This window comes from Methanolobus bombayensis, from assembly GCF_017873415.1.
In the GTDB taxonomy this organism is placed as follows: domain Archaea; phylum Halobacteriota; class Methanosarcinia; order Methanosarcinales; family Methanosarcinaceae; genus Methanolobus; species Methanolobus bombayensis.
Genome location: NZ_JAGGKD010000018.1, coordinates 1 through 41,117 on the forward strand (window position 1 = coordinate 1; position 41,117 = coordinate 41,117).

37 protein-coding genes, 1 tRNA gene, 2 rRNA genes and 1 pseudogene are annotated in these 41,117 nt (G+C 40.2%); 14 read left to right on the plus strand and 27 right to left on the minus strand.

The genetic code is table 11. The features are described 5' to 3' along the window. The 3 genes from J2746_RS13035 to rrf all read left to right on the plus strand — a co-directional run. Positions 1 to 199 (plus strand): 23S ribosomal RNA (locus J2746_RS13035); the annotation flags it as partial. Positions 200 to 296: 97 nt separating this feature from the next. Next, positions 297 to 368: transfer RNA gene (locus tag J2746_RS13040), tRNA-Cys, on the plus strand. 28 nt (positions 369 to 396) lie between these two features. After that, a 5S ribosomal RNA gene (gene rrf / locus J2746_RS13045) occupies positions 397 to 518 on the plus strand. A gap of 431 nt (positions 519 to 949) precedes the next feature. On the opposite strand, the gene J2746_RS13050 is transcribed toward rrf, so the two are convergent. Beyond that, positions 950 to 2,227, minus strand: a complete 1,278-nt coding sequence (locus J2746_RS13050) for a sodium-dependent transporter (protein WP_245250171.1) — start codon at positions 2,225 to 2,227, stop codon at positions 950 to 952. Positions 2,228 to 2,365: 138 nt separating this feature from the next. On the opposite strand from J2746_RS13050, the gene J2746_RS13055 reads away from it, so the two are divergent. Further along, on the plus strand, positions 2,366 to 3,796 hold the full coding sequence (locus tag J2746_RS13055) for a dihydrolipoyl dehydrogenase (RefSeq protein ID WP_209621894.1): 1,431 nt from the start codon (positions 2,366 to 2,368) through the stop codon (positions 3,794 to 3,796). A gap of 58 nt (positions 3,797 to 3,854) precedes the next feature. Here J2746_RS13055 and J2746_RS13060 read toward each other — a convergent pair whose 3' ends face one another. The 14 genes from J2746_RS13060 to J2746_RS13125 form a co-directional block, all read right to left on the minus strand. Beyond that, positions 3,855 to 4,760 (minus strand): glycine betaine ABC transporter substrate-binding protein, encoded by a 906-nt coding sequence (locus J2746_RS13060; RefSeq protein ID WP_209621896.1) that lies wholly within the window; start codon positions 4,758 to 4,760, stop codon positions 3,855 to 3,857. Positions 4,761 to 4,823: 63 nt separating this feature from the next. Next, entirely contained in the window at positions 4,824 to 5,714 is an 891-nt protein-coding gene (locus tag J2746_RS13065) for a glycine betaine ABC transporter substrate-binding protein (RefSeq protein ID WP_209621899.1), read from the minus strand. 55 nt (positions 5,715 to 5,769) lie between these two features. Further along, positions 5,770 to 6,603, minus strand: a complete 834-nt coding sequence (locus tag J2746_RS13070; protein ID WP_209621902.1) for an ABC transporter permease — start codon at positions 6,601 to 6,603, stop codon at positions 5,770 to 5,772. Between the two features lies 1 nt (position 6,604). Beyond that, entirely contained in the window at positions 6,605 to 7,801 is a 1,197-nt protein-coding gene (locus J2746_RS13075; RefSeq protein WP_342451848.1) for a quaternary amine ABC transporter ATP-binding protein, read from the minus strand. A 294-nt stretch (positions 7,802 to 8,095) separates the two neighbouring features. After that, positions 8,096 to 9,673 (minus strand): alkaline phosphatase, encoded by a 1,578-nt coding sequence (locus J2746_RS14925; RefSeq protein ID WP_209621905.1) that lies wholly within the window; start codon positions 9,671 to 9,673, stop codon positions 8,096 to 8,098. 225 nt (positions 9,674 to 9,898) lie between these two features. Continuing rightward, positions 9,899 to 10,681, minus strand: coding sequence for a coenzyme F420-0:L-glutamate ligase (cofE, locus tag J2746_RS13085; protein ID WP_209621908.1), 783 nt, complete (start codon positions 10,679 to 10,681; stop codon positions 9,899 to 9,901). Further along, on the minus strand, positions 10,681 to 11,928 hold the full coding sequence (gene thiC / locus J2746_RS13090; protein WP_209621910.1) for a phosphomethylpyrimidine synthase ThiC: 1,248 nt from the start codon (positions 11,926 to 11,928) through the stop codon (positions 10,681 to 10,683). Before thiC ends, cofE begins: the two co-directional genes overlap by 1 nt. After that, positions 11,928 to 12,809 carry a methylenetetrahydrofolate reductase gene (locus tag J2746_RS13095; protein WP_209621912.1) on the minus strand — a complete coding sequence of 294 codons (882 nt, stop codon included), beginning with the start codon at positions 12,807 to 12,809 and terminating at the stop codon, positions 11,928 to 11,930. The genes thiC and J2746_RS13095 overlap by 1 nt, the downstream gene beginning before the upstream one ends. 72 nt (positions 12,810 to 12,881) lie before the next feature. Beyond that, the gene (locus J2746_RS13100; RefSeq protein WP_209621914.1) at positions 12,882 to 13,493 is read right to left on the minus strand and encodes a methylenetetrahydrofolate reductase C-terminal domain-containing protein; all 612 of its coding nucleotides are present in this window, start codon (positions 13,491 to 13,493) and stop codon (positions 12,882 to 12,884) included. Next, positions 13,490 to 14,725 (minus strand): dihydropteroate synthase, encoded by a 1,236-nt coding sequence (folP, locus tag J2746_RS13105; protein ID WP_209621916.1) that lies wholly within the window; start codon positions 14,723 to 14,725, stop codon positions 13,490 to 13,492. The genes J2746_RS13100 and folP overlap by 4 nt, the downstream gene beginning before the upstream one ends. 89 nt (positions 14,726 to 14,814) lie before the next feature. Continuing rightward, positions 14,815 to 15,675 (minus strand): bifunctional methylenetetrahydrofolate dehydrogenase/methenyltetrahydrofolate cyclohydrolase, encoded by an 861-nt coding sequence (locus J2746_RS13110; protein ID WP_209621918.1) that lies wholly within the window; start codon positions 15,673 to 15,675, stop codon positions 14,815 to 14,817. A gap of 46 nt (positions 15,676 to 15,721) precedes the next feature. Beyond that, complete coding sequence (gene glyA / locus J2746_RS13115) at positions 15,722 to 16,957, minus strand: serine hydroxymethyltransferase (protein WP_209621920.1); 1,236 nt, start codon at positions 16,955 to 16,957, stop codon at positions 15,722 to 15,724. An 80-nt stretch (positions 16,958 to 17,037) separates the two neighbouring features. Beyond that, entirely contained in the window at positions 17,038 to 17,646 is a 609-nt protein-coding gene (purN, locus tag J2746_RS13120; RefSeq protein ID WP_209621922.1) for a phosphoribosylglycinamide formyltransferase, read from the minus strand. A gap of 91 nt (positions 17,647 to 17,737) precedes the next feature. Beyond that, positions 17,738 to 18,706, minus strand: coding sequence for a transcriptional regulator (locus J2746_RS13125; protein WP_209621925.1), 969 nt, complete (start codon positions 18,704 to 18,706; stop codon positions 17,738 to 17,740). A gap of 249 nt (positions 18,707 to 18,955) precedes the next feature. Here J2746_RS13125 and J2746_RS13130 point away from each other — a divergent pair, with 249 nt between their 5' ends. Together J2746_RS13130 and J2746_RS13135 are read left to right on the plus strand one after the other, a co-directional pair. Continuing rightward, positions 18,956 to 20,851, plus strand: coding sequence for a sensor histidine kinase (locus J2746_RS13130; RefSeq protein WP_209621928.1), 1,896 nt, complete (start codon positions 18,956 to 18,958; stop codon positions 20,849 to 20,851). A 66-nt stretch (positions 20,852 to 20,917) separates the two neighbouring features. Beyond that, positions 20,918 to 22,222 carry a tRNA(Ile)(2)-agmatinylcytidine synthase gene (locus J2746_RS13135; protein WP_209621931.1) on the plus strand — a complete coding sequence of 435 codons (1,305 nt, stop codon included), beginning with the start codon at positions 20,918 to 20,920 and terminating at the stop codon, positions 22,220 to 22,222. Positions 22,223 to 22,234: 12 nt separating this feature from the next. Here the strand turns inward: J2746_RS13135 and J2746_RS13140 are convergent, their stop codons facing one another. The 3 genes from J2746_RS13140 to J2746_RS13150 form a co-directional block, all read right to left on the minus strand. Beyond that, a complete protein-coding gene (locus J2746_RS13140) occupies positions 22,235 to 23,014 on the minus strand; it encodes an NAD+ synthase (RefSeq protein ID WP_209621935.1) in 780 nt (259 codons plus the stop codon). A gap of 47 nt (positions 23,015 to 23,061) precedes the next feature. Further along, positions 23,062 to 23,712, minus strand: coding sequence for an ATPase domain-containing protein (locus J2746_RS13145; RefSeq protein WP_209621939.1), 651 nt, complete (start codon positions 23,710 to 23,712; stop codon positions 23,062 to 23,064). Between the two features lie 149 nt (positions 23,713 to 23,861). Further along, the gene (locus J2746_RS13150; RefSeq protein ID WP_209621942.1) at positions 23,862 to 24,572 is read right to left on the minus strand and encodes an RAD55 family ATPase; all 711 of its coding nucleotides are present in this window, start codon (positions 24,570 to 24,572) and stop codon (positions 23,862 to 23,864) included. Positions 24,573 to 24,683: 111 nt separating this feature from the next. Here J2746_RS13150 and J2746_RS13155 point away from each other — a divergent pair, with 111 nt between their 5' ends. Further along, positions 24,684 to 25,163 (plus strand): NOB1 family endonuclease, encoded by a 480-nt coding sequence (locus tag J2746_RS13155; protein WP_209621944.1) that lies wholly within the window; start codon positions 24,684 to 24,686, stop codon positions 25,161 to 25,163. 54 nt (positions 25,164 to 25,217) lie between these two features. Beyond that, a complete protein-coding gene (locus J2746_RS13160; protein ID WP_209621947.1) occupies positions 25,218 to 25,829 on the plus strand; it encodes an orotate phosphoribosyltransferase-like protein in 612 nt (203 codons plus the stop codon). Between the two features lie 32 nt (positions 25,830 to 25,861). On the opposite strand, the gene J2746_RS13165 is transcribed toward J2746_RS13160, so the two are convergent. Then, the gene (locus J2746_RS13165) at positions 25,862 to 27,985 is read right to left on the minus strand and encodes a DHH family phosphoesterase (RefSeq protein ID WP_209621949.1); all 2,124 of its coding nucleotides are present in this window, start codon (positions 27,983 to 27,985) and stop codon (positions 25,862 to 25,864) included. Between the two features lie 399 nt (positions 27,986 to 28,384). Between J2746_RS13165 and J2746_RS13170 the strand changes: the two genes are divergently transcribed. Then, positions 28,385 to 29,149 (plus strand): slipin family protein, encoded by a 765-nt coding sequence (locus J2746_RS13170; RefSeq protein WP_209621952.1) that lies wholly within the window; start codon positions 28,385 to 28,387, stop codon positions 29,147 to 29,149. Positions 29,150 to 29,160: 11 nt separating this feature from the next. Continuing rightward, positions 29,161 to 30,516 (plus strand): NfeD family protein, encoded by a 1,356-nt coding sequence (locus J2746_RS13175; RefSeq protein WP_209621956.1) that lies wholly within the window; start codon positions 29,161 to 29,163, stop codon positions 30,514 to 30,516. 47 nt (positions 30,517 to 30,563) lie between these two features. On the opposite strand, the gene J2746_RS13180 is transcribed toward J2746_RS13175, so the two are convergent. The 5 genes from J2746_RS13180 to J2746_RS13200 all read right to left on the minus strand — a co-directional run bounded on the left by J2746_RS13180 (position 30,564) and on the right by J2746_RS13200 (position 33,765). Further along, a complete protein-coding gene (locus J2746_RS13180) occupies positions 30,564 to 31,883 on the minus strand; it encodes an AIR synthase-related protein (protein ID WP_209621959.1) in 1,320 nt (439 codons plus the stop codon). Between the two features lie 12 nt (positions 31,884 to 31,895). Next, positions 31,896 to 32,504 carry an imidazole glycerol phosphate synthase subunit HisH gene (gene hisH, locus J2746_RS13185; protein ID WP_209621962.1) on the minus strand — a complete coding sequence of 203 codons (609 nt, stop codon included), beginning with the start codon at positions 32,502 to 32,504 and terminating at the stop codon, positions 31,896 to 31,898. Positions 32,505 to 32,555: 51 nt separating this feature from the next. After that, positions 32,556 to 32,840, minus strand: coding sequence for a hypothetical protein (locus tag J2746_RS13190; RefSeq protein WP_209621965.1), 285 nt, complete (start codon positions 32,838 to 32,840; stop codon positions 32,556 to 32,558). 454 nt (positions 32,841 to 33,294) lie between these two features. Continuing rightward, entirely contained in the window at positions 33,295 to 33,561 is a 267-nt protein-coding gene (locus tag J2746_RS13195; RefSeq protein WP_209621969.1) for a type II toxin-antitoxin system RelE family toxin, read from the minus strand. A 12-nt stretch (positions 33,562 to 33,573) separates the two neighbouring features. Beyond that, on the minus strand, positions 33,574 to 33,765 hold the full coding sequence (locus tag J2746_RS13200) for a hypothetical protein (protein ID WP_209621972.1): 192 nt from the start codon (positions 33,763 to 33,765) through the stop codon (positions 33,574 to 33,576). A gap of 200 nt (positions 33,766 to 33,965) precedes the next feature. On the opposite strand from J2746_RS13200, the gene J2746_RS13205 reads away from it, so the two are divergent. Next, the gene (locus J2746_RS13205; RefSeq protein WP_245250172.1) at positions 33,966 to 34,457 is read left to right on the plus strand and encodes a carboxypeptidase regulatory-like domain-containing protein; all 492 of its coding nucleotides are present in this window, start codon (positions 33,966 to 33,968) and stop codon (positions 34,455 to 34,457) included. 30 nt (positions 34,458 to 34,487) lie between these two features. After that, positions 34,488 to 34,919: a carboxypeptidase-like regulatory domain-containing protein gene (locus J2746_RS13210; RefSeq protein WP_209621975.1), complete on the plus strand. Its 432-nt coding sequence runs from the start codon at positions 34,488 to 34,490 to the stop codon at positions 34,917 to 34,919. A 70-nt stretch (positions 34,920 to 34,989) separates the two neighbouring features. Here the strand turns inward: J2746_RS13210 and J2746_RS13215 are convergent, their stop codons facing one another. Both J2746_RS13215 and J2746_RS13220 read right to left on the minus strand, forming a co-directional pair. Further along, positions 34,990 to 35,646: a hypothetical protein gene (locus J2746_RS13215; protein WP_209621978.1), complete on the minus strand. Its 657-nt coding sequence runs from the start codon at positions 35,644 to 35,646 to the stop codon at positions 34,990 to 34,992. A 205-nt stretch (positions 35,647 to 35,851) separates the two neighbouring features. Next, entirely contained in the window at positions 35,852 to 37,147 is a 1,296-nt protein-coding gene (locus J2746_RS13220) for a UDP-glucose dehydrogenase family protein (protein ID WP_209621981.1), read from the minus strand. A 134-nt stretch (positions 37,148 to 37,281) separates the two neighbouring features. On the opposite strand from J2746_RS13220, the gene J2746_RS13225 reads away from it, so the two are divergent. Both J2746_RS13225 and J2746_RS13230 read left to right on the plus strand, forming a co-directional pair. After that, positions 37,282 to 39,399: a DEAD/DEAH box helicase family protein gene (locus J2746_RS13225; protein ID WP_209621984.1), complete on the plus strand. Its 2,118-nt coding sequence runs from the start codon at positions 37,282 to 37,284 to the stop codon at positions 39,397 to 39,399. Further along, a complete protein-coding gene (locus tag J2746_RS13230; RefSeq protein ID WP_209621987.1) occupies positions 39,386 to 39,550 on the plus strand; it encodes a hypothetical protein in 165 nt (54 codons plus the stop codon). The genes J2746_RS13225 and J2746_RS13230 overlap by 14 nt, the downstream gene beginning before the upstream one ends. Before the next feature lie 1,460 nt (positions 39,551 to 41,010). Here the strand turns inward: J2746_RS13230 and J2746_RS13235 are convergent. Then, a pseudogene (locus J2746_RS13235) lies at positions 41,011 to 41,117 on the minus strand (IS5 family transposase); the annotation flags it as partial.

The window sequence follows — 41,117 nt, forward strand, 5'->3', positions numbered from 1 at the left end:
ATCAGTTGTCCGACAGGGCATCGCTGAGCAGCTACGCGCTAAGGAATAAGAGCTGAATGCATCTAAGCTCGAAATCTGACTTGAAAAGAGACCACGTTAAGGATTCCGGTACAAGACCGGTTTGATAGGGTCGGGATGTAAGCACCAAGGCAACGAGGTGTTAAGTCTGCGGCTACTAACTATCCGTGCCTGTCTGTCTTGCTTTGTCCAGGCGAAATCTGATATGTGTATGTTGAATATACCCGATAACAAAGGTAAGCTATAAATATAATGGATTCATCCATAAATCGCTCACTGCCAAGGTGGCGGAGCGGCTACGCAATCGCCTGCAGAGCGATTCCATTCCGGTTCGAATCCGGACCTTGGCTTTACCTTTACCAATTCATCGTGAGTGAGTTTGGCGGCCACAGCGGCAGGGTCATTCCTGTACCCTTCCCGAACACAGAAGATAAGCCTGCCAGCGTTCCATACTGTACTTAAGTACGAGAGTCTTTGGGAAATATGGATCGCTGCCAGCTCACTCACACATGATCTAACAACTTCTTTTTCTAATTTGTTTCATGATAATTAGTTTTGGCTTTAGTTAACTTTTGTTTTTCCAAATAAAATTTTCATGTAAAAGTGACAGTGAAATAATTATTCATGATATTGAAAACATTTACCAAAAAAGTTTTGAAAAATATCTCATTAAAGCTTTGTATAATTACTTTTATTTTGATATTTTTTATTCCATGACTAATATACTCAAAAGCACCTTTATACAATAAGTAACTTAGAAAACATGTTTCTCTCTTGTTCAAAATAGGGCTCAAATGCCCTTATTTCTTTTTTGTTTTTCCTAATTATGGAATCATAATAAATTAATCCAACCCTGTACAAGAATCATCAGGACTATGAAGGGCAGTAAATATCTTGCATAAGGGCTTACCCACTCTGGTAATTTTCTTCCCTATTCGATATTTGCTTCTTTAATGAACCTATCCCAACCCCATCCGGTTTTTAATGTACAAAACATCACAATTGCAAGAGCACCAACTGGAAGAATATTGTTACTGAATATGAAATCTTCAAGATCAAGTATTCCGGTACCTGGTCCAAAAGGTTGTATCCAGCTTAAAGGGCCAAAACTCAGAGCACAAGGAAGTGAAAGCGCAAGTATCCCAATAGTATTGACAAATGCAGCCTTTTTTCGCTTCCATCCCCATTCATCCATGGTAAAAGCCATTATATTTTCAAATATTGCAATAACAGTTGACATGGCTGCAAATGCAAGGAATGTAAAGAAAAGAATACCCCATAATCTTCCTCCTGTCATCTGGTTTAATATATTGGGAAGTGTTACAAAGATAAGTTCTGGTCCAGCACCTGCATCAATGCCAAAAGCAAATGCAGCAGGGAATATAACAAGTCCTGCAAGTAGGGCAATTGAAGTATCCAGCACAACCACGTTGATAGTTTCTCCCGGTAAGGAGCGTTCTTTACCTATGTAGCTTCCAAAAATGGCCATTCCGCCCGCACCAGCACTAAGCGTGAAAAAAGCTTGTCCCATTGCAGCATAAATAGCTTCACTGTCTATAAGACTCATATCAGGTTTCAGATAGAAAATAATTCCTGCATTTGCTCCCGGCAGAGTGACAGATTTGATGACAAGTATCAATAAAATAAGCACCATTCCGGACATCAGTGTTTTGCTTACTTTTTCAGCTCCTTTTTGTAATCCTTTTGAACATACCCAGAATCCGGTTAGCACAACAAGTCCCATCCAGAATACTATCTCCTGTGTATGGCTAAGAAAAGCTTCGAAAAAGCTGCCAACTTCCTGAGGCTCAAGTCCGGAGAAACTTCCGTCAATAGAATAGTAAACGTAGGCAAGTCCCCAGCCTGCAACTGTCGTATAGAACATTACGAGCAGTACATTTCTTATAATTCCCATGTATCCAAAAACATGCCATTTACTTCCTTCAGGTTCCAGTTTTCTCATGGCTCCGGCAATGTTCAGTTTTCCGGCTCTTCCAATAGAATATTCCATTAAAAGAATAGGGAAACCAAGTAGAATCAAGAATGCAAGATAAATAAGAACAAAAGCAGCTCCTCCATATTTTCCCGTGATGTATGGGAAGCGCCATATATTGCCAAGTCCGATGGCACATCCAGCAGATATAAGTAAAAACCCAAGTCTGCTGGAAAGTTCTTCTCTCTCTGTGTTGTCCTTTGTTTTTCCGCTCATTGTAAGTTCGTATTCATATTTGCATGCATGTATTATAATATTAATACTGAGTACTATAGTTTTACTTTTTTTACATCGAAAGTAATTATACCTAATAGAAACCAATGTTCAAAGGAACATGATAAAGTGGGGAATCAAATGAAAGAATATGATCTTATTGTAATTGGCTCAGGCTCCGGAACAAATTATATAAGTGGAATACTCGATGCGGATTCTGAAATGAAAATAGCATTGATTGATAAGGATGAACCAGGAGGAATTTGTCTAACCCGTGGTTGCATTCCTTCAAAAATGCTTCTATATCCTGCAGAACTTGTCAGGGAAATAGGAATTGTAGATAACTTTGGTATCAAGGCTTCAATTGAAAACATAGATTTCAAGGCAGTAATGGAAAGGATGCAAAGTTCAATATCTCAGGATATTGAAGGCATCAGAAATAGTTATACTCATCTTCACAGGCTGGATTTTTACAATGAGCCTGCTGAGTTTGTATCTCCCTATACAATGAAGGTTGGTGCTGAGACAATTACTGCAAAAATGATATTCCTGTGTACAGGTTCAAAGCCGGCTATTCCTACTATAAAAGGAATTGAAGATATAGATTACCTTACAAGTGATGATGTCCTGAAACTTACAGAGCTTCCAGAGAGCCTTGCAATAATCGGTGGAGGCTACATAGCAGCTGAATACGGACATTTCTTCTCTGCCATGGGCTCGAAGGTTACTATCATAGGTAGAAACCCAAGGCTTATCCCTGAAGAAGAACCAGAAATCTCCACTCTTGCAAAGAAAATGATGTCAAAGCACATGGATATCCTTACCAACTGTGAAGTAATTGAAGTGAAATCCTCTGCAGAAGGCAAAGTCGTCATTGCAAAAGACCGTGAAACAGATGAGGAAAAAGAAATCACTGCATCTGCAATACTTGTGGCAACAGGCAGGAGCCCTAATACGGATATCCTCAAACCAGATCTTGGAGAGATTGATACTGATAAGCGTGGCTGGATCAAAGTGAATGAACACCTTGAAACAAGTTCAAAAAATGTCTGGGCTTTTGGAGATGCCAATGGTAAATACCTTTTCAAACATGTTGCAAACCATGAGTCTACTGTAGTGTACTATAATGCTATACTTAAAAAGAATATGAAAGCCGATTATCATGCTGTTCCTTATGCCGTGTTCTCATACCCCGAAATTGCCGGTGTCGGAATGACGGAAAGACAGGCTGTTGTGGAATATGGAGAGGACAAAATTACTATTGGTTTCTATCGGTTCCAGGATACTGCAAAGGGAGTTGCAATGTCCCTTGGTGATGAGTTCGTGAAAATTATCCTTGAAAGTGAAACACAGAAGATTCTTGGTGCTCATATTATAGGACCTGAAGCTTCAGTCCTAATACATCAGATAATTCCTCTAATGTACACTCAAAATCAGGATGCAAGCCCTATAATGTATGCAATGGATATTCATCCGTCACTAAGCGAGGTCATAAAAAGAGCATTCTACTCAAGGATGCCTCCTATTGAATATCACATGATTATGCAGGCTTATGAGCTGGAAGAAGCCTGAATCTAAGTAAAAAAGAGTTAAAGAGAGAACTTAGTTCTCTCAAATTCACTTATTTAGTTTATTCCTGGGTTCCAATAACTTCATTTATCTTTTCAGGATTTTCTGCAAGCCAAGCAGCTGCAGCTTCATCCGGGGTCTGACCTTCATCAATTGCAATCATAATTGATTCTATGTCAGAAAGGTCCATCTCAAAGTTCTGGATTATCTGATAGAATTCAGGGTTATCCTCTTCAAAACCAGTCCTGGTAAGTATAATAAGGTCATCACTTCCTCCATATTCTCCCTTTGAGTCTTCGAGGAATTTAAGGCCATCAATGCGAGCAAAACTCCAGTGTGGTCTCCAAAGGGTTACAACTACCCATTCTTCGTTGTTGATCTTGTCCTGAAGTTCAGTGACCATTCCTACAGTACTGCTTGAGTAAAGTTCGTATTCTTCGAGTTCGTAATCTACAATGCAGCTTTCTGTGTTCTGCATGATACCTGCTCCAGGTTCAATACCACTTATCTGTCCATCAAATTTGCTGGCATTGCCTTTGAGCTCTTCAATAGTGTTGATTGGTACGTATTCAGGAACAACCAGTCCGCACTTTGCACCTGATGCAATTACCTGTGCTTGAACAAGGCTATCATTGTATTTATCCCAGTAAGGTGCCTGGGTTGCAGGTAACCATGCTTGAATCAGAACATCTATGTCACCCTGTGCTGTTGCCTGGTAAAGAGCACCAAGGTCTGCACCTTCTACAGTTTCGTATTCATATTCACTTTCATCAAGAATCTGTGTGAATACACTTCCAGTAGCACGTGAGTCATCCCACTGTACTATCCCAATTTTTACTGCTTCCTGTGTTGTATCTTCTGCCGTGGATTCAGTATCACTTGCGTTATCTTCAGAAGTACAACCTGAACTAATAAGAGCGCATGCAATTATTAAACATGCAAGTATTTTTAAAAAATTATTTTTCATAAAATCACCTCTATGATTTATTATATCATGTAAAATAAAATTAAAAAATAAAGGTTAATACCTTTATTCTTCAGTTCCGAGCCATTCGTTTACTTTCTCAGGGTTTGCATCCACCCACTCCTGAGCAGCTTCTTCTTCTGACATGCCCGCTTCAAGATTTGACATGACGGACTGGATGTCATCATGTGTCCACTGGAATCTGCTGATTATTCCATAGAGTTCCGGATCATCTTCTTCAAGGCCTACCCTTGCAAGTGTTTCAACATGATCTGCTTCGCCGTAGACTCCGTTTGGATCTTCAAGGTATTTCAAGTCAAAGCTGTTAAATGCCCAGTGAGGTGACCAGAGCGTTACAACAACCCAGTCATCATCTTCGATGGAACTTTTAAGTTCAGCTGTCATTCCGGCACTGCTACTTGAAACAAGTTCATAATCAAGACTGTAATTCTCGATTGCAGTTTCTGTAGTAGACATGATACCTGCTCCCGGGTCAATACCAATGATCTCACCGTTGAACTGTTCCTTGTTGTCATTGAGTTCTTCTATGGAATCAATTGTTACATATGTTGGTACAACAAGGCCAATGCGGCAGTCTTCAAGGTTAACTGCAACACTGTCAATATCATCTCCGTACTGTTCCCAGTAATTCCTCTGTGTCTGTGGGAGCCATGCGGAAGTTGTAAAATCGAACTGACTGTCTGCAAGTCCCTGGTAGAGTGCTCCTGCATCAACAGCAATTATCTCAACATCATAACCTGCCTGTTCAAGGACAAGTTTCATGACATTTGTGCTGGCAATCTCTCCATCCCAGAGCACATAGCCAATAGTTGCTTCTTTTGTAACTGTATCTTCTTCATTTCCTGTATCTGTAGTGCCTTGGTCAGCACATCCACTTACCATAACAAGCATGGCAAGAACTAAAATTACTGAAAGGACTTTTATTTGACTTTTCATTTTATCACAACTTTGTATAAAGTAAAAGACCGGATGGTCTTTAATTTAATATGAATTATTTTTTTGGTGTAAGGTTTTGGGTCAGTCTGTCAAGTATGATCGCAATAATTACGATTCCTATACCCGCTTCAAATCCCTGACCTATGTCTACTCGCTGTATTCCTACAAGTACCTGGTAACCAAGCCCACGTGCACCGATCATGGCAGCGATTACAACCATGGATAGTGAGAGCATGATACATTGGTTTACGCCTGCCATTATTGTAGGAAGAGCAACTGGAAGTTCAACTTTGAATAGTTTTTGCATTGGTGTTGTGCCAAAAGCAGATGCAACTTCATCCAGCTCTACCGGAACCTGGCGAATACCCAGATTTGTCAAACGGATAGCAGGTGGCATTGCAAAAACGATTGTTGCCACAAGACCCGGGACATTTCCAAGTCCGAAGAATATGACTGCAGGTATCAGATAAACAAAAGAGGGCATGGTTTGCATGAAGTCCAGTACTGGTTTCACAATATGGAAAATCGTTTCATTCTTTGCAGCCAGAATCCCTGTAGGAATTCCTATCAATAAAGCTACAAGGGCTGATGATAATACTAGAGCGATAGTTTCCATGGAAAGAGTCCACAGTCCCATACTATCTATCAGTAAAAATCCGACTACGCTTCCAATTGCAAGTTTTAGATTTTTCCTGGAACCCAGATATATAAGGATAGCAGCCACAATAATGAATGCAAAAGGTGGTAAAAATAACAATACATCCTTGAATCCGGAGATTAGCATATCTATTAGGTCACTGAAGATATCCATTAAAAAACCAAAATTATCATTCAGCCAGTAAACTCCTGTTTCCACTGCTTCTCCTATGGGAAGTTCAGGCAAGACCATTCTAATCCTCCTCCTTCATTGCCAGAGCACCAAGTATGCTACCTCTGACTATTACTCCTAATATCTTTTCATTTTCGTTAATAACTGCAATAGGTAAGGCATTCTCTGCCATCATTGGTATTATTTCCTTTATGGGCATATCAGGAGTTATTATGTTGATATCGGTTCTCATGACATCCCTTATGCCTTTATGTTCCTTGGCTGCAGGAGCTGCAGCATCAACACATAATATTCCCTTTATCTTCTTATCTGCATCAACTACGAATATTGATGACATACCATGTTTCTTCATGAGCTGAAGTGCAACAGGAAGTCCTGAATTGACTGACACTACAGGATCTGGTCTTTTCATGATATTTTCAGCTGTAAGTATCTTTGTCCTGTCAACACCGGCAACAAATTCTGATACGTAATCATCAGCAGGATTTGTAAGGATCTCTTCTGCAGTACCTATCTGTGCGACCATTCCGTCTTTCATGATAGCTATTCGATCACCAAGCTTCAGAGCCTCATCAAGGTCATGGGACACAAACACAATGGTTTTCTTCAATTTGTCCTGAAGTGCGATCAATTCATCCTGCATCTCCGATCTAATAAGCGGATCCAGTGCGCTGAATGCTTCGTCCATTAGAAGAACATCAGGGTCAGTGGCAAGGGCTCTTGCAAGACCCACTCTTTGCTGCATACCTCCACTTAGCTGAGATGTCTTGCTTGATCCGTAGCCTTTCAGACCAACCTTGGAAATAGCTTCTTCAGCTTTTGCATATCTTTCTTCCTTTGATATGCCTTGTATCTCAAGACCAAAAGCCACATTGTCTATTACAGTTCTATGAGGTAGAAGTGCAAAGCTCTGGAAGACCATACTCATTTTCTTTCTTCTGGCCTCTCTCAAATCCTTATCATCCATTGTGGCAATATCATCACCGTCAATAAGGATATGACCTTCACTTGGATTTATCAGACGGTTCAGGCAGCGCAAAAGAGTTGATTTTCCTGAACCAGAGAGTCCCATGAGTACAAAAGTCTCTCCTTCGTAAACATCAAAGTTTACTTCATAAAGGCCAACGGTCTGTTTTGTTCTTTCAAAAATTTCCTGTTTGGAAACGCCTTCCTCTATGAGCGATATTGCTTTTTGAGGATTCTTGCCGAATATCTTGACAAGATTACGAACTTCTATTTTCTTTTTTCTAATTGGAATACCTCAATTTGAAATAAGGTTGATAGAATTATTAGTCTATATTTTTGATTGGGCAACCCTATATTAATCTATCGTTTCATATCGCTAAAATAAGCCTTATTTTGTTTTATTTTTTTAAAATAAGCTTAAATATGTCTTTTCTGATTATTAATATAAAATAGGTGGGCAACACATATCTTAATTATCTTTAATCTATGATTATTTTTGCCGGAAGAAAAAAGGTTCCAATCCGGTTCAAGTTTAAACTGAAATGAAAAAAGAAAGAGGAATAAAACCCTCTTTTCATATTAAAATTTACATCTCGTTGATAATTTCTACTGCTTCCTGTGGTATGAAGAATTCATCATCTTCGCTGAGTGTGGAATCTCCATCTGCCATTGGTACAGCAACGACAATACCTTCAAGATCGTATTCTGTGCCGTCAATTCTGAGAATATCCTTGCTTACAGGAAGTTCAGCTTCTCCGTTGATTATGATGACAGGGTTTGCTGCGTCAGTTGTATCAAGTTCCCAGTCTTCTGCGAATGCATCGCTTACTTCTACAAAGAGTTCTTCAGAGACTTCATCAAGGTTAAAGCCGAATGCATCAGCAACACATGTTGCGAGTTCGGTGTTATCGAGGAGTCCGGTTGGCTTCTCAGGACCGTATGCATAGAGTGGTACATCTCCGCCTGTGTGACCACCTGTTGTCCATCCAATTACAGACTCGCCTGCTCCGCCATTAATAGGATCAATGATCTCGTCTACTGAGACGTCAGTGTAAGTAAGTTCTGGATAAGCACCATTGGTGTTCTCGTTTCCTATTGTCATACCACCAGTGTTGTGGTCAGGGAACACGATTACAAGTGTGTGTCCATCTTCTTCAGCGAAGTCAACAGCTATCTTTACAGCGTCATCAAATGCAATGAAGTCGGTTACCATGTACAGTTCGTCATTAGCATGTCCTGCCCAGTCGATCTGGCTACCTTCTACCATAAGGAAGAACCCGTCTTTGTCCTGTGAAAGAAGCTCAATTGCCTTGTCTGTCATTTCTGCGATTGAAGGCTGCTCAGTTCCCTCGCGGTTCATTTCAGCTTCCATGTGGCTGCTTGCGAACATTCCCCAGGTCTTACCGGTTATGATCGCTTCCATCTCGGTCTTTGTTGTAACGTAGTTGTAACCTTCGTCGATAAGAACTTCTGTGAGGTTTTCGCCATCTTCACGCTCGCCGCCGTCTGCTTCTGTAATTAAGTGGCGTTCTGCTCCGCCGAATACTACATCAATGTCCTGGTAGACCATGTGCTCCATAATCTCGTTGTCCATGCCTCTGTCGTGAATGTGTACTGCGTAAGCTGCAGGTGTTGCATGGGTTATGCGGGATGTTGCTACAAGACCGGTTGCCTTTCCTTCGAGCTTTGCACCTTCAAGGACTGATGCTATTGGAGCGTATGGCTCAGCCATATCTTCTGCATCATAGATAGAAAGGAGATCTTCTGTCCTTGGTCCGACACCAAGGAATCTGGCGGTTGTCTTTTCACCTGTTGCAAATGCTGTTGCTGCTGCTGCAGAGCCGGTGATGACTGAGTTTGCCATGTTTGTGGAAACCATCCCGGTATACATGCTGTCAAGCTGTAGTTCTTCTCCACCCTCTTCTGCAAGGTACCAGCGTGCAAGGGTCTGTATGTTCTGGTCACATCCGTCAGGAACCATCACAATAACATTTTTAATTTTTTGGTTAGAGTTTTTGTCTGAAATATATTGACCTTTGTTTTTGTAATCATCATCATCCCATTTGTTGTTATTGTTCTTGCCAGCCATAGCAGCAGCTGCACTTCCAAGAACAAGCATGCATACAACAAATAATGCAAATATTAATGTGTGTCTTTTATCCATCAAATCACCAACCTTTTTCAAGGTTTCTGGCAGGATTTTGGATTTGAGGCACTAGTAGTTTCCACAAATGAATTATGTAGTTAAATTGTGTTTTTCATTTATCCGTAGCGCTATATACAAAATTTCATCTACAATAGGCATATGTGATTATATGTTTCTATATATTTCTTTGAAGGCGCAGCATGTGTATTTATAAAGAAAAGTAATAATTATAAACTGAAAAAACTATGCTTTTCTGATATTGCTATAATACATGCACTCTTCCCTGCTGAAAAGGGGCATATCGATATCATCATCAACTACCTGGACAGGTGCACCTCTTACAATTACAGCAGGCACACTTTCACCGGCTTCACCCATAAGTATCTGTGCTGCAGAAACAAGATTATCAGCAACTGCTTTACGGGTTATTGTCATTTCTTTCCCAAAAAGATCACAGCTTCCCCTTGCATCCTCTACAGGAATTATCCCGGAAGTCCCAAGGGCAATTCCAACACAACCAAGTCTCAGGGGCTGTGTCCGGCTGTCACCCACAATTACTCCAATATTGCATTTACAAAGTTCCTTGATTTTCTGTCTAATACTTCCTGCACTTTTCTGTGCGTTTTCCGGAAGGAGGACCACATAACCTTCAGGTGCATTGGAATCGTCTATGCCGGCATTTGGTGCCAGCGTACCTCTGGTAATTGTTAATGCTGCTCCCGGAACTCCTCCAAATATTTCATCACATTCCTGAACTATGAGCTCCATTTCCCTTTCATCCAGCTGGTATTTTTCAGCAAGCTTTTTGGCTTTCTCCCCTGGAGTGATGTCATCAAGGCGTACAAGGCGTCCCTCTGCTGTTGCAAGTGGAGATTCGGCAATGATGAGAATGTCATTATCCTGCAACTCCAATCCCTGTTTTTCAAGTGAATCAATGATTACCTCTGCAATGTTGTCGCCGGGTTTAATAATTGGAGTTTTGACACCAAACATTTGCAGGAATGGCAAAGATGGCTCTTGCGGCATTAGTTATCTCCTGTAAGATAATTTTTCATTATTTTTATGGCGCAATAATCCCCGCACATTGAGCAGGGTCCTTCATCAGGACACATTTGTGAAGGCTTTGCAGGATCAATGGCAAGTTCTGCCTGTCCTCTCCAGTCAAAGTTTGCTCTTTTTTCAGCAAGCATCATGTCAGCATCATTTAATCCATATTTCATAGAATCTCCAATGTGAGCTGCAATCCTGAATGCAATAAGTCCTTCTTTAACCTGTTGTGGATCTGGAAGTGAAAGATGTTCTGCCGGTGTTATGTAACAGAGATAATCTGCACCTGCACCACTTGCCATGCTTGCACCAACTGCTCCTGCAATATGGTCGTAACCAACTGCAATGTCAGTAGGCAGAGGTCCGGCAACAAAGAGTGGAAAATCAGCTTTGTCCTTGTATAATTTCACAGAATCCGGAATATCAGCTGCCTGTATATGACCACCCATGCCATTGATTATTACCTGCACACCCATTTCATTTGCTCTTTTTGCAAGTGTTGCATTCGTCTCAATTTCCATTAACTGGGCGCTATCTTTCAGGTCATGGATGCATCCGCTTCTCATGGTGTTCCCAAGGGATAGTACAACATCATTTTTTCTGAGTATTTCCATTATCTCATCAAAATGCTCGATAAAAGGATTCTCACATTCATTAAGAAGCATGAAACTGCTGGTAAAGGAACCACCTTTTGAGACCATTCCCATAACTCTGCCTGTGCCTTTGAGTTGTTCAAGCATCTCCTTTTCCACGCAATGAAGCAGTACTGAACTTACTCCCTCATCAACATGTTTTTTCAGGTAGGAAAGTATATCATTAATAGTTAAGTTCTCCATTCCACATTCAACGATTGTCTGGTAGATCGGAACTGTTGTAACAGGGAGTTCTGTATTCTCAAAAACCATTTTCCTTATGGCAGATATATCGCCCCCCATTGAAAGATCGGTAATTGTAGCTGCACCATATTGCTGTGCGACCTTAACCTTTTCGACCTCTGCTTCCGGGTCAATCGCAGCGGATGAGGTTCCAAGGTTAACATTGATCTTGGTCCTTGCACCTTTGCCAATCGCAACAGGCGGGCACCCTTTACGTGTCATTATTACAAGGCTGCCATTTGCAACCCTTTCCAGAACAAGTTCTTTATCAATATTCTCTGCTTTTGCAACTTCCAGCATCTCAGGTGTGAGGATGCCCTCTTTTGCATGGTCGATTTGCGTTTTTGTCATTATTGTTTCTTCCTGATATCGGCCATTTCAAGTATGGTTGGTGTATTGTTATGTTTCCCAATTGGCATGAGATGAATTCCACGGCAAAGTTTTTGCAGTTCTTTTATTGCCTCTGCACAAATAGCCATTCCTTCTTCTTTTGGTTTTTCAGCAGCTTCCATTCTCTCAATAATCTCATCAGGCACATTTATTCCCGGAATGTTCCCATTCATGAATCTAGCCATGTTTGCAGATCTGAGTGGAATTACTCCTGCAATGATCGGAACTTCAATGTCTCCAATAGATTCCATGAATGATTCGAACATGGAAATATCGTAAACAGCCTGAGTCTGCATGAACTCAATGCCTGTTTTGACCTTTTTTCGTAGTTTCATCATCTGTGCTTTTTTGGAAGGATCAGTATTTGTTACAGCACCTAAAACAAACTGTGGCGGATTCTCTATTGGATTTCCTGCAATATCGTATCCATTATGCATATTTTTTATAATGCTCAGAAGCTGCACTGAGTCCAGATCATAAACCGGCCTTGCTTTCGGGTGATCTCCTTTTGTTGTGTGGTCACCTGTCATAATACAGAGGTTCCTGATGCCCATAGAGTATGCTCCAAGCAGGTCGGATTGTAGTGCAAGTCTGTTCCTGTCCCTGCATGTGAGCTGCATGATAACTTCGTGACCGCCGTCAAGGAGAGCTTTACTCACTGCCAGCGGGCTCATACGCATGATGGCTTTCTGGTTGTCAGTTACATTGAGAGCGTCAACCCATCCTCTTGTGAGTTCCGCATCAGAAAGCATGTCTGCAAGGTCTGTTCCCTTGGGAGGGCTAACCTCTGCTGTTATCAGAAAATCGTTTGATGTGAGTTTGTCTTTGAAGGTCCGGGACATCGGGAAAGTATATGTTTGTCAGGGTTTTAAAATCATCGCAGAGGCTACAAAGTATTTATCGTTTGCAAATAATCACTCAGTAATTTCATCCACTGTCCATATCTTATCCAGCAGGTCGAGTCTTCCAATTTTCTCAAGCCTGTTGCAGATAAGCTCCCATGCACAATCCTTTTCAGAATCGATTTCACATTTTCCGTTTACAGAACCTCCACAGGGTCCGTTTAGCAAATGCTTGGGACATAAACTCTTCGGACACACACTGCCAAAATAATATATCTTGCATTCACCACACATGGCACAGAGTTCGGGAACAACTTCTCCCTGGGTTCTTCCTCCAAGGGATACAGTGTCATTTGATGGATAAACCGGCACATCCACAACACCGGCTACAATAGAAACTCCGCTTCCGCAGGCCATTACAAGAATAGTCTTAGCATCCTTTATTGCAGGATTCTTTTCAACGAGTGAATCATATGAAGCTACACTACAGGCTGCACTTGGGATTACCCAGCCGACAACATGTTTTCCTGCATCTTCAAGACGCTGGCACATCTCCAGAACTTCAGGCTCTCCACCAACGTGTATCTTTGCTGCACATGCGTTGCAGCCGACAACGAAGATATCATCCTCGTCTTTCAGTATTTCAAGTATCTCTTCAAAGGGTTTCGCAGATGAGATTATCATAATTCCCTCAGGTAACCATGCTCCACATCCATGTCATTTTCAAGCACTTCCGCAATCATCTCCGCGATCAAAGGAAGGTTGCGTGCCTGGAATGAGAGCTTATGGACCAGTTTCTCAAATTGTAATATGGTTCCTATTATGAGTACATTGGTTTTGTCGGTTTCGTGTGATACTGCATCACGTTCAAGGGCAGCATCTCCGCCTCTTGCAAGGATCTCCTGCTTGATTATCAATGCCTCGGTGGTGGTGATGTTGTTCACACGGATTACCTTGCTAACGGTTTTGTTCTTCATGACCTTTGCACCGGTGCCGGTAACACGCATGCTCTTCATTAGGTATTCAGCATCATCCGGGTGTGTTATATCTGAAATGCTAACTTCAAAATCGCCTTCCTTCACAAAAGGCTGTCTTTTTCTCATTGCAGCCGCCACCTCTACAACATCCTTTGTTTCAGGGATATCATGCGTCCTTACAATATGAGCTCCCTTGTGAACTACTATAGCAGTCGCAGCAAGGCTTCCGTATAGTCTTTCGTTTGCAGGCTTGTGCAGCACAGCATCAATACATGATTTCCGTGAAACTGCTGCAAGCAGCGGCCTGTCAAATATCCTTAGACTCTCGAACTGGTCTATGGTCTCAAAATCAAATATCGGGTCTTTTTCTGCTATCCATTTACCAACTGCAGGGTCAAGAATAAGTTTGGTGGTTTCTATGCCTTTAGCATCTGCTCTGCTTATAATATCAGCTAGTGATTGCATGATCGCATCCATGCCAATTGGATCACCGGGAAGTTCTTCTGATGCCATTACAACAGCAGGGCAATCGTATTCAGCAACAACATCCATCATCTCAGGATTTGTGGTAAATCCCGAAACATCATTGATAATGTCCGCACCATGTTTCAGTGATTCCTTTGCAACGCTTGCATAAACAGTGTCTACAGAAATAATTGCATCCACGTTATCATTCAGTATTTCCAGTGCAGGTATCATGCGATTGAGTTCTTCTTCCTCGCTTATCACCGGACTTGCAAGAGGCCATGTTGAACGTGCACCAATATCAATTATGGTCGCACCGTCATCGATCATCTTTTGTGCAACCTCAAGAAGAGAATCGTTACTAACAACAGATCCCTTGTAAAAGGATTCCTTGCTGAGGTTGATGATACCCATAAGTCTTACAGGATGTTCGTCACCAACTTTCAAGCCGCATATGTCTACATCAACAACCATTATTCAACCTGGTAGTTTTGATCAAAGGATAAACAACTAAAATAGCTTAATCAAAATAGTATTCAATTAATAAAATATAAGTGTGCTTATCAGCTGTTTGAAGCTGCCATAAGCACATGTTCCATGAGAATTGCAATGGTCATCGGACCAACGCCTCCTGGAACGGGGGTTATAAGTGAAGCTTTCTTCACTACATTATCGAAATCAACATCACCGTAAACCTTGCCTTCTTTCTCGGTGATTCCCACGTCAAAGATCACTGCACCTTCTTTTACCATATCTGCTTTAATAAGGTGCATCACACCGGTCCCAACTACAAGGATGTCTGCATCAAGTGTAAACTTTGTCAGGTCATCAGTAAAGACGTGGCAAACAGAAACAGTTGCATTCCTGTTGATAAGCATTGCAGCCATGGGTTTTCCAACAACATTGCTATGTCCTACAATAACTGCATGTTTTCCCTGGATTTCCACATCATACTCTTCCAGTGCCCTGATAACTCCTTTTGGAGTACATGGCACAAGTCCTTCATCGCCGATGAGGAGTTTACCCATGTTGTATGGGTGGAACCCATCTGCATCCTTTGCAGGGTCGATTGCAATCATTGCTGATTTATCATCAAGGTGTTCTGGAAGAGGCAACTGGAGGAGAATTCCGTGTATGTCCTGCCTATTGTTCAATTCCTGAATACGCAGCATGAGTTCTTCCTGTGTGGTGGACTCAGGCATATTGTGGTCCTCTGCGTGTATTCCAACCCTGTCACATGCTTTGTGTTTAAGGCGGACATACATCTTTGAAGCAGGGTCCTCACCGACAAGTATGGTTGCAAGTCCGGGTGTGATTCCCTTCTCTGCTTTGAGCTTGTCAATTCCCTGCTTAACCTGTTCTTCCACTTTCCTTGAAAGGCTTCTGCCATCAATCTTTCTGGAATCGTAGTTCTCTTCTGCCATTATGCAAACACCTGTTGATTTTCTATACAGGACCTGCGTTTTTGATTTACTTGTAAACCGGGAATCCGCTGCACAGCTGCTCAACATCGGAGTTAACACCATTAAGGACCGAATCATTGTCAAGGTTGTTGATGACCTCTGCAATGTATCCTGCTATTTCCTTCATCTGGTCTTCCTTCATTCCTCTTGTTGCTGCTGCAGGTGTGCCAATTCTGATTCCGCTTGTAATGAATGGGCTTCTGGTCTCGAATGGAATGGTGTTCTTGTTAAGGACAATTCCTGCCTTGCTCATTCCTGCTTCGGCATCCTTTCCTGTGATGTCGAACTTGTTGAGGTTAAGAAGCATTACGTGGTTGTCAGTTCCGCCGGAAACAATATCAAAGTCCCTTGCCTGAAGTTCCTTTGCAAGGACATCTGCGTTCTTAACAGTCTGGATCTGGTCTGCCTTGAACTGCTCTCCCATTGCTTCCTTGAATGCAACAGCCTTTGCTGCGATGACGTGCATGAGTGGACCACCCTGGATTCCAGGGAACACTGACCTGTTAAGGTCCTTTGCGTACTCTTCCTTGCACATTACCATTCCACCCCTTGGACCTCTTAGGGTCTTGTGGGTTGTGGTTGTTACAAAATCAGCATAAGGCACAGGACTTGGATGTGCGCCTCCAGCTACAAGACCTGCAATGTGTGCAATATCTGCAAGCAGGTATGCTCCTACTTCATCAGCAATATCCCTGAATGCCTTGAAATCAAGGGTTCTTGAGTACGCTGAAGCACCGCAGACTATCATTTGTGGCTTGTTTTCCTTTGCCATTGTCATGAGTGCATCATAGTCAAGGGCTTCAGTTTCCTTGTCAACACCGTATGGTACTATATTATAGAGCTGTCCAGCAAAGTTCACAGGACTTCCGTGTGACAGGTGACCTCCGTGTGTGAGGTCCATTGACATGATGGTGTCTCCAGGTTTGATAACTGAGAAATAACATGCCATGTTAGCACCGGAACCTGAATGCGGCTGGACGTTTACGTGTTCAGCACCAAAGATTGCTTTTGCCCTTTCAATGGCAAGGTCTTCTGCAATATCTACAAATTCGCAGCCACCGTAGTAGCGTTTTCCTGAGTATCCTTCTGCGTATTTGTTTGTCATTACAGAGCCCTGTGCTTCCATTACTGCACGACTTGTATAGTTCTCTGATGCTATCAGGTTCAGCTTGTAATCCTGACGGTTTGCTTCAAGCCTCAAGGCTTCTGCAATCTCCGGGTCAATTTCTGAGACATAAGACATTGTTATCAACCATTAAATTCGATATCGATAGTAGTTGGATTCCTGCACAGCAGGATGTTATGGAATTTATATGAATCAATTTAAGTGTGTACTACAATTCGACCTTCCACTTTAAGTTTACCCTCAACAAATAATCTTACAGCTTCAGGGAATATCTTGTGTTCCTGTTCAAGTATACGACCTGCAAGGTCATCGGCGGTATCTCCTTCTAGAACAGGGACACAATTCTGGATAATTATTGGTCCGGTGTCCATTCCTTCATCAACAAAATGTACGGTGCAGCCACTTACCTTTACACCGTAGTCAAAAGCCTGTTGTTGAGCATGAAGTCCTTTAAAAGAAGGAAGAAGTGCAGGGTGGATATTGATAATTCTGTTACTATATGCTGCAATCAGGTCCTTTCCAACCAGACGCATATAACCTGCAAGTAATATTAAATCAACATCGTTGTCTTCCAGAACTTGCATTATTTCTTTTTCATATTCCTGTTTACCTGAATAATCTGAGGGGTCTATGAAAACGTCGGTAATTCCATGGTTGCGTGCACGTTCAAGTGCATATGCATCACCAACATCGCTTATCACAACGGATATTTTTGCTTCCTTTATGTATCCGCTTTCGATATTATCTATAATAGATTGTAGATTCGATCCTCTTCCTGAAACAAGTACTGCAATGTTGGTAGTCATTGTTAGTTCTAAAAGTGATTTCTGTATATTAGGGTTTTGGATTTATCAATAACTGCCGGAAAATAATATCTTTTTCTTTTAAATAGCGATTTCAGGTATTTATATTATGTTTTTTTGTCCTTTCATCAATAAGTTCTGCAAGTTCTTCTGTTCCCGATAGCTTGTCAAGTTCGGTCTTCTCTATAAGTACGGTATTCTCCACAGTTTCTGACTTTATCTGTCCGTTAATTATGAAAACAGATTTTGTCCTTGTAACACAGGAGATACTGCTCATGAGGTCTGCGCGCTTTATCATTGCACTGCTGTATGTACTGACACCTGTTAGAAGAGTATCGGATATATCTTTCGAGATCGCCTTAAAAGGTGCCTGACTTGTGGAAACAACCTGATATCCAAGTGTATGAAGCATTCCTAGTATTCCATCATCAGGTTGCGGTTCAGAGGTATTCTCTGCTGGAATATCGATACTGGTTCTTTTTTCAAAACAATGCAATATATCTATGGATTTTGCAAGGGCAACATCAAGCAGTTCTTCGAGATGAAGCACGATATCGATGGAAGCATCCATTCCTCCCTCTTCATATTTACTGATGGTCCTTCTGGAAACGCCGAGTTCAGTGGCAAGGGCCCCAAGTGACATTGATGTTCTCTTGCGTGCTTCTTTTAGTACATCTCCATCAATTGATACATAAAGTCCTCCGGGAGCTGCTGACACAAGCGGAGGTATGTCCTCGACAAAATAATCATAAAGTGTCTGTACATTGACTGCCGGAATATCATAGCGCATATAGACTACGCTGTCCTCAAGCATCTGGTCCCTGGTCTTTGCGCCAATAAGTATTGCAGTTCCACCAAGATACCGTGCAAGGCTTTTCATCTCCCTTGCGGTCTCTTCATTGAGCCCGTCTATGTTAAAAAGAACTTTACAAAAAAGGAGTGTTTCACTTTTCCTTGCTGCAAGATCAAAGCTTCGTGGTCGAATATTGCATCTCTTTGATACAATGAAGCCTGCCTGCTGTAATACATCAATTATCTGATGTATAAGGATCTCTTTTGTCATGGCTAAATAGGCATTGTTTGCACATCTATATAAATATATCTTATGTCTGTAATTCCCGGATAATACTCCAATCTTTGATAAATTATCCTAATAATATTTCATGAGAAAATTATTTATCTGATGCACATATTTTAATGTGTATATACAACAAAGTTACTTTTCTAGCATAGTTGTTACATTTGCCAGTAGAGTGGAAAAATATGGAATCAGAAATATACTTTGCATAATTATCATTTGAGGGTATTTCTGATGTCTGAATTCAATAAATTTTTCTTCGATACCAGGATCATAATTTTGCTCTCATTAGTCTTTGGTTCTTTTTACTGGTTTATTGATGCCTTGATAGATTATATTTTCATCTCAGGCAATTCTTTTACAAGCTATCTTCTTTGGAATGTTTCTACGCACGAAATATACATGCGTTTTTCAGTGATACTCATCTTTCTTTTGTTTGGAATTGTCATTTCCACATTTGCAGGTCATTCCAGGACAATGAGCATTGCTGTTGAGGATGAAAAGAAAAAGTCCTATAAAATAATGGATATTCTTCCAATGATCGTTCTTTTTCTGGACATAAAAGGTAATGTTTCCTGCGTCAATAAAAAAATTCTTGAATTAACAGGCTATGAAGAAGAACAAATATCAGGTGATAAGTGGCTTCATCTCCTTTTTTCTGATAGCTCTATATATGATATTCGATCTTACTGGGACCAATTCCTGTCCGGTGAAATTGATTCTGTCACCGATCTTGAGGTACCTATAATATGTGCGGATGGTTCCAGAAAATTAATTCTATGGAATGCTGTTTCTTTTACGGATAAACACAATGAATTTAGTGGGATTCTCATCTCAGGTGAGGATGTTACAGATGTAAAAAATGCAGAAAAAGCTCTTCTTCTTGACGAATCAAGACTTGAGGCTCTTTTGAAGCTCAACCAGCTATCAGGTTCCACTAAAGAGGAAATTCTTGACTTTTCACTTGAGAAAGCAGTCGAACTTACTGAAAGTGAAGTTGGTTATGTTGGTTTTGTGAATGAAGCTGAAGAAGAATTCACTATGTATGGCAGATCCATAAAATCAGAAGATGGCTTCAAAGTTACTCCTGTAAATATAGATTTTGATATTGATGAAAATCATCTCTGGTCAATGGTAATGAAGCAAAGAAAGCCGGTCATATCTAATAACTATCCTGAAGATTCTCCTGTTAACCAAGGTTTTCCATCCGGTCATGTGAAGGTCCGTAATTATCTTTGTATACCAATATCCGACTCTGAAGAAATAGTTATGATAGCAGGCGTAGGTAACAAAAATGGTGATTATGACAGTTCTGATATCAGGCAAATGACACTTCTCATGGAAGGTACATGGAAGCTTCTGCAAAGAAGAAAGGATGAAGAAAAGATAAAGTCATATGCAAGAGAGCTTGAGGACAATAACAAAGAATTAGAATCCCTGGATCGCATGAAAGATGAGTTCATGGCAAACATCACTCATGAACTTAAAACACCACTTATTCCTATAAAAGGATACAGTGAGCTTCTTTTTGAAGGTCATCTGGGTTCTATGTGTGATGAACAGAAAAAAGGTGTAAGCGTAATTCTGCAAAATGCCGAAAGATTGCATAAACTGATCGATTCCTTACTCTATATGCAGAATATCCGCACAGGTAATATGCAGTATCACCTTGATTCCATTGATATTGTTTATGTAATTGACAAGGTGGTCGATAAGATTTTTTCTCATAAGGACGGGGATATCCCTGAGCTGAAAAAGGAATATTCTTCACCTTTGCCTTTCATTTGTGGAAACACAACCTATATGGAACAGGTTTTTTCACATATACTTGAAAATGCATTCAAATTCACTCCACCGGAAGGTTCGGTGACAATTGAGGTATTCCGGGAGAAAAAGAATATACATGTTATCGTCAGGGATACAGGTATAGGAATTTCAGAGGAGGAAATGCCTCACATCTTTAAAAGATTCTATCAGGCAGACGGTTCCCTGACACGCCGTCATGGTGGAAATGGTCTTGGACTATACCTTTGTAAAAGTGTTGTAGAGGCACACGGTGGGTCTATCCGTGCAGTCAGTGAGCTAGGAAATGGGACAGAAATACATGTTCTTCTACCTGTTATTGAGTAATAAGTGCGATTATTCCTTTCAAGAGGAATAATTTAAAACCAATCAATTATATTTGCAATTGGTCAAATGAGCAGTGAACACACCAAACTTATCATCGGGATTGATGATACGGATTCCAGGGAAGGCATGTGCACAACGTATCTGTGTGCTCTTTTAAGGGATGATCTTTCCTCTTTTGTACAGGTCATATCAGAACCAATACTTGTGCGTCTGAATCCTACTATTCCTTACAAGACCCGGGGGAATGCATCAGTGGCACTTTTTCTGGAATGCAGGGATTCTCAAAAAGTCATTGATCTGGTGATAGACACAGTTGCTTCCATGGCGTGTCTTGATGGAGAAAATACGAATCCAGGTGTTGTTTTTGTGATTGAGGAGCAGTTTGGTAATGTAAAGAACAAGCTAAGTTCTTTTTTCAGACGTGCAGTTAAAGATGTCATAACAATAGATGAAGCAAAGGAACTTTCATCTGAACTTGATCTTAAGTTCCGGGCTTTCAAGAATGGTCGTGGTCTGATAGGTGCTCTTTCTGCATGTGGAGCTATGCTTGATCCTGATTGGGATCACACATATGAGTATCTTGCTTATAGGGAAAAAGAAGTATGGGGCACAAAGCGTGAAGTTGAAGAGCTTTCTCTTTTTGAAGCCGACAGGCAGACATACCCCGATACATGGGATACCGTTGACCATGTGAATAACATAACAGTCTGTGTTCCTCATTCAGGTGATCCCGTGCTTTACGGAATAAGGGGAAAAGATATTTCTTCTGTGGAAAAGGCGGCTTCTTTTGTAATTTCCGAACCCGTGGAACGTATGTGCATCTATCGTACTAATCAGGGTACAGATATGCATCTCATTCATGTTTCAGGAATTAGTGAGATAAAGGAGATGCATTCCTATATTCTGGAAGGTGAGGTTTTTTCAGAACCTGCAACCATTAGAGGAGGCCATACTATATTCTCTCTGAAGGACTCTGCAGGTAATCTTATCGATTGTGCGGCATTTGAGCCTACAAAGAATTTCAGGGAACTTGTACGCAAGTTGATCCCTGGTGACCGAATAGTGGTCTATGGCAGTGTTACTGAAAATACCCTGAACATTGAAAAGATAAAATTATTGGAGCTGGTAAAGGCATATGAAATCCGCAATCCTCTGTGTCCTTCATGTGGTAAAAGGATGAAATCTGCAGGTTCCGGACAGGGTTACAGATGCAAAAAATGCGGTACAAGGTCTGAATTTACTGAAAACAAAGAACTTAAAAGAGATGTTTTGCCAGGATTCTATGAAGTTCCACCATGCGCAAGGCGCCATCTTGCAAAACAACTTCTTCGATTTGAAAATGACGATCTGCCAATATATCCTGGCAGATGATTAAACTTATATTTATCTTATTGATTTGAGATCTGCTATCGGAGGAGCTTTCTGTTTGTGCAGGTTGACGTTTATTCTTTTCAGGACGGAATCCCTCTGAGATGGAGTCATACCAAGTGTGTTCTGTGCAACCTGTGGGGTTTCACCTTCAAGTAAAAGTGCAAGGAACCTGTCAACCAGTTCATAGGTAATACCAAGCTCATCTTCGTCTGTCTGGTCGGCCCAGAGCCTTGCAGAAGGGGCTTTGCTAATGATCTCTTCAGGAATGTCCATAAGAACGGACATTTCCCTGACCTCTGTTTTGTAAAGGTCACCTATTGGTTCAAGATCAACTCCACCATCACCGTATTTAGTGAAGTATCCCAGCAGTATCTCTGTTTTGTTTCCGGTTCCCATGACCATTCTGGACATGTAGTTAGCATAATAATAAAGGACTGACATTCGTATCCTGGCTTTCAGGTTGCCATTGGCGTGTGAGTCAGATTCTGAACTTTCAGGTATTGAATCCATGTATCCTGAGATTATACCTGATATGTCAACGGTTTTAAACTCGATTCCAAGTCTTGATGCAACCTCAGTGGCATCAAGTACGTCTTCGGCAGGTGTAAGGTTAAGTTCCGGCATATGTATGCCAAGGACATTTTCCTTTCCCAGGGCTTCAACCGTCAGATAGGCTGTAAGTGCGGAATCAATTCCTCCGCTAAGACCTACAACAGCACCTTTAACTCCGGATTCAATTGTTTTATCCCTGATGAACTCAATTATGACGTCTTTTGCTTTTGAAATATCCATTTTTACCAGCCCTGCCAGTCTTTAATTGAGAATGTTCTCAATCATATTTATCTATTGGTCTTAGGAGTTAGTAGCCTGATACCTTCTTTGCTTATATTGTAATTCACAATATCCAGAGAAATTTCCGTGTCTCTCATCTTTGGTATGTATAGGTATCTTTCCATTTTACCCGTATAGGGATTTTCTTTTATCATCAAATGGATTGTTCCGTAAGTTGAGTATTCGGCTATCCTGTGAGTAAGTTCATGTGCAGTTTTATCCATTACTATTAGGCCTGTCCACTTTGATTGCGAGAATATGTATACAAGAGTGTCAATTTGATCCCTGAAATCTTTTAGATCCTGGCCAATTGAAAATGTACCAATATTGTCAAAGACAATTATTTCTGTATCTTCCGGAATCAGGAATTTTATTTTACGCGGATCCGTGGAATTTGTTGTAATATTTGCGTATTTATCATCAATACCTTCTATTCTTCTTTCAAGCACTCTCACCATTGTAAGCTGCTTGTTTTCCACAAAAGGTTCAATATCCCGACCAATTGTTTTTCCATGAAATATTATCTTCTCAGGGTTTTCTTCAGTTGCCAGCATCGCACATTTTTTCCCGTCCATGCAGGCTTTATAAAGAAAATGTATGGCAAACAATGTTTTACCTGTGCCAGGCTCTCCGGTTAATAAGACTGTTTCTCCTTCCACAAATCCTCCCTATATTCTTTTGTCGACATCAGGGATTCCGGTAGATATTCTTTTCATAAATTACACCACATTTTTGCTGAAGCAGGCAAGATTGCTATGAATCACTTACAGTTTCAGTATTCAATGTGTGTTTTTTATCTGTTTGCAGTCTATCTGTTTGTCTTTGGAGAGAATAGTTTTATTCCGTCTTCTGTAATATCATAATTTATCAGTTCCAGAGTAATTTTTGTACCTCTCATTTTTGGTATGAACATGAATCTTTCCATTTTACCTGTGTATGGGTTTTCCTTGAACATCAGTCTGATGGTTCCATAGGTGGAATATTCCGCAATATTATGTGTAAATTCATGTGCTGCTGCATCCATTATGATAAGTGATGTTCTTTTTTGTGCAGAAAGCAAGAATGAAAGTACTTCAAGTTCTTCTTTGAATGTCTTAAGATCCACTCCGATAGAGAAAGTTCCCATATTGTCAAGGACAATAACATCTACTTCATCATTAATTATGTGTGTAAGATTGTTCAATGTGTCAATATTCATACATGTAAAACTGTCTGCACCTTCTTCCATGTTCATGACTCGCATTTCAAAAAAACGTATCATGGTGAGCTGGTTACTTTCAGTGTAAGGCTCCAGATCAAAGCCAAGAGCTTTTCCATGCTCTACTATCTTTTCCGGAGTTTCCTCTGTTGCTATCATTATACATTTTTTACCTTCGAGGCATGCACTATACAGGAACTGTATGCCAAATATGGTTTTTCCTGTACCTGGTTTCCCTGTTATGAGTATACATTCTCCCTCGGGGAAACCTCCTTGTAATCTCTTGTCAAGATCACTGATACCACTGGATATTCTTGCCATGGAATGTTCCTCTTGTATTTATATGTATTTTCAAGTATATATTTAGTTGTATAACAAATACAGGTCTGTATAACAAAGAATTATCTATCTTCAGAAAGTATCTGAAATCATATGGAATACTACATCGCAGATTCTGCAGTTTTTATCATGGGAAGTGGAATAGAACCTTATCGTATCATAACTATTCCCTCGGTTGTTAATGAACTTAAAAGCAATGAGGCAGCCATGCGTTTTGATCTTGCCCGGGAGAATGGTGCCAGGGTGGAAATGCCGGATGTTATTTTCCGTGAAAAAGTTATGAAGGTTGCCAATAAGACAAAAGACTGTGAAGAATTATCTTCAACTGATATTGATATCCTGGCAAAGGCTCTTGAATATAAAGAAAATTCTGTGCTTTTGACCGACGATTATGCAGTCCAGAATGTTGCAAAGGTCCTGGGGCTGCAAGTAAAGCCAGTCGCCCAGAAAAAGATAAAGGATGTTCTGGTATGGGAAAAACAGTGTACAGGCTGCCGAAGGAAATTTGATAGTGGTGATGTCTGTCCTGTTTGTGGTTCTCCTTTGAAGAAAAGGCGCAAAAGAAAAATATAACATCTCTGTTTGATATATTACATATAAGTTAAAACATTAAAATACGGGATTCATATGAAGAATATTGATAAATTGATCCAAAAAGCCCTTGAATTGCAGGCTAAAGGTTTTGTTACAAGGCAAATAGCTGATGAGCTCAACGTTTCCCGGGAAACTGTCACATGGCTTCTGACCCGTGCAAAGAAGGAAGAGGTCTCATCTGCACCAAAAGATATCTCTGTCAACTGGAGCAGTATAGGAAAAAGTGCATTCAGAATGCGCCATGTAGGAATTGCTATGTGTGATATGGTTCTTGACACAGTAGAGGCAACAGAAAGTGATATTGACCTGGTGGTAGGAATTGGTCTGAGTGGTGTTCCCCTTGCAAGCTTCATAGCAGAAGAACTCAACACTGAACTTTCAGTGTATCATGCTTACAATGAACAGGGTGATGAATCAAGGCCAAGTGGGGCTTTCAGCAGAAATTTTGCAGGTATAAAGGGAAAGAAATGCATCATTGTGGATGATGTAATTACAACTGGTAACACAATGAATGATGTTGTAACCCATCTGCGCAGTTCCGGTGCAAAACCTGTGGGAATTGCTGTGCTTGTAGATAAGACAGGTTCTGAAACTCTCTCAGAGGTACCTGTGCATTCACTTGTGCGCATCACACGTGTAGACTGATTCTAATTTTAAAAATTGTTTTTTAGTAGGAGTTATTCAACTCCTACAGATCCTATTTTCTCAACAAGTTTGGAAAGCACTTCCGTACGCATTCCTTCAACAAATTTGATACTTCCCACGACAAGGTGTCCTCCGCCGTTAACTCCTCCGCCTTTTACTTCTTCATAAAGCTCCCTTACCATCTTGGGTATATTCATGAGGACGCCCTTTGAACGTATGACTGCAAAGTCCGGTCCATATCCTATTGTTATGACAGGTTTGCCTTCATATTTCTTGCAGAGTTTGTCATGAACCTCTCCTGATGTCTTTCCGGGTGGCGGGAATGTGAACTTGTGAGCATAGTTCTCAACATCAAGCACGTTCAGAATTGCACCGTTAGGAAGGTCCTGTGCTTTTACATGGGACATACAGACATCTATCTGCTCATCGATCATCTCGTTAGCCTGTTCGCAGAGCAGGTTCACGAGGTTCTTATGCACTTTATGGTCACCAAAGTCCAGAATATCATCGATGATACCTTTTCCGTTGTTGAATTTAAGCCAGTATGCCTGAAAATCAAGAGCCAGTGCCATATCTTTGAGGTCCTGGAGGGAGTATCTGTCAGAGACCATGTCAATGTACATCTTTGCTTCTTCTGCTTCTGAACGGTCACCCACTGCAGCCACGGCAGGCAGATGATCTATCTCTTTCTCCACATTTACATTGATCATACGCGCGACCTCGGTACACAACATACCTGCTGTCATACCGAAGTCTCCGCCAACATGTGCAGGGTTCACGTGGGCTATAAGATAATCGTCAACTTCCTCATCAGGATGGTGGTGGTCAACCACGATCATCTGGATACCATAGACCTTTGCCTGTTTCATCGCAGGGACATCTTCCAGGGTTGAACCGTTATCAACACTCACCACAAGAGGCATCTTCTGACCGTGTCTGGCTGCGTCCTCCAGGGCAAAACTGATATCTCGGACAACATCGGTTACTTCGTAGAATGGTGCCTTTGAAGGTGCACGTCTGTAGAAATGATATTCACCATCCTGCCCATTTACTTCATTTATAAGTGGAATAATTGCCTTCTCAATTGCCAGTGCCGCAGTCATTCCATCAGCATCGGCATGGTGGCGCAGTAGTATGGGCGTGGATTTGATTATTGCTTTTCTTATTTCCTTTGCAACTTTTTTCATTGCGGGTCTGAGCTTTTCAAGTACCTCGCTCTCGACCATATATTCAATCTCATATGGTTCTGCCCTGCTGTCAATTGCAGCTTCAATGCGCTGGAGAATCTCAGCTTCCTGTGGTCCGGTCATTCTTTTAAGACTTTGTATTTCAAGCTGGAAGCTGTCACCACGGGAACTTATCTCTCCGGTGGCTGCAACTATCATATCTGCTTCTATTTCAGGATAAGCTCTTTCACCTGCACTCTCAAAGGCCGCTCCCGATATCTGCCCCGTTTCATCGGCTATGGTAAATATTGTAGGTCCTGCTGTTTGTTTGACCTGAATGACCTCACCCTGTACTTTTACTTTCTTACCTACCATCTGAGGAATCTCACTGGCAAGTTTGACAGGTAGTTTCTTTTCAAGTTCAACAGTCTGGTATTCCTTTAGCTTGCGTGGAACAAGGTCCATTTTTCCTCTTGGTTTGATCTCCTTCAAGCTAACAATAACAGCTTCTCCAACTTCCATAGGTCCCTTCATATTACTAGAGTGTACAAGGCCTCTGAGATTTGAATTGAGATCAACGAAAACGCCGAAATCAGCAATATTCCTTACCTTTGCATGATACATCTTTCCAACTTCAAGCTCATCAAGGGTGCATGAATTATCCAGCTTGTAAACTACCTGTTTTTTAGCACATGACTGGCATACTTCGTCTCCTTCATAAAGACTATCCATTGAAGTTCCGCAAACTTTACATTTGAAAAATACGCCTTTGCCGGAGCATGCGGTACATTTTTCCTTCTCTTCTATTTCTCCTGTTCCCCCACAATTGTTGCATGAGGATCCATTTTTCAAGAAATTTGCCATATCCTTCTCTGAAAGTTTCATCAGGTCTATGGACTTTGATTTTCCAGTCCCTTTGCATTCGGGACATTTGGCAGTTCCTGTTACACTGTAGCCTTTCCCGTTGCATTCTTCACATTTCTCGCTCATTGTATCTAGTCTTAGATAGTATATATTGGATTTATGTCTTTGCTTGTTCTCTGGAGTAATAAAAAAGAGAAATATTTATAATGGCTATTTATATATTCTGCGCAGCATGTCGTTTTTTGAATGTTAGTTTGAAATTATTAACATCAAAATCAATCACATTAATAAACAATAAATGAGTTCTATTATTTGTTGGGTCTGAAGTGTTATTTCAATAATAACAATGCTTTCATGCTTTCGTGTACATCCCCTCAAACAAGAATTCAGACCCAGCCTTCTATACTTTTTTTCCTTGTTTTCAAACACAGATTTTGCGCTATATTTCCACCGGTATATTTTTAATAAGTAGCTTCTTATATCTCTTATAAGTTCCTCGTTTCTTCTTCAGGAGAGTGGTAAAATATGGCTTTGATAGATTTTATTCTTCCGTTAGCAGTAGTGGCAGTTATTATATTGTCCAAGGCTATCAAGATCGTTAATGAATATGAGCGCGTGGTTATCTTCCGCCTGGGTAGGTTAAGTGGTGTTAAAGGCCCTGGTTTGTTCCTGATTATCCCGATAATCGATACGGTTGTAAAGATTGACCTGCGTGTGGTTGCCATTGATGTCCCGAAACAGGCAGTGATCACAAAGGACAATGTTACAGTGGCAGTTGATGCTGTTGTATATTATCAGGTCATTGATCCTACAAAGGCAGTCAACGAGGTTGAGAATTTCAAGTACGCAACCGCAATGCTTTCACAGACAACGCTCAGGGATGTTATAGGTCAGCTTGAACTGGATGATGTACTTTCTGACAGGGAAAATGTCAACAGGAACATCCAAGAGCAGCTTGATATTTCCACTGATCCGTGGGGTATCAAGGTTACTGGTGTCACTCTGCGGGATGTAAGTATTGATGATACAATGCTCCGTGCAATTGCAAAGCAGGCAGAGGCAGAACGTGAAAAGCGCTCACGTATCATTCTTGCAGACGGTGAGTTTATTGCTGCTACAAAAATGAAAGATGCTGCACGCATGTACGCAGAAGTTCCTGTTGCCATCAAGCTCAGGGAATTACAGACCTACGCTGAAATTGCACGGGAGAAGAACATGATCGTTGTATCCAACTCAGGTGATGTTGCAGATATAGCAGCAATGTCAAGGGCCTTTACAAACAAGGAATAAGCGGAGGGAATATGAAACACAAGTTCAGGTCATACCTGGGCATTTTTCTATTTTTTATTTTGTTTATGACCCTGTTCACCGGTCAGGTATGTGCCGCAGAAAATCAGAAAGTTCTGGTGGTGGATATCTCAGATTCCATAACTCCGGTGACAGATGATATTGTATCTGATGCCATCGCTTTTGCAGAAAATGACGACTATGAGGCTCTTGTCATCACTCTCAATACTCCCGGTGGGAATCTTGATGAAACGCTTTCAATTATGGAGCAGATAGCTTCAACTGATGTCCCGGTAATTGGGTACGTCTACCCCGAAGGAACAAAAGCATGGTCAGCAGGTACTTTAATTCTCATCAGTACCGATGTTGCTGCAATGGCACCTTTTACCATTATAGGTTCGGCACAACCTGTTACTGTAACTGCAAGCGGTAGTGAGCCGGTAGAAGAAGACAAGATCATCAATGCCATTGTCAAGAGAGCGACGGAGAATGCAAAAATGCATGGTCGTAACGAGACGGCGGCTGAGGAATTTATAACAAAGAACCTGAACCTTGATGCCGATACTGCTCTTGAGTATGGGGTTATTGAGTATGTTGCGTCGGATATTGCTGATCTTATGTCACAGCTTGATGGTGCTGAAGTAAAGGACAAGGTTCTTGATACTGCTGGTGCGGATATCACATACTATGAACCATCTCTGAGGCTGGCTTTCATGGGTATAATATCTAACCCGATAGTTTCCTCGATGCTTCTGCTACTTGGAGTTTATGCCATCATACTCGGAATCTCAAATCCCGGTTTTGGTGCTGAACTCTTTGGCGTTATCGCTATTGCTCTGGGACTTATTGGAACAGGTTTTGATGTTGATATCGGTGCACTGTTTCTGGTTATTGCCGGTGTGATACTGCTGGTGCTTGAATTCCAGGCTCCTGGTTTTGGAATCTTCGGGATAGCGGGTCTTGTATGCATAATTGCAGGCAGCATATTGCTGGTTCCGACCGATTTCCCAAATAATTATACTCCAGCGGAATTCCAGCGTACACTGATAATATCCGTGGCGGCACCGACAATAATAATCGGACTTTTCTTTGTGTTCATCATTTACAAAGTATTTGAGGTAAGAAGAAAAAAACCGTTGTTCGGTGAGCTTATTGGTGATATGGCTGTTGCACTTGAACCAATTGAAAACGGCCAGAATGGATATGTTCTCCACAGGGGACAACACTGGAAAGCACGCTCATCTGATATTATTGAAAAAGATGACAAGGTAACGATTCTTGAAAAAGATGGTGTTGTACTTGTGGTTGAGAAATTAAAAGATGAATCTGAGTCTGAAAATCAGACAGATGATGAGCAAGATCAAAAATAGAATTTGGAATTTTGAGTTTTAAATTTTAGGTAGAAAGGAAATCCTTTCTACTTTCTTTTTACCATTTCAACAACGCGGCGTTTCTTCTCAATTGCATTGAGAGCTGCTGTATCAATGGCTTTTTTCATTTCCTCGAAGTCACGTGGATTCTCATCACCTATCATCTTTTTGATAGGTGTGTATGCTGATTCCCTGAAGCGTGGTGTGAAATCCCTTGCTTCTCCGTCAATTATGACTTCTGCACCGGTTCCTTCAACGACTTTTCCAATAATTGAAATATCCACGTCTGCGCTTCTGATGGTCTTCATGATGTCTTCAGCGTACTCTTCAGGTGCAATGATTAGCAAAGCATCCAGGGAAACTCCAAGGTAGTCTATTTCCAGTGACTCAAGCATTTCAAGAACCTTAGGGTTGACAAGTTTTCTCATTTCCTTTTCTTCAAAAATTAGCTTGACACCTGCTGTTCTGGAAATCTCTTTTGCATCCCCGCGGATTCCACCATTTGTGACATCTGTCATTGCATGGATATGTTTCACAAGGCCTGAATCCAGTAGTTTATCGCATGCCTCCAGGAACTTTATGTTGATTGTCTCGTCAACGATGTCATGCATCTCATAGTAGAGTGCAGTTGTGGATATTGTTCCGCCACCTGCTCCTTCTGTCATGAGGATGACGTCGCCTACCTGTGTCTGCTCACGTGATGTAAGGTCTGTTGAAACACCAACAGCACCGACTCCTCCTGTCATACGTTCACCGATGACCATGTCGCCACCTATTCTTAATGTGCTGCCTGTAATGAGTGGGATATTTGATAGATCGGCCACTGCTGTGATACCTGCAATGTGGTCAAAGACCTTGCCAACATCTCCGTCATCTGCTACGTGTATGTCGGAAAGCATTGCCACAGGTCTTGCGCCCATGACATAGACATCACGTAGTGCTGCCCTTGCAACGTGGAATCCTGCAAGGAATGAATAATCGCTAAGTCTGGAATGCATGCCGTCTACGGTGAGGATAACATATTCTCCTCCATCGGATCTCACTACTCCGGAATCATCAAGGTGTGTGGTGTCAACCACTGCTTTTGTTTTTCCGATAACTTCGGCTATCTTTTCATGGGTGTAAAAATCTCCGAGACCCCTGGAACCAACTCCGAATTCTCCCATTGTAACACCGGATACGGTGGGTTCGAGTACATCACCTTTCAGTACAAGGGTTGCTTTTGCTTCGGTGATGGTTGCCTGTGCAAGTTTGCGTGCATGTTCGGGATTTGTTTTCTTGACTTCCATTATTCTGGCAGTCAGCTTATCTTCAAGATTCGGGTCGTTGTTATTGAGCCCTCGTTTTGCGTAGCCTTCAATGTCCATATTCTCATCCCTTCAGCACATAGTTACAAAGTTCTTCAGTATTTTAAGGCCTGTATCACCGCTTTTCTCAGGGTGGAACTGGGTTCCGATAACATTGCCTGCATCATTGACAATGGCGGCTGCAAATTCTGTTCCGTATTCGCATGAAATAAGCGTGTTTTTATTTGATGTGTCAACGTAGTATGAGTGTACAAAATAAACAAATGAGCCTTCTGGTATTCCATCAAAAATAGGATGTTGCTGTGCGATTTTGATTGAGTTCCATCCCATGTGAGGAACTTTGAGCTCGGAGTGTGGGAACCTTAATACCTGCCCTTTTACAAGGTCAAGACCTTCTGTGACCCCTCCTTCCTCTGATGTGGTCAGCATCATCTGCTGGCCAAGGCAGATTCCGAGCATTGGCTTTCCTGATGTTACATACTCATTGATGGTACTTCTGAGAACTTCCACATTCTTCATTGCATCCCTGAAAGCACCGACACCCGGAAGGATTACTCCATCTGCACTTTTTATCTCTTCAGGGTCACTTGAAATGATCACGTTGGCTCCCGCGTGTTCCAGCCCCTTGCGAACACTTCTGAGGTTGCCAAGTCCGTAATCGATGATAACGATCTTCTTCATGTGAGAATTAAAGAATGGTTTTGGTACATGAATGTAACGATGTGGGATTGTTCATGGATTGATTAATGTTTGATTAATTTCAATAGCGAATCCAAAGCTATCATAATCTAATAATGGAAGAATTGCATAGAAAAAACTAAAGAATATAATATAGATTACAAACATTTTCACGATTTTGCTGATTATCGCTTGTACAATATTGTGATCAAGTTGTTTTTGGAATGCTTCTACAAATACCATTGATAATCCGGTGTTTATTGCAGAAGCTAACAAACACATTGCAACAAAGAGAATTACATCTAAGCATTCTAAATTGATACTTCCATCGGAAAACATATAATTTTTTAATATCAAGTAGGATACAATAATGTAGGGAAATAGAAATGTCAGAATTGCATAATTGTCATATGTACTTTTCTTAGACGTTCTTTTTTCTAATAATAAAATACCAATTGTGAATGCAGCTATTGCAAAAAATGTAACAGTGAGTATGCTGTATACTGAAGTTGTAGTGTTTAGTGGTAGGTTGCTTGAAGCAGTAAAACTAACCCTATAACGACTATTAAAATTTCCAACAATCTTATTTTATCGTTTATTATCTCGTTGCCTTCTTTTGTATCATGAATGACATTTTTGTCTGATGATTCAGTTGTGTTAAAATTGACTAACGAGAACTTTATGCTCATTAATGAATCTAGATGGCAATTACATTATAACCTTTTCTATTTATGAAGGACAGCACCAAATTAGATTGTAATTCTTATTATGTCTGATATTTTTTGGAAGCAAATTAAAGCCATTTGTACCCATAACCTCTTGGAATTATTTCAAGTACGTAAACAACATTCTCCTCAATTGCAAAAATAGCTCTGTAATCTCCAATACGCAGACGGTAAAGATCCTGTCTTCCTTTTGTGCCTTTCAGTTTTTTCACATCGTGGCTTAAAGGTTCGTTCTGTAATTTCTTAAGTCCTTCAATAAGCCTGCTTTTCGTTTCAGCATTTTGTGAATTAAGGAATTTACTGGCGTGCTGGTGCACGTTCACTTTGTATAGCATTTGTATCCACTATTAAAGATCGTCAAGGGATACAAACTGTTCTTTTTCTTCAAGACGCTGGTACATACGGTCCATGAATTCATCTCTGTCTACAGCATCCATTAAGCGTGAAAGTATATCGCTATACGTTTCTCCTTTTCTTCCATATGTTTTCAGTCTGTCTCTTATCGTTTTAGTGGTTGGTATTGTTGTTGTGGTTGCCATTTTTCTTCCTCGTTATATGTACTTATATCTAATTATAGTTACTTATAATTACTTATAAATTCTAATTGTATATTATAATGACTGATGATTTTATATCAATTTGTCTTTGCTACTTTTAATTATTCTAAGCACTACATAAAAATCAGAAACAAAACAATAAATTTATATCTAATGTTCTTTTGTTAGCATTCGGTGATTTTTTGCCAAAGATTGAAAAACTGTTTGATGATGATAGGGCCATTGAGCTTCCTATCAATATAGTCGTCATGTTGGTGGTTGGTATGGTTGCCCTTGCGGCGCTTGTAGCTATTATTCCTCCTCCAACTAAGAATATGTCAGTGAATATTGTAGAATCAGGTGAACAAAGTACAGGTACTACTGCGGGAAACACTGTTATTGTTGATTCCACAATTGCAAATTCTCCTTTCACAGTAGATGTGGTTATTTCAGTCGCAGATCCTGATGGTTATCCAGTTCGGGCAGCCAATGTTGTACTCCGAGGACTTGGTGGTGTGGCAACAGGTACAACCGATGATTATGGAAATTGTACTCTTACCACAGCTTCCCCGGCTGGAGCCCAGATAACTCTTGGTTCTAATCAGAACGAAGGAAGCATGGACCTTACCATCTCCGCAGATGGTTTCTATGATTTCGAGAAAGCAGATGCTGTAATGGTAGTCAGGACTTCATGATCCTGGCATCTTTTTATTTTTTTGATTCTTATGTTTGATAATGAATCTGCATCTGTGGGCCTTCCAATAAGAATTGTTGTTCTCACAATCATCGGTATGATAGGTATCTATACTATTCTCTCGGCTGTAACAAGCACCCCATTCGTTCCCGATACGATGTTTGCATCTTCCAATTGCAGTAGCTTTAACCTCACAAACGGCACAGGAGATTCTCCCTATCTCACAATCAATGTCTTTGACAATGACGGAAGGCCGGTAGGCGATGCTAATGTCATTGTGTGGGGTCCATCAAGAGAAAAAGTTGCAGGTGGAATTACAGATGCTGACGGTGAGTTTGAGTATAGGTTACTGAATGTATCACTCCCACGGGGAAAGACCGAAGGTTACCTTTCTGTCAAGGTTATGCAGGATGGCTATCTTGATTATAGTAACGATTATTTCCTGAAAGTAAAAAAAGTGTGAGAAAATCTATCTGGTTTTCTCATTCTTTATTCTGTTTTAGAATTCTATTCTTGATACGTTTGTTGTATCTTCATGCTGTTTTGCTGTTGACCATATAGAACTTCATGAGCACCGCAACAGCAAACACAAGAGCGATGCTGAATGAGAAATAAGCCGATCTTATGATATTCCACTGCCCATTCATTATGAGGAATCCGGTGAGTGCAAGGATTGCGGCTCCCGCAACTCCTGAGAGTTCAACAGGTACCTTCACAGAACCTATATTGATGCGGTTGTGGTTCTCAGCCTTTTCCAGACGCATGTTCAGTTGTGAGATCTCATTCCTGATATCTACGGAGAGATTCTGGATTTCCTCGCTTCCGTTTGCATCTTTTGTCATGACCTGCTCAGAGAGTTTATTGTTCTCATCCTGCAGTTTCATGATCTGCGAATTAAGGCCCGCGATCTCAGAGTTGATTCCCTGCAATATGATGTCATATTCATGATTCTGGGAGTTATTCATGATGAGATTATTCATCTCGGCACGTATTGAGATAATTTCAGTCATTGTGCTCTCAAGTGCTTCCTCAAAATTAGTCTCGTACTCCGGGATGGAATCTTCCACGGGCACGTCTAAAGATAATCTGCGCTCCACTGCTCGCAGTCGTTTTTCCACACTTCTTATGGTCTGGTCAAGAGAGTGTAACCTGCCGTTGATATCGTCTTTTACCTGCTTATCGTTTTTCATGGTCTGCACCAACAGACCTGTCATTTTTACTTAGAGTATTAAAAATCTTCTATTTAGCTCGGATAATTGAAGAGTTATATATTCAGAATTAATCTCATCAACGTATTATTTTCTCTTGTTGGGTATAACTAAGGATAACTTTTAGGAAAATAAAGGTTCAGAGAAATGCCGCTGTTTATCTTTTGAAAAAAGAGATAATATCTGCTTACCAGCAGATGCCTTCGTAATCGATCTCGACGCTGAGTTTTATCGGATTGATAAGCTTCCTTCCATCGATCACCACACGGTTTGCCATGAGATCAAACTCTTTGTCAAGGTTCCTGAACTCGTTCCATTCAGTCATTACGAGGCAGCCGTCGGCTTCTGTCAAGGCTTCGGATGCGCTCTTGCAGTATGTTACATCGTGGAAGAGTTTCTTCATGCCCTCTTCAGCCATCGGGTCATATGCAGCGATATCAGCTCCAAGTTCCAGCAGTTTATCGATAACTGGAATGGATCTTGATTCCCTGATATCATCGGTGTCGTTCTTGAAGGCAAGACCAAGTACGGTTATTCTCTTGTTCCTAAGGTCGCCAATCTTTTCCTGAAGCAGTTCGATCATTTTCAGGGGCTGCCTGTTATTCACATCAACAACGGACTGGAGGAGGTCAGGTGCGTATCCTATCTGGTTCGCTTTTCCTATGAGTGCCTTCACGTCCTTTGGGAAGCATGAGCCACCAAATCCTGCACCGCAATTGAGGAACTGACGCTCTATTCTGAAGTCTGTTCCCACGGCATCCATGACCTCGTATGTGTCGATACCAAGCTGCTTGCAGATGTTTCCAACCTCGTTGGCAAAGGATATCTTGGTTGCCAAAAATGAGTTGTTGACGTATTTGATCATCTCTGCTGTCCTTGGATTGGTGCGTGTGATCTCGCAGTCCAGCTTGCGATAGAGTTCTGATACAACAAAAGAGGACCTCTCATCTATCGCACCAACCACGATCTTATCAGGGTGCATGAAATCGTAGACAGCCTTGCCTTCCCGGAGGAACTCCGGGTTCATGACAATTCCAAAGTCCTTTCCTGCCCTTTTGCCGGAGTATTCTTCTACTATCGGAAGTACGACCTTCTCGGTTGTTTCAGGCACGACTGTGCTCTTTACAACCACTACATGATAGTGATCTTTCTTTGCAATAGCCTTCCCAAGGCTGGCACTTGCAGCCTTGACTATTGAGAGGTCAATACTCCCATCCTCTCCTGATGGTGTCCCCACGCAGATAAATGAAGCATCGGAGTTCTCCACAGCATAATCATAATCCGAGGTCGCAATGAGTGTCTTCTGGCTGTACTTTGCCAGCAGTTCATCCAGTCCCTCTTCCCAGATAGGCGCAATGCCCGCATTGATCTGTTTTACTTTCTCTTCATCAATGTCAATGCAGATGACTTCATGTCCGAGTTCTGCAAAACAAGCCGCTGAGACAGACCCGACATAGCCTGAACCAATAATGGATACTTTCATGATAAGATTCTCCTGAGCTGTAAATTGTTTGGGAGTGTATATTAGGATTTGGTATGTGATGAAGCATTGTAATTGGTGATATGCGCTACATAAGCACAACAGTTTTATGCCTGAAGTATATTAATATATTTACAATGAGTCTCGATGATTTTAATTTCAAAGGGCAATATGACTCTGAATCTGATTCATTATTGAAGGAATTTTACATACCCGCATTATCCGAGTCAGTTCTATATAAAAGAATAGCTGGGTATTTTTCTTCGAATTCACTTGCAATAGCTGCCAGAGGAATTTCTGATTTTGTAAGTAATGGTGGGAGTATACAATTAATTGCAAATGTTGTTTTGTCTGAGGATGATCAAGATACTATTAAAAGAGCGATTCTACAGAAAGAACAAGAAATCCTTTTTGAGCTCGAAACCATGGACGATGCATTAAAGAAAGGCCATTTAAGGCTGCTTGCATGGCTTTTAAAAAACGAGAGGTTGGAAATCAAGATTGCAAAAATGAATAACGGTTTAGAACACCAAAAAATAGGTATTTTTGAAGACGCCAATGAAAATATAGTTCTATTTAATGGCTCTGATAATGAAACTATAAATGGTTGGCTGCATAACCACGAATCATTTCATGTATTTTGCAGTTGGATTGATGATTTTACGAGACATTTAGAACCAGACATAATTAGTTTCCAAAAATTGTGGGACAATGAAAGGGATAGAGTAACTGTCTATGATGTTTCGGATGCATTTAAGGAAGGTCTAATTAAAAGTGCTCCTTCAAACGATGCTGAATTTGAGACTCTTTCAAATGAGATGTATCATAAATTGCGTGAAGAATATTCTAAAGAATCGGATGAAAATATCGCTTCATCAAGCTCCAAGAAATTATATCCTTTTCAATCAAATGCTATTGAAGAATTCAAATCTAACAATTACAGACATTTTTATGAAATGGCTACAGGTACAGGTAAAACGTTCACTTCAGTTCATGCTCTTAAGGAATTAGTCGAAAATGTGCTCAATTCTTTTACCGTAATTTTAGTTCCACTTATTGACTTACAAGAACAATGGATAGTTGAATTGGAAAATGCTGGTTTTTCGGACATTCAAATAATAGGAGGTCCAAGATCTCCTTCTGATTGGGAATATATCTTCAATCAAAATCTATTAGACTATATAGAAGGGGAAGTTTCTAACATAATTTATGTTGCTGTTTATGATAGTTTTTTTTCGAAACTTGCTGCAAAAATGAAGAACATAGATAATTTGTTCATTATAGTTGATGAAGCCCATAATTTGAGTACAAATCAACTTCAAAAGATGCCTTCTAATGCAACTTATAGGTTAGGATTAAGTGCGACACCTGAAAAACATGATGAAATAGAGTCAATGTCAATATTGAACTATTTCTTATCAGAAGATCAAACACCTTTCAAATACACTATTGAAGATGCCATTAATGCTGGGTTCTTATCACGTTATTATTATTATCCAATTTTTACTTTTCTTGAAGATGATGAATTTTCCAGATACACTGACTATAGCAAAAGAATAGCTGTCCTTCAAAATTTGGAACCAATTGATAAAGAAGCATTGAAGATAGCCTTAAGGGAACGCAGTTTAATAATAAAAAAAGCAGAACATAAAACAATCAAATTGAAAGAAATGATTTCTTCTAACGATTACGACTTTTCGAACTCTGTTGTTTATTGTGGTCAAGGAAAATATGGAGACACAGATCAAAGTTTGATAGATGTTGTTACTAAAGCCTTTGGAAATGAAGATTATATTGTTTCAACTTACACTAGTAATACTGAAAATCGCCATATCGTTTTAGAAAAATTCAAGCAGGGTTTTTATGATGTTCTAGTTGCGATTAAATGCTTTGATGAAGGAATAGATGTTCCCCAACTTGATAAAATCTATATTATGTCAAGTGATCGATTATTACGGCAAACTGTACAAAGAAGAGGTCGTGTTCTTCGTGTTTGTAAAGAAACAGGTAAACAATTTGCTCATATCTATGATATGATTGTTTTGCCATCGCAAAATTATGGAGATTTGAATTCTGCTCACACTTTGATTCAAAATGAAATGTACAGGGTTAACGAATATAATAGGCTTGCAGAAAATTGTTCAGAAAATTCAGTTAATGTTTCAAAGTTTATTAAAGACAATTATTCTCTTGATTTATCTCTAGATACTATTTCTGAAAACGAGATGGAGGATCTCATCCATGAGTATTGTTGATGATGTTTTAGAAGAATTAAGTTTTAAACCAAACGAAATTGAACTATATAGACGAATCCGATTTGAAGTGTTTTTAAAGAATAGCGATGGAGATAAAAACTCTATTGTTTCAAGAATATCCAAAATGATAGATGAGGAGTATTCAGAATGATATTTGAATCGATTGAATTTTATCAATATCGTTGTTTTATGGAAGGTTCTCTGAAGTTTTATGAAAAAAATGGAGATAACCGTTCAATAAACTTAATTGTTGCTGAAAATGGTGGCGGTAAAACAGAACTATTGTTCGCTTTTTCGTGGGTTTTATATGATTTTGATTTTTCAACTCTTCAAAACAAAGAAGATACTCCTTATTCTTTAAATTCTGAGATCTATCGTAACTTAGAAAAAAACATTGAAGAATGTTGTGACGACTGTTGGGTTAAAGTTGTTTTTAGTCATGAAGGGAAAACTTACACTTTAAAGAAAAAAGAATATTTTGAAAAAGTAAACGGTTATTCTTCTCTTAAGAGAAGGGTAGAATCCGAGCTATTTATTAAGAAGGAAAATGGGGAAACTGATCCACCTATAATGGATCAAAAATATATTGAAAAAATACTGAATGATGCAATTCCTCTCAAAGTATTAAATGGTATCATTTTTGATGGGGAAAGAATGCAAAAGCTTAGTTCTTCAGATGAGCGGTCAGTTGAAGGTGTAAAAGGTGTTATTTTTGATGTCACCAACCAGGAGAAACTAGAATATTTCCTAGAAATTATCAAGGAAGTTGAGAAAAAAATCAATACAAAATTGAAATCTGTTACCAGAAAAACAGGTGGTCGTAAACTTGAAATTCTCTCTAATCAGATAGAATCTTTAGAAAATGAGATTGAGCATAAAGAACATCGCTTTGAAGAAGCAAACAATGAATTGGAAGCATGTGAGGTCGAATTAGATCGTATTAGTTTTGAATTGAAAAAACATTCTGAAACTAAAGAGTTTGAAAATAAGCGCGTCGAATCTCAAAAAAATTTAAAAAAGATAGAAAAACAGTTACAAAAAGAGGTTGAAGCATTTGGAAGTGAATTTAATACTTACGGCTTTGTTTTAGCTTCCAGTAATATTTTGGATGATTGTCAGGAAATGATTGATACTTTTGATGTTCCACGTGGTCTTAATACTCAAGCAGTTGAATCAATATTAAAAGGTGATAAGTGTATTTGTGGTGTAGAATTATCACCTGAAAGAATTGAGACACTTAATAAATTGCTTGGTTTTCTTCCTCCAGGTAATTTAAACTCTGCATTGTTAGAACAGATAAATGGTTTAAAAAGTATCAGTAAAAAAGCCAAGAGCAATTTAAAAAAACATCGTTTAGAAATAAAGAATCTCGATTCCGACCTTATTTCTTGTAAAGAAGATATAGCTTATTACAGATCTCAAATATCTCAATCTGAACTTACAGATTCTCAAAAATTGGAAGAAAAAAGGGATAATTTTCTTTCCAAAAAAGCTGAACTAGATCTAATTACAAGAAACCTTCCTGAAGAGATCGAAGCAGACAAAATAACAGTGAACTATGCCCGTGAACAAAAAGCTTCACTTGTTGAGATGGATGAAATAGGTGAAAAGTTAGCTGAAAAGTGGCTTTGTAGAAATCCTTATTTTGACAAAAAGTATAACCTTGACATACCTGTCAAGGTTATGCACTAACATCTTGAATTTGACTTCTTTTAATT

What these genes read in the sequence shown, in the direction of transcription:
- hisH (WP_209621962.1), bottom strand. Translation starts at nt 32,504, where the DNA reads ATGAAGAAGATCGTTATCATCGATTACGGACTTGGCAACCTCAGAAGT.
- J2746_RS13135 (WP_209621931.1), top strand. Translation starts at nt 20,918, where the DNA reads ATGAGCAGTGAACACACCAAACTTATCATCGGGATTGATGATACGGAT.
- J2746_RS13110 (WP_209621918.1), bottom strand. Translation starts at nt 15,675, where the DNA reads ATGGCAGAAGAGAACTACGATTCCAGAAAGATTGATGGCAGAAGCCTT.
- J2746_RS13155 (WP_209621944.1), top strand. Translation starts at nt 24,684, where the DNA reads ATGGAATACTACATCGCAGATTCTGCAGTTTTTATCATGGGAAGTGGA.
- J2746_RS13160 (WP_209621947.1), top strand. Translation starts at nt 25,218, where the DNA reads ATGAAGAATATTGATAAATTGATCCAAAAAGCCCTTGAATTGCAGGCT.
- J2746_RS13180 (WP_209621959.1), bottom strand. Translation starts at nt 31,883, where the DNA reads ATGGACATTGAAGGCTACGCAAAACGAGGGCTCAATAACAACGACCCG.
- J2746_RS13150 (WP_209621942.1), bottom strand. Translation starts at nt 24,572, where the DNA reads ATGGCAAGAATATCCAGTGGTATCAGTGATCTTGACAAGAGATTACAA.
- J2746_RS13195 (WP_209621969.1), bottom strand. Translation starts at nt 33,561, where the DNA reads ATGCTATACAAAGTGAACGTGCACCAGCACGCCAGTAAATTCCTTAAT.
- J2746_RS13065 (WP_209621899.1), bottom strand. Translation starts at nt 5,714, where the DNA reads ATGAAAAGTCAAATAAAAGTCCTTTCAGTAATTTTAGTTCTTGCCATG.
- J2746_RS13215 (WP_209621978.1), bottom strand. Translation starts at nt 35,646, where the DNA reads ATGAAAAACGATAAGCAGGTAAAAGACGATATCAACGGCAGGTTACAC.
- J2746_RS13170 (WP_209621952.1), top strand. Translation starts at nt 28,385, where the DNA reads ATGGCTTTGATAGATTTTATTCTTCCGTTAGCAGTAGTGGCAGTTATT.
- J2746_RS13225 (WP_209621984.1), top strand. Translation starts at nt 37,282, where the DNA reads ATGAGTCTCGATGATTTTAATTTCAAAGGGCAATATGACTCTGAATCT.
- J2746_RS13140 (WP_209621935.1), bottom strand. Translation starts at nt 23,014, where the DNA reads ATGGATATTTCAAAAGCAAAAGACGTCATAATTGAGTTCATCAGGGAT.
- J2746_RS13050 (WP_245250171.1), bottom strand. Translation starts at nt 2,227, where the DNA reads ATGAGCGGAAAAACAAAGGACAACACAGAGAGAGAAGAACTTTCCAGC.
- J2746_RS13220 (WP_209621981.1), bottom strand. Translation starts at nt 37,147, where the DNA reads ATGAAAGTATCCATTATTGGTTCAGGCTATGTCGGGTCTGTCTCAGCG.
- thiC (WP_209621910.1), bottom strand. Translation starts at nt 11,928, where the DNA reads ATGACAAAAACGCAAATCGACCATGCAAAAGAGGGCATCCTCACACCT.
- J2746_RS13055 (WP_209621894.1), top strand. Translation starts at nt 2,366, where the DNA reads ATGAAAGAATATGATCTTATTGTAATTGGCTCAGGCTCCGGAACAAAT.
- J2746_RS13070 (WP_209621902.1), bottom strand. Translation starts at nt 6,603, where the DNA reads ATGGTCTTGCCTGAACTTCCCATAGGAGAAGCAGTGGAAACAGGAGTT.
- J2746_RS13200 (WP_209621972.1), bottom strand. Translation starts at nt 33,765, where the DNA reads ATGGCAACCACAACAACAATACCAACCACTAAAACGATAAGAGACAGA.
- J2746_RS13175 (WP_209621956.1), top strand. Translation starts at nt 29,161, where the DNA reads ATGAAACACAAGTTCAGGTCATACCTGGGCATTTTTCTATTTTTTATT.
- J2746_RS13060 (WP_209621896.1), bottom strand. Translation starts at nt 4,760, where the DNA reads ATGAAAAATAATTTTTTAAAAATACTTGCATGTTTAATAATTGCATGC.
- J2746_RS13190 (WP_209621965.1), bottom strand. Translation starts at nt 32,840, where the DNA reads ATGTTTTCCGATGGAAGTATCAATTTAGAATGCTTAGATGTAATTCTC.
- J2746_RS13125 (WP_209621925.1), bottom strand. Translation starts at nt 18,706, where the DNA reads ATGACAAAAGAGATCCTTATACATCAGATAATTGATGTATTACAGCAG.
- J2746_RS13210 (WP_209621975.1), top strand. Translation starts at nt 34,488, where the DNA reads ATGTTTGATAATGAATCTGCATCTGTGGGCCTTCCAATAAGAATTGTT.
- J2746_RS13230 (WP_209621987.1), top strand. Translation starts at nt 39,386, where the DNA reads ATGAGTATTGTTGATGATGTTTTAGAAGAATTAAGTTTTAAACCAAAC.
- J2746_RS13130 (WP_209621928.1), top strand. Translation starts at nt 18,956, where the DNA reads ATGTCTGAATTCAATAAATTTTTCTTCGATACCAGGATCATAATTTTG.
- cofE (WP_209621908.1), bottom strand. Translation starts at nt 10,681, where the DNA reads ATGCCGCAAGAGCCATCTTTGCCATTCCTGCAAATGTTTGGTGTCAAA.
- purN (WP_209621922.1), bottom strand. Translation starts at nt 17,646, where the DNA reads ATGACTACCAACATTGCAGTACTTGTTTCAGGAAGAGGATCGAATCTA.
- J2746_RS14925 (WP_209621905.1), bottom strand. Translation starts at nt 9,673, where the DNA reads ATGGATAAAAGACACACATTAATATTTGCATTATTTGTTGTATGCATG.
- J2746_RS13100 (WP_209621914.1), bottom strand. Translation starts at nt 13,493, where the DNA reads ATGATAATCTCATCTGCGAAACCCTTTGAAGAGATACTTGAAATACTG.
- folP (WP_209621916.1), bottom strand. Translation starts at nt 14,725, where the DNA reads ATGGTTGTTGATGTAGACATATGCGGCTTGAAAGTTGGTGACGAACAT.
- J2746_RS13165 (WP_209621949.1), bottom strand. Translation starts at nt 27,985, where the DNA reads ATGAGCGAGAAATGTGAAGAATGCAACGGGAAAGGCTACAGTGTAACA.
- glyA (WP_209621920.1), bottom strand. Translation starts at nt 16,957, where the DNA reads ATGTCTTATGTCTCAGAAATTGACCCGGAGATTGCAGAAGCCTTGAGG.
- J2746_RS13095 (WP_209621912.1), bottom strand. Translation starts at nt 12,809, where the DNA reads ATGTCCCGGACCTTCAAAGACAAACTCACATCAAACGATTTTCTGATA.